The organism is Cupriavidus sp. C1SS-2L, assembly GCF_057073735.1.
Map to the genome: position 1 here is coordinate 1,420,301 of NZ_CP172709.1, position 55,514 is coordinate 1,475,814.

The following is a 55,514-nucleotide window of genomic DNA, read 5'->3' on the forward strand; positions in this document are numbered from 1 at the left end:
GCTGAAGTAGCGCAGGCGCGGTGGCGACATGGCGATGTGTGCCATTTCCTTGCCCAATTCGGCGGCGGCGTCATCGAGCAGGGCGCAATGCGAAGGTACATGGATCGCGACACGCTTCGCCGCCTGTGCGCCCGACGCGATTGCCAACGCTGCCACCGCTTCCATCGCCGGGACGCTGCCAGCGATCACGATCTGCGCGGGCGCATTGAAGTTGGCGAGATAGACCGGCGTTTGCGGTGTGTGAATCTGCGCCACCAGCGGTTCCAGCCGCATGCGCTCCAGGCCGAGAATCGCCGTCATGCCGTAGCCGTTCGGATAGGCTTGCTCCATGAGTTCGCCACGCAGGCGGACGATGCGCAGTGCGTCGGAGAATGGCAGTACCTCTGCACTGACGGCCGCCGCATAGGCACCGATCGAAAGTCCGGCAACGGCGTCGGCATGGCCACCTTCTGCCGCCAGGCAGCGCGCCATGGCCACGCCGGCCGTCAGCAGGCAAAGCTGTACCCACACCGTCGATTGCAGGCGCGACGCGGTATCCATGTCGGCGGGCTGCGTTTGCAGCACGTCCGCAGCTTCCGCAAGCACCGCGGCGACGGCCCGATGATCGGGCAGGTCCGCGAGCATGCCGGCCCGCTGCGAGCCCTGGCCTGGAAAGGTCAGCAGCACGCTCATGTCACGGCCTGCCACGGATCGGCGCACATCCTCGGTCCGTGCGCAGTCTTCATCAGCACCTTGCCGCCGGTGCGCCGCCATTCGAGGAACGAGAAGCCGCCCTGTGGGGTATCGACCTGAATGTCGATTCGTGCGGGACCGGCATCCTGCAGCGACGACAGCAAATCCGCATCGGCTTGCGGCAGTGACTGCTCCGCGTAGACCAGCAGGTCGAGGTCGCTCTGCGCATGCAGCACATGGATGCCGCTCGCAAGCGTGAATCCTGCGCTGCCGCCCACGCCCCAGCGGATGTTGCGCGCGTCGAGCGCATCGGCGACCGCATCAAGCGTGCGGATGGCGGCAAGCGCGGCCAGCTCCGGACGTTGCCACGCGCGCGACGCGGCGATCTCTACTGGTGTCACCACGCGCGCCACGTCGGCGGGAGAGACCCACGCACCGAACCGTTCTTCACGCGATCTGCCGCGCAGACCGATTGCGATCGCGTCCTTGCGCCGCGCATCGCGCCGCACGACGACAGGCGTCGTGTCGAGCGCCGCAACCGAAACCCAGTCCGGCAGCGCCACGCCGCCCAGGGCGCGGCGCGCATCGGCCAGCCAGAGCAGGTCGTGCGGCGCCGGACGGGACATATTCACGCCTGCCATTGCCGCAGCAGGCAATCGCGCACCTGACGCGACGCCTCACGGTTCTCGCCGTTGCGCCGACCCGACAAGTCGGGCGCACCATCGCGGCGGATATCCGCCAGCGCGGCCAGGATCGTGTCGCGAGCCAGGTGGATATCCGTGGGTTCGGGGACATCGGCCGAGGCCACGTCGATCAGCCGCCACAGGATGCCGAGCGTCGCGAAATTACCGATGTCATACGCCATCGGCGGCACGGTGGCGGCCAGCGCCTCGAGGTCCTCGACGGTGCGCATGGTGATGCGCGCTGCGGCGTCCTTGCCCATCGCATGCACGAGCACGCCGCTGTCGCGCAGCGCGATGATGCGGTTGGCCTGGTAGCCGTGCGCGAGAAACGCGCCCGACATGGCCTTGCCGACGATCAGCGCCACGACCGGATGCCCGGCAAGACGCGCTTCGGCATACGCGGCAGCAGCGGCAGCGAGCGACTGGTGAATGCCCAGCGCTTCTTCGCGACGTCCATAAGCCTGGCTCGGCGTATCCACCACCGCGACGATGGCGCGTTTGACTGCGGCATCGCGATCGGCCTCGACCACTTCACGCACGGCCTGCGCGAGCGACCATCCTTCTATCAGTCCGACCTCGCCGTTGCGAGCGCGCGGAAAGCGGCTATCCGCATCGGGCACCACGGCAATCCAGCGGACCAGTGTGCCGGCCAACTCGCCGTCTGCGACGGTCACGGACTTTGGAAACCCTTCGCGGTATTGCGCCGTGGGCGCCAGTGCGCGCAGCCAGCGAGCGCCGCGGCTCATGTCCTTGTCTGTGGCGTTCATGCGTCAGTCTCCCGATGGAAGTGGCCAAACAGGCGCTGCACTTCGGCCGGTGTGGGCTGTGTGCCGGCATCGTAGTCCTGCAGCACGGACAGCACCTCGCGGTAGCGCTCGCTGCGATGCGTGGCCGACACCGGCACGCGCAGTTCGCTCGCGACCGCGTCGCGCAGCGCGACGCAGTCGTCGGCCACGTACACCTCAGCGAAGCCCGTGGCGGCACGCTGCGCGCCGCCGGTGAAGCTCCAGATAAACGGGCGGTCGCGCGAATCGTATTCCGCGATACCAGCCTCCTGTTCGATCACGGCGGGTCCGTTCAGGCCAAGCCGGCCTTCCTGCGTCATGACCAGCGACGTGCACAACCCGGCCGCGATCGACATGCCGCCAAAGCAACCGACCTGCCCCGCGATCACCCCGACTACCGGCTGGTAGCGCCGCAGGTCGACGATGGCAGCGTGAATATCGGCGATGGCCGCCAGGCCAAGGTTAGCTTCCTGCAGCCGCACCCCGCCGGTTTCGAGCAGCAGCACCGCGCGCGTCGGCACGCCGCGCCGGTTGTCGTCGGCGGCAAGCTCCAGCGCACCGGCGATCTTCGCGCCGCCGACTTCGCCAAGGCTGCCGCCCTGGAAGGCGCCTTCAATGGCGAGCACCACGACCGGCTGCCCGTCGATGCGCCCCTTCGCGACAATCACGCCGTCGTCACTCTGCGGCACGATGCCCTGGCGCGCGAGCCATGGGGACTGCAGGCCGTCGAACGGCCCCGCCAGTTCGCGGAACGTGCTGGTGTCCAGCAGCAAGCGGGCCCGTTCCCGCGCACCGAGTTCGATGAAGCTGTTGCGGGCGAGCAAGGATGCGGTATTCATGTGCGCTCCTGTTGTCCGTGTGCGTCGAGCGCCTCGAACGCTTCGGCCAGCCGCATGCCGACCACGCCCGGCGTAGCGCCGAAATCGTGGATGCGGATCTGCATGGCGGCACGCGTCTCTGCGGCGAAGACGCGCGACAGCTGCGCGTCCCAGACGCGGGCATAGCCATTGACGGAGGTCGTGACGTCTACCGTCGTTACGCCGCTGGTGCCGGGTTCGACCATCACTTCGAGATCGCCTGATCCCACCACACCGACCAGTACGCGCGTCGCGGCAGGCACTCCCGCCGGATATTCAAAACGCAGTTGTTCCATGGAAGTCTCCAAAATTTTTCCCGGTCGCGGATGCCTGAGACAGCCTGTCGAGGAAGATCGTCGCGGCCAGCAGGTCTGCGGCGCCGCCCGGCGATGCGCGCCGGGCCAGCATGCCGGCGTCGAGCTCGCGCAGCGCGCGCCGGCCCGCAACGGTGCCTGTGCCGCCCGCCGCCAGCACCGCATGCGCGCCGGCCTGCATATAGGCAAGGCCGGCGCGGCCCGACCGGGCCAGCACGCAGGTGTCGTCAAGCGTGCTCATCAGTGCGAGCAGTGCATTGAGGCGCGCAACGCATTCGCTGTCGCCGCGCATGCGGCTGTGCTGCAGCACCGGCAACGCGCGCCGCATGACGTGTGGAAAGCCCGCGTGTGCCTGCGCGCGCGCGCCGCCTACGCCATAGGCCAGACAGGCCAGCTCGCCCTTGTTGCCGGTTACCGCGGGCCGGTGCCGATCGGTGAGCCGCGCGATGGCGCCCGCCGCGTGGCTGACCGCGTTTGCGGTGGCACGTTTCCCGGCCGCATCAAGCTGCGCTGCCGCGCCAACCAGCAGCCCGAGGCACCAGATCGCGCCGCGATGCGTATTGACGCCACCCGTCGCAGCGAACATCGCGGTTTCCGCCTCGCGGCCAAGCGCGCCAAGCCGCTCGCGCAGCGCATAGCCGACGCGCGTTGCGCGCTGGCCCGCCACGGCCATCGCAGCGAACGACGGGCCCAGCGCATGCGCGGAACGCAGCATTAGCGACAGGGTCAGGTCGGCATGCGCGCCGCTGCCACGGCTGTCGACCAGGCCTGGCTTTGGCGACAAGCGCGCTTCGTGGATGATGGCGTCGACCGCGAGGCTGGCCAGCGCGTGGGCATTGGCCGACGGTGTTTCGTTCAACAGAGCCGTATCTTCAGCCCAAATGATTCTTGCCGCTGCGGCGCCCATCACCAGCTCCGGAAGCGGGCCGGCGGTGCGTACAGCCCACCGGACCACTCGACAAGATCCGCCATGCTCTTGGCCGCCAGCAGGCTGCGCGTGGCCTGGCTGCGCTGCACGCCAAGGTCTTCGGGCAGCGCGATCAGACCGTCGCTGCGCATGCGGCGCGTCTGTGCCGGGTCGTGCTTCAGGCCGATCGGCGTCACGCCGGCCACTGCGGCAATCATCCTGCGCCGCTCTTCGAGCGATTGCGCCTTGTACAGGTAGGCAATGCCTTCCTCGGTCAGCACGTGCGTGACGTCGTCGCCGTAGATCATGACCGGCGCAAGCGGCATGCCGCTTGCGCGTGCGACGTCCACGGCATCCATCGATTCGACGAAGGTGGGCTTGCCACCGGCCTGGAAGGTCTCGACCATCTGCACGACGAGCTTGCGGCCCCGCGCGAGCGGGTCATCGGTTTCGATCAGGTCCAGCCATGCCGGCGTGGGATGGCGGCGGCCGCCGGGGTTGTGGCCCATATTCGGTGCGCCGCCGAAGCCTGACAGACGGCCGCGCGTGACCGTGGACGAATGCCCGTCGCCGTCGATCTGCAGTGTCGAGCCGATGAACAGGTCCACCGCATATTGCCCGGCAAGCTGGCAGAACGCGCGGTTCGAACGCATCGAGCCATCCGCGCCCGTGAAGAAGATGTCGGGGCGGGCGGCGACGTACGGCTCCATGCCCAGTTCGCTGCCGAAGCTGTGCACGCTTTCGACCCAGCCGGTTTCAATGGCCGGGATCAGCGTCGGATGCGGGTTCAGGGTCCAGTACTTGCAGATCTTGCCCTTCAGGCCCAGCGACTCGGCATAGGTCGGCAGGATTAGTTCGATCGCCGCCGTGTTGAAGCCGATGCCGTGGTTCAGCGACTGCACCTGGTGGCGTTCGTAGATGCCGCGGATCGCCATCATTGCCATCAGCACGTGCACGGGCTTGATCAGGCGCGGGTCGCGCGTGAACAGTGGCTCGCAGAAGAACGGCTGATCGGCCTGCACCACGTAGTCGACCCACGAACCCGGCACATCGACGCGCGGCAGGTCGGCCGGGTCGTCGACAATCTCGTTGACCTGCGCGATCACGAGGCCGTCGCGGAACGCCGCGGCTTCCACGAGGGCGGGCGTGTCTTCGGTGCTCGGGCCGGTGTACAGGTTGCCGTCGCGGTCGGCCTTGTAGCCGGCAATCAGCACGACGTTGGGCACCAGATCGACGTACAGCCGCGCGTACAGCTCGATGTAGGTGTGGATCGCGCCGACTTCGAGCAGACCGTCTTCGAGGAACTGCGAGATCCGGATGCTCTGTGCTCCTGCGTAGGAGAAGTCGAGCTTGCGGGCGATGCCGCGCTCGAACAGGTCCAGGTGCTCGACCCGGCTGACGCTCGGGATGATCATGTGCAGTCCGTTCACGCGCTGCGGGCTGACCTGCGCGAGAGAGCGGGACAGGAAATCGGCCTGCTTCTGGTTATTGCCTTCGACCACCACGCGGTCGCCCGGGAGCAGCACGGCCTCCAGGAAGGGCACGATATCGCCGGTCGGTATGCGCTTGCCCTGCGCGATGGCGGCGCCTTGCTGCTTGCGCCGCGCCTTGGCTTCTCTGCGGGTGTTCCACTGCCGCCCCGGGGTGGTGCTGGTCATCGTGTCTCCGGCTATGGTCTGTCTGATGGCCTTCACCATAAACAGCGTGAGAGCACGGAACAATCACACGGTCGGCAGGATCGTTACGCTTGGCGAAAGCGAGGCTTACTTTTCGGCTTGCCGCATCGCCATGCGGCACACGGCCGCCAGCGCAAGCAGGTTGGGATCGCGTTCGCGCCGGCGCAGGAAGCTCAGGCCAATGGTCTGCCGGATATTGTCGTAGTCGGACGTAAGCGGCACGAATGCCACATTGCGCGAATGCACGGCCTTCACGCGGCCCGGCAGCAGTGTGTAGCCGACGCCGCCGCCGACAAGGTTCATCAGCGAGAAGATGTCGCCGACCTTCATGACCAGGTTCGGCTGGAAATCCGCAATCTTGAACGCCTCCGCGAAGCCGCGGGAGGTGGCGAATCCCTCGCTCAGCGACACGAACGGCTCGTCCTGGCAGGCGCGCAGGTCGACGGCCGGCATCGCCGCGTAGGGCGAGTCGGCCGGCGCGGCGAAGAATATCTCGTCCTCGAACAGCGGGATCGATTCAATCTCGGGGTCCGGCTCGGGCGTCGCCATCAGCGTGGCGTCGATCGAGCCCTGCTTGAGCATCTGCAGCAAGTCCGCGTTCGAGCCCAGCACCAGTTCCGTCTGCAGGTCCGGGCGCCTCGCCTTCAGGCCGATCACGATCTGCGGCACGGTGTGCGCCGTCAGCGAATACAGCGAGCCGATCTTGAGATGGTCCGCCAGGTAACCGGCGGCCTCGCGCGTGGCGCGGATGCCGTCGGCCATGGCCTTGAGCACCTCGCGCGCCGCGTCAGCCAGCACATGGGCCGCGTCGGTCGGGATCAGGTTGCGGCCTTCATGCCGGAACAGCGCGCAGCTCGTGCCCTCTTCGAGCGAGTGCAACGCGCGGTGCACGCTGACCGTACTGGTGTCCAGGATCTCGGCGGCCTTGGCCAGGTTGCCGGATTCCATGAACGCCAGCAGTGCTTCGAGCTTGCGGAAGGTGATCTCTTCGCCGATGCGGATTCTCATTGGGGGCAATGGTGGAAACGAGGGCCCCCTATCTTAGCCGCGCGGCGGTCACAGCACGACAAAGACAAACCAGAGCACCACCGGGGCAATGAGGGAGATAGACCATGAGCTTGCGGAAGAACGCCTGCCGGTCCACGCCGAATCGGGGACTGTCACGGAGAGCCGGGCGCCGTGGGATCGTACGCCCGGCCGGGCAGGTCAGGCGACGCTGCCGTCCGTGTAGACATCGACCATGCGCGACGGCTCGCCCGACACGCCGCAGCGGTCCATGCCGGCCAGTGAGCCCTCGCTGTACACGTCAAAACCGCGCGACGGCTCGCTGGACACACCACGGCGGTCCATGCCGGACAGTTTGCGTGTGTCCTCGATGTCACGCGTGGCGGGGGCGACATCGCGCGCGCCATCTGTGTACGGGTCATAGCGGCCCACGCGGGCGCCGTTGCCGTAGACGTCGCGTGCGTCGGTGCGGAAATTGTAGCCATACTTGTCGCCGGGAAACGGACTGTCGCGCGGGTCGGTGGCATGGGCAGCGCCGGCAACGAACGCGGCGGCAAAAACGGCAGAAGCGAGGATCGTAGAGGCGAGTTTGCGGGTCATGTCGTAACTCCTTGTATGGAAAGGGAAGAGGGCAGAACGTGACGGGCGTTCTCTCCCTTTTACGCACGCCGCATGCCAGTGGATGTGGTGGGAAAAATGTGGCTGGGTTGGCGCTAAAACGCGGGGAAAGTGACGTCGCTGCACCTGCAATGGTGGGTATGGGCCAACACGTGGTCTCGGCGCTACCGCGACGATCCAACACTCCGGACGGTGACCTTGCGCGCAGTAGGTAGGACGCGGCGGAGCACGCGCATGGGTCAAAGTCAACCGCGGGCGCCGATTCGCGTGTGTCCGGAAACCCCGCTTTGTGGAATCGAACTCGTGCTATCCCTGGCCGCCGATCTTCACTAGTCTCGTTCTTTCCGAGACATGGAGCCGACCTGTGCCGGCCCTTCGTCAGCCCGACCCCCACGTTAGGCGCGGGGGATCAACCCCAAGGAGATGAGCATGCCCGAAGTCAATCTTCAACCCATGTATGCAGCACAGGCGGCAGCCATGGATATCGTGTTTGGCATGACGACCAAGACCCTGGATGCTTATCAGCGGCTCACCGAGCTGAGCATGCAGACCATGAAGGCGACGCTTGCCGACAACCAGGAAACCGTGCGGCAGGCGTTTGCGGCAAAGAGCCCGCAAGAGTTCTTCGCGCTGCAGGTAACGGCGGTAGAGCCAGCGGCCGAAAAGGCACGGGCATTCTTCCAGCAGGTGCAGGAAATCGCCGCGACCACACGCGAGGAATTCCAGAAGGTTGCGGCCGCTCAGTACGAAACCAACAAGCAGACCGTCCAGCAAATATTTGAAAAGCTCGCCCAGAACGTGCCGGCGGGATCCGAAGGGGCGTTCAGTGCCTGGCAGGCTGCGATGACGTCCGGTGCGTCGTTGTGCGAATCGATGCAGCAGTCGACGAAGCAAGCGATCGAGTTGGCGGAGACCCAGGTGGCCAATGCGGCCGCGGCGGCGGCTGCGGGGCATAAGGGTGGGGGGCAATCTGCGGGGAGGGTGGTGGTGGCCAAGAGGTGAATGGAATCTGCATGACGCAATGCCGTTCAGTTAAGGCCCTAAGACGTGCCTGTCATTCCCGCGCAGGCGGGAATCCAGCGTCTTTCACGTCCCCTTCGGGAATAAAGTCACTGGGTCCCCGCCTGCGCGGGAACGACAGTGGCTAACCGAAAGGCATTAGCCTGGATGAGGCGGCGTTTGTCGTTCTTGGCATGCGCCGCAGAGTTTGCTGGGAGGGACTTAGCGCTCGTGGCAGGCGCCGCTGTTTCGCCAGCGCCAGGACCAAAAAAAGCCCACTCATACGAGCGGGCAACCATCGGGAATCGACGCTCGGCGGCCAGACGCCGGGCACATCTGAAGCATATGTCGGAAAAACATCCCCACACCTGTCCGGAACGGTGCCGTTCCGGACATAAAGAACCCGCTGACGATTCCCCTTTGTTTTCATAGCATCCAGTCAACAGCTGAAAAATCCGCGTGCCGCCATGACTCCAGGAAGATTCCGTGAGCTTGTCATTTTGGACCGCTACATGAGTGAACTTAAGGCCGAAATCAATCTGCAGCAGCAGCGCGCTGCGCGGCTGACCGATGCTGCCGAATCGCTGAAGGTTGCCGAGACGGTGGCAAGCCTGGAGCGCGCGTTGGCGGCACTTGAGGTTCGCCTGAATTCGACGCGGCTGAGTAAGGCATCGTAGGGAGCACCGTGCACCACCTGACCATGTGGTCCACGATGCCGCGGCGTGGCGCTACGGACGCGCTGGACGCGGCGCGACGGAATTTCCGCGACGAATTGCTGCTTTACCAGACTATCGCCATAGGCCGATAACGGGGCGCGGAGAGTCGACATGAGTTCGTTGGAGCTATGGTGCATTGCGCTCGCCGCAACGGGCCTCCTGCTGCTGGCGCGCGTTTATGCCATTTACCGGATACGGGCCACATTCATGGCCGACCCCCGCCTGCGTGAAGTCTTGTACGGCCGCTTGCCCGGCTACGACGAAATGGCCTTCGCGCCGTGGCACTGGACGCGGTGGACCATCGGCGCATGGCGCTCCTTTGCGCTGAACTCAGGCGTGGCGGAAAAAACTCAGGTCTGAGCGCACTGTCCTGCGCCATGCCGGCTCAGGCCCGGTTCTCGCGTGCGGAAGCCACCTTGTCCGAAGTGCCCGGCTCTGCCATGCCGCGGTGCTGTTCCGCCAGAAAATCCGCTGGCGTCACCAGTGCGATCGCTGCGCGCAGCTTGTTCTGCCAGCCGGTGATGACTTCGCCCTTGCAAAACGGCCGACAACGCGATGGCACGGACAATGCTCCGAAATGGTCAGCTTATGAAACCGGTAGCGGACAGGCGCGCAGCCACCTGCTGACATATGCGACATATGGACAGTTCCTGCCGTGCCAGACAGACCGGAGCCGGTTTCGCCTCGAGGAGTGAATCATGGCGGACGGTGTCGTAAAGGTAATCCCGGTAAGAGGCATGCTGTGGGCAGTGGCCATGACGGCCAATGGCAAGACGACGAAGAGCGAAACCTTCGCATGCCGCAGCGCCGCGATCGCAGCTGGGGTCAAGCTTGCGCTGCAAAACGAGTCCGTATTGCTGATCCAGGGCCTCGGCGACGAATGCGCCGGGAACGAAACCCTCCAGTAGTCCACGCCTTCCTGCCTGCATCCGGACGATCGCCGCGTCACGGCGGCATCCGGCACCGAAGCTTGCCTTTCTCCTCGGCGCTAGCGCATTGCCTGCCCACTGAAGACTGACCTGGACAAGTCGAAGGCGGCGACGGCATGATGCCGCGCGGTTTCCGCGGGTCGTCTGACAACGGAAACCGCGCGGCAGTGCGGGGTGTATGCGACCTACTTGGTCTTCGCGGCCAGGTTGCGCGCCATGTCCAGGTGGTGTTCCAGCGTTGGCAGCGTTTTCGACGCGAACGATTTGACGTCGGTGTCGCTCGCGGTCTGCGAGGCGCCACGGAACAGGTCGACGGCCTGCATATGCGCCTGCACGCCCACCGTGTCGGCGTAGCGGCGGTCGAACGCGGCACCGCTGAGCCCCTTGAGCGCTTCAAGCGTGGCGCGGTCCGAGGCGTCCGGTGCGCTCGGCAATGTCACGTTCTTGCGGCTGGCAAGCTGCTTGAGCTCATTGGCCGCGGCTTCGTGGTCTTTCACCATCTGCGCGGCAAAATCCTTCACGGCGCTGTCACTGGCCTTCTGCTGGGCCAGCTTGCTGGCCTCGATTTCCATGGTGCCGGCCTGCGCGGCCTTCTTCATGAAATCGGTATCGGAAGCAGAGGGGGCGGCATAGGCGGCAGGCACGAGCACAGAGGCCAGGGCGATGGCGATCAGGTGTTTGGGAAAGCGGGTAAGGGTCACGGGGAGTCTCCTGTTGTGGCCGCGGGCGGGATGCGAAGCCTGTGCAAGCTTCGTGCCGCGCACCGTGGCGCACCGTATGGCGCCCAGGCTCCCGTACGCCGGGTGGTCCGGTGATGTACATCTTGCAAGCGTCATCACCAGGAATGCACGCCCGGGCAGCCGTCGGTGGAACGGCTGCCCGGTTCGGATGCCAGGTCCTCAGAGAACCGGCGAAGAGCCTACCCAGTACGGCTCGCGTTCATAGTATCGGTGCACGTCGGTGCCCCATTGCGCGTCTGCCATGCTTGGCCAGCTGTCCTTGTTGAACCCCGGCGAATTCTTGATGCGGTCGGCGGTCAGGCCAATGCGGAAACACTTCGCGTCGGTGTCCATCACCAGTGCGCTCCACGGAATCGCGTGCAGCGTATCGCCCATGCCGAGGAAGCCGCCGGTGGTGAGCACCGCGTAGGCCACGCGGCCGCGCGGGACGTCGATCATGATCTCCTTGATTTCGCCGACGTGCTGGTCGTCGGAGGAGTAGACCTTGGTGTCATCAAGGCTCGACGCCGCCATGACTTCCGGGCCCGGGCCTTCGCCGACGCCGCCGCCCACGATGGCAGCGCCTTGATTCGAGTTGAGGTTGCGATCCATTTGCAGTCTCCGATCGGTTGCGGGTCCCCTCGTGGAGCAACCCGCATGCCCGGTCGCCGCGTGTCGCGGGGGAACGCAGCGACGCGGCATGCGCGGGCGCCGCCCTGCGCAACGTGCGGAAGAAACTACAACTGTCGGTAATGAGGTTGCAGACGCCACAAATGTTGCAGAGGTCGCGTCGTCACAGGCCGAACGGATAGGTATCTGGCATGTCGCCGGCCGAGGCCGTCTGCGGCGGCGCACCGAGCGGATGCACCGCGGTGGTCGTGTCCAGCCAGAGCCATCCGACGAACTGGCGCGGCAGCACGGCGTGCATGTAGTGGCTCTGCAGTTCGGTTTCGGGCTGGTAGATCACGCCGATGAAGCGTTCACGCAGCGGTTGCAGCAGGGCCTCGCGCAGGGTGGCGCCGGTGCCCGCGACGCCGTCGCGCAGGTCAACGAACGCGCGCGGCAGTCCTGCCGCGTGGGCCATATGCTCATAACTGTCGGTGCGGGCCGGCAAGACTTGCTTGACCTGCATTGGGCCGTCCCAGCGCGATGCGGCGGCCACCGTGCCCGTATAGGTATCGAGGCCGATCAGCGCGGCGCGGTTGCCCATGGCCTCGCGGCACAGCTGACCGAGGTTGAGCTGGTTGTGCTCGGCGCCCATGACCGTTGCCGACGCATCGCCGATATGGGAGTTGTGCGCCCACACCACGGCCCGGCACTTCGGCCCCCACGCCTCCAGCAGGCGTGCCGTAGTGGTCGATGGCGGCGGCGTCGGGCCAGTCCGCCTCGACCGCGACCACGGTGAAGCCATGCTCGGCAATGAGTCGCTGCGTCAGCCTTGCCCGCGCCCGGTAGAACTCGGCCGTCCCGTGCGATGCTTCGCCGAGCACCACCACGCTGGCGTTGGCATAGCGGTCAACTGGCGCCGGGCGGCACCCTGATCGCCCCGGTCGGCACGCGTGCGCGCCAGGAACTCGTGCGCATCACGCGCGACGCGCACGGGCAGATCTCGCGCGAGGAACTTGGGGCCGTTGCGTTCGATAGCGCCGGAAGGGGGTCGGGAGTCCATACTAATCCTTGCGCGGAGGCGTTCTGGCCGATGAAGCGCCTGCCGTTGCTGCGGCAATAGGTCGAAAACGGCAGCGGACGCTGTTCGAGGCGCTAGAGTGCACGACAGATTCCATGTGTGCCACGCAAGATTCGTGACAACACCGGCGCTGCCGGCAACTGCAGGCAGGGAATATCAAGTGATGACATACCGGTATGCCCGTACCGCCGCATTCCATTGTCCTGGCAAGGAGGTTGCGTAGTAACATCTTTGTCTTACTCTGATCTTCAGAATGCAAGCACCACGATGGCTCCATCCCGAGTGAAATCGCTCCCTAGTCAACTCACTTTTCCCGTCGTCGGCATTGGTGCGTCCGCCGGTGGGATTGAAGCGCTCAAGACGTTTTTCGAGACGTTGCCGGGGCGTACCGGCGCCGCCTATGTGATCGTCGTGCATCTCGCGCCCGATCATGCCAGCCACCTGGCGGAAGTGCTCAGCGCGGTTACCTCCATGCCGGTGACGCAGGTGACCGAAGTCACCACCATCGAGGCGAACCATGTCTACGTGATTGCGCCGTCCATGACGCTGTCGATGGTGGACAGCTGCCTCAGGGTCGAACCCGAAGCCGGGCGCGATACGCACCGCGCGGCTATCGACCTGTTCTTCCGGTCGCTGGCCGAGGCGCACCGCGAACGCGCGGCCGCCATTGTGCTGTCCGGGGCGGGCGCGGACGGTTCGGTCGGCATTACGCGCGTGAAGGAGCTGGGCGGCATCGTGCTTGCCCAGCAGCCGGAAGAGGCCGCGTTTTCGAGCATGCCGCGCGCGGCGGTCAGTACCGGCCAGGTCGACATCGTCCTGCCGGTGCCCGAGATGCCGCAGAAGCTGATGGAGCTGTGGTCGAACGCGAACCGCATCCACCTGCCGTCGGACGACGAAGCGGCCGGCAGCCTGGCGGGTACGGCCGATACCGAGCACATCCTGCGCGAGATCATGGTGATCCTGCGCACACGTACCTCGCATGACTTCCGCCAGTACAAGCGCGCGACGGTCCTGCGCCGCATCGAACGGCGCATGCAGGTGAACGGACTCAGCGAGCTGTCCGAGTACCGTGATTTCCTGCATGGGCACCCCGAGGAAACGCCGCTGCTGCTGCAGGACATGCTGATCAGCGTGACCAACTTCTTCCGCGACCGCGAGGCATTCGACGCGCTGCGCAATGAAGTGCTCCCGCAGATCATCGAAAACCGGCGTACGGAAGGCGACCCCATCCGCGTCTGGAGCGCGGGCTGCGCGACCGGTGAAGAGGCGTACTCCATCGCCATGTTGCTGCAGGAGGCCACCGGTAACACGGCGGAAGCCGTGCAATATCAGGTGTTCGCGACGGATATCGACGAGCGCGCGATTGCCCACGCACGCGCAGGGCTGTATCCCGAGTCGATCCTCGCCGACGTCGACGCCGGGCGCGTGCGCCAGTTCATGACGCGCGACGCCGGCCACTACCGCGTCAAGAAGGAACTTCGCGAACACGTCCTGTTCGCGTTGCACAACGTGCTGCGCGACCCGCCGTTCTCGCGGCTCGACATGGTGTGCTGCCGCAACCTGCCGATCTACCTCGACCGCGAGGCGCAGCTCGACGTGCTGCGCACCTTCCATTTCGCATTGCGTCCGGGCGGCATCCTGTTTCTGGGCGGCTCGGAGGCCGCGGACAGCGTCGGCAACCTGTTCAGCGTGGTCGACAAGAAGGCCCGCATCTACCGGGCCAACGTTGCGGTACGCGTGGAAGCGCCCACGCCCCATGCGCCAACCGCCATTGCATCCAGCCTGCCGATGACAATCACGCCGCAACTGGGCCGCCGCAAGTTCTCGTTTGGCGACCTGCACCAGCGCGTGATCGAACAGCATGCGCCGCCCAGCGTGCTGGTCAGCCGCGATTCCGATATCGTCCATCTGTCGGACCGTGCCGGGCGCTTCCTGCAATATGTGGGCGGCGAGCCGTCGCATAACATCATCGCAACGGTGCGTCCCGAACTGCGCCTGGAGTTGCGCACGGCAATATTCCAGGCGCTGCAGACCAACCACAGCGTGGAGGCGCGCCGCGTCCAGCTTGAGCGCGACGGCCGGCGTTTCTTCGTGAACATGATTGCGCGGCCCGTCCATGACGTGGAGGCCAATGCGGACTTTGTGCTGATCCTGTTCGACGAGGTCGAGGACAGCATGGCGGAGGCCGATGCGGCTGCCGTGAGACCCCAGCGCGACCCGATGGTCAGCCAGCTCGAAGGCGAGCTGCAGCGTACCAAGGAGCAGCTGCAGGCCACCATTGAGCAGTCGGAGACGTCGACGGAAGAGCTCAAGGCTTCGAACGAGGAGTTGCAGGCCATCAACGAGGAACTGCGCTCGGCCACGGAAGAGCTGGAAACCAGCAAGGAAGAGCTGCAATCGATCAACGAAGAACTCACGACGGTCAATGCGGAGCTCAAGTCGAAGGTCGAAGAGACCGGCAAGATCAACGACGACCTGCAGAACCTGATCACGGCGAACGACATCGGTACGATCTTTGTCGACCGCAATATTCGCATCAAGCGCTATACGCCGAGGGCTACGGACGTGTTCAGCATCATCCCGTCGGATATCGGCCGCTCGCTGCTCGACATCACGCATCGGCTGGAATACGACAAGCTGTCGGACGACGCCGCCGAGGCGTTCGATTCGCTGCGGCTGATCGAGCGCGAAGTACGCAGCAGCGATGGCCGCTGGTACCTGGCCCGGTTGCTGCCGTACCGGACCACTGAAGACCGCATCGATGGCGCCGTGCTGTCGTTCATCGATATCACGTCGCGGCGCGCCGCGGAGGAACGGCTGCGCGACGGCGAGCTGCGCATGCGCATCGTGGCCGAAAGCACGCGCGACTACGCCATCATCACGTTTGACGACGACGGCGGCGTGACGAGCTGGAACGTCGGTGCACACCGGATATTCGGTTATGACGAGTCCGAAATGCTTGGCAGGACGGCCGACGTCCTGTTCACGCCCGAGGACCGCGAACAACGCGTACCGGCGGAGGAAATGGCACAGGCGCGCAAGTACGGGCGCGTCGAGGAAGACCGCTGGCACCTGCGCAAGGACGGCACCCGCTTCCGTTCGAGTGGCGTGCTATCGCGGCTGGATACCGCCGGCATCAGCGGTTACGCGAAGATCGCGCGCGACCTTGACGAAGTGCTGCCGCAAGGCGCGCCGCGCAACGACCCGACCTGGCGGCAGGACGACGATCACATGCGGCGCGACGAGTTCCTGGCGGTGGTGTCGCACGAACTCAAGCATCCGCTGAACCTGATCAGCGCGAGCAGCGAGCTGATCGCGCGCTCGGCCGAGGCGCGGCGCAATCCGGTCATTGCGCGGGCGACCGCGACGATCCGGCGTACCGTGCAGAACCAGGCTCAGATTATCGACGACCTGCTCGACATGTCGCGCATGCGTACCGGCAAACTGTCGCTCACGCGGGACCCGATCGACTGGCGCGAAGTCGTCCAGCGCGTGTGCGACGCCGTGAAGGAAGATGCGGCGAGCAAGAATCTGACGCTGCATTGCAATCTGTCCGGGACACCGGTCTGGATCAACGCCGATGTCACCCGCATCGAGCAGGTGGTCTGGAACCTGATCAGCAATGCGCTGAAGTTCACGCGCGAGGGCGACGAGATCCGCGTCACGCTCGAGAACGAGGGCGATCGTGCCAGGCTGGTGGTCAAGGACAGCGGCCATGGCATCGACGCGCAGGTGCTGCCCCATATCTTCGACATGTTCCGCCAGGGCGCCAATGCGCGCGGGCGGCAGAGCGGCCTGGGAATCGGCCTGTCGCTGGTCAAGGAGATCGTGACGCTGCATGGCGGCACGGTTTCCGCGAGTTCCCCGGGACTCGGCCATGGCGCGACCTTCACTGTCGAGTTGCCGTCGGGCTCCGACTCGCGCATTGATGACACCGAGCCGCCGGTGACGCCGTCACTGCTGCGCGGCTTGCGCGTCATGCTCGTGGACGACGATGCGCCGACGGTCGAGACGTTCCGGATGCTGCTCGAATCCGAAGGCGCTGCGGTGCAGGTCGCCACGGATGCCGAGGTGGCGCTCGCGGAGATGGCGGCGAGCCCGCCGGACCTGTTGCTGTCCGACCTCGGCATGCCGGGCATGGACGGCTTCGAGTTGCTGCGCGCCGCACGCAAGCTGCCAGGCCTGGAAGGGTTGAGGGCGGTGGCCCTCAGTGGCTACGGGCAGCAGCGCGACATCGACGCGGCCCAGGAGGCGGGATTCGACGCGCACGTGTCCAAGCCCATCGTGCTGGACACGCTGCTTACGACGCTGATGCAGCTTCGCAAGGACTGACACTGTCGAGCGCCAGGCCCTGGTCCTTGTCTGGGCCAGGCGCCTGGCGCCTGGCGCCTGGCGCCGGACGGTGTCGTTGCCTTGTTGTCGTGTCACTCTCACACACCGTTGCCGCAATTACCGGCTGCGCGATCGCACTCGCGACGCCGCGGCGACCTGCTGGCGCAAGCGGTTGCGCTGCTTGCGCAGCGACGCCACGGTGTGGCACAGAGTGTGCAACAGCATCTCAGTGAACTCGGTGGGCAGGCCGTCGGCGCGGAGTTGGCGCGCGAACCGGATCTGGCGGCGCAGGTTGCTGCGGACCTCCCAGATATGCCGTTCGATGTCGAGCAATTGCCGGCTTGCGCAGTCGGCAGCCGCGGAATTGCGCGGCCGGGCTTTGCGCAACAGCACCGTGGCATCTCCGTCGGCGGAAGACGTCGCCTCGGCAGGCTCCTCGGGGTTCTCGGGCTCGGTTGGCTCCGCGGGCACCGAGTCGGTATGCATGTCGATCCAGCTTTTCGCCCACGCAAGCCCCTGGGCTTGCGCGCGTTCGCGGGTCCGGTAGAACCCCAGTGCGCCCGACTCGACCAGCACGGCGCCGGCACGTACCACGCAACCGGTCGCCTGCCAGGTGTCGTCGGACAGCAATGTGGCGGAACCTTCGACGGTATGGTCGTAGTATTGTTGGGTCGTCATCGGCACTTTATCCTGTCTCCGGTGGAGGCCGCGCCGCATGCGTGTGTGCAACCGGCCGTAGTATTTATTTTCCATGTCTTCAGGGAGATGGTAAGAAAGGTTGCCTGTCGCTGATATGTCAACGCGCTGTCGAGAATGTAGTTATTTCGGACAACTATGGTGCCGTGCCGCCGGCCTGCGGCGAGGAGATGGAATGCCGACTACGTATCTTTATACGAATCAGGCAGGGAGCCTCAGCGAATTCGAGCAGGAATGCATGGCGCTGGATGCCGCCGGGTATGTCATCAACATCGGCAATGCCTGGTGGGAGCGCTCATCGGTGATGGGGCCGGCGATGCAGCGGCCCGCTTTCCAGCAAATGTCGCGGCGGCTTCGCGCGGGCGACACTATCGTTACCGCCACGCTGGCGAGCCTGGGCTGCAACCTGCGCGATGTCATCGCCACGCTGCAGCGTTGCCGGTCGCTGGGGGTGCGGGTGCATTGCGCGGAAGTTGGCGATGAGAACCTGGCCGCGGCGAGTTCGGTGACCATGCGGACCTTGTATGCCGTCGACAATCTCGAGCGGCAAGGTCGCAGTGCCCGCATGAAGCAGAGCGCGCAAGAGGCCGTCGGCCGCGGTGCCCGGCTCGGCCGCAAGCCTTTGCTCGAACCCGACATGCACGAGGAAATCCGCGCGGCGATCCGTGTCGGAACATCGATCAGCGAGCTTGCGCGCACGCTGCGCGTGTCGCGCCAGACGATCATGCGGATCCGTGATGGTTGCCCGGAACGCACCGAAGGGTTTTGAAATCCACGCACATACCGGTGCAATTTCTTTCGTCATGACGGCGCGCTGCGCTGGCGAGGACGGGCTGCATCGCCGCGCCGATGCCCATGCCGGCATGGGCTTTGCGTTCCGTCGTCCATGTACCCGGCCTGACGCGGGCAGCATTCCGCAAGGGCAGAATCCATGGAGGCAATCATGTCGGAACGCGATAAAGGCAAAGACGAGTCTGCTCGCAACAGGCCCAGCCCGATTGCGCTGCAAAAGGCTTTGAAGGGCGTCGACTACCCTGCCACGCGCGGCGCGCTGGTGTCGGCCGCGCGCGAAAGCGGCGCGGATGACGAGATCGTAGATGCGCTGGAGGCCATTCCCGAGAAGCGTTATGAAGACCCGGCGCAGGTGTCGGAGGCCGTGGCCCATCGCCGCGAATGAGGTTGCGCGCGCCCGTTCCAACCACAGAGCAAGGAGCCACTATGCGTTATGCCGGAATCGCGGCGATCGCCGCCATGGCGTTGTGCTGCGGCACAGGCGCCCTCGCGCAGGGAGCGGGAAACCGCGCCGACTATGGTTCTAAGGACAGCAGGATCATCGGTCCCATGGCGCCGGGCAGCGCGCCCGAGGCAACGCGCAAGGGTGCGGATAATCCCGGCGGGCTCGGCAAGGGGCTGAACGACACGCCGCAGGAGCCTGCGACCGGCGCAGGCCTGCCTGGCAAGCCGCATGGGCGGCCAGCGTCCGAATCCGCGGGCAAGGCGCCGTCAACGGGGTTGCACGGCAGTCCGCGCAAAGGCACCGGCGGGGCCAAAATCAACCAGGTCAGTCCGCCCGACGAGAAGGCGCGGTAGCGATCGGGGGTAGCGAGCCGAACGCATCGGACGCACCAATGAAAAAAGGCTTGCCGAAGCAAGCCTTTTTCAAACTTCCAAATCTTGGTGCCCAGGAGAGGACTCGAACCTCCACAGTGTTGCCACCGCTAGGACCTGAACCTAGTGCGTCTACCAATTCCGCCACCTGGGCAAGTGAGCTGCGCATTGTATCAAAGGATCTGGAAAATGCAAGCGGAGCCTCGCATTTATCGATCGTGGCGCTAGGGTTGCCCCTGCAGCAGGTACTCCTGAAGCTGCGAAAGCTCCGTGGCGATCCCGCCTGGAAAGCCCTGGCGCCCGCCGCGCTTGTCGATCAGCAGGTCTTCCAGATAGGCGCGGATCGCAGTGGGATGCGGCCACAACGCAGCGAGCTGGTTGCCGATGCGCGGATAGCGCCGACACAGTTCCATGGGCCGGGCTTCAGGCGGCAGCGACATGAGCCAGCGCATCGCCGTGATGTTCAGCGCCAGCGAGTCGGGCGGTACGGGCCGCCGCAACGTGGGCCAGTCCGGTTCGACCTGCGTGGGCGGCGCGCCGTCTAGGATTTGTTTCGCTTCCTCGACGGAAACAAATTCGAATGATATGGGTTCCATGCCGGTCGGAAATACGGTGCGGGGCAAAAGCAGGCGAAAGCCCGCGTCATACAGTTACGGCCTTTCCGGCAATTTCTTGATGCCGCACGTTCCGCGGCAACTTGTAGCGACTCTCGGCAACTCCATACTCTCTGCCCAATCGCGTCGTCGCAATATTCGGGTTTGTGCCAGCTAGCCCCGGCGAGGACGTTGGAGTCTACTGGAACCGCGCACAAGACGTGGCTGGATGAAAGATCGGGCTGCAGTGCAGGCCCATCGCAATCCGGTCGGACTTAGATCCCTACGGAGACTACACCATGGTGACCAAGCAGGAAGACGCCTTCATTGTGAAGAACCTCATCGCGCTGGCAGCAGTGGAAACGATCGGCGCAGCGATTGCGCTGGGCCTGGTCTTCAACGTTATTACCTGAGTCTCCTGCCGGCCCGCGCCACCTGACGCGGGCCACATCCATTGTCAATCAGAAGATTGACAAATCGCCCAAGGTCCGACAAGCTTTCGTCCATGGACCGCCGTCACAACGACATCGCGCTGATTATTATCACCATTCCTGGAATGGTGGGTTAGCGCGCGTCCTCAGATCAGTTACCGCAAAACCCGCCCTGAGGCGGGTTTTTTGTTTCCGTCTCCTGGGCACACATTCAGCACAGGAGCGCCGCCATGCCGGCACAAGCCGCCGATCTTGCCACCGAATATCGCGATGTCCATGCGCCGGACGTTGCCGACCAGAACAGTTACCTCAGGCGCATCCTGAATGCGCGAGTCTACGACGTCGCGCGCGAGACCGAGCTCGAGCTGGCGCGCAACCTGTCCGCGCGCACCGGCAACGCAATCTGGCTCAAGCGCGAGGACAACCAGCCGGTGTTCTCGTTCAAGATCCGCGGCGCCTACAACAAGATGGCCAATCTGGATGCGCAGGCACTGCAGCGCGGCGTGATCACTGCATCGGCGGGAAACCACGCGCAGGGCGTGGCGCTGTCGGCACGGCACCTTGGCGTGCGCGCGGTGATTGTGGTGCCGACGACGGCGCCGCAGGTCAAGGTCGATGCCGTGCGTGCGCATGGCGGCCCCACGGTCGAAGTGGTCCAGGCCGGTGCGTCCTATACCGATGCCTGGCGCCACGCAATGCATCTGCAGCAGCAGCTTGGCCTGACCTTCATCCCGGCCTTCGACGATCCCGACGTGATCGCGGGCCAGGGCACCGTGGGCGCGGAGATCCTGGCGCGCCATCGCGCGCCGCTCGACGCCATTTTCGTGCCTATCGGGGGCGGCAGCCTTGCTGCGGGCATCGCCACGTACGTGAAGGCAGTGCGCCCCGAAATCCGCGTGATCGGCGTGCAGACGCAGGACTCATGCGCGATGGCGCAGTCGCTGCGCGCGGGACGGCGCGTGGAACTCGGCGATGTGGGCCTGTTCTCGGATGGCACCGCGGTGAAGCTGGTCGGCGAGGAAACCTTCCGTCTATGCCGGGCGTATCTCGATGATGTCATGACGGTCAGCACGGATGCCGTGTGCGCCGCCATCAAGGATGTGTTCGAGGACACGCGCAGCGTGCTCGAACCCGCCGGTGCGCTGGCCGTTGCCGCCGCCAAGCAATACGCGCAACAGCATGGCCTGCAGGGCCGGACGCTGGTGGCGGTGACGTCGGGCGCCAACGTCAACTTCGAGCGCATGCGCTTCGTCGCCGAGCGCGCGGAAATTGGCGATGCGCGCGAAGCCGTGTTCGCGGTGACGATGCCCGAGGCGCGCGGCACTTTCCTGCGCTTCTGCGATCTCGCCGGCAGCCGCAGCATCACAGAGTTCAGCTACCGCATTGCCGATGCGCAAACCGCGCACGTGTTTGTCGGCATGCGCGTGCGGGATCGTACCGAGGCTGCGCAGATTGCCGGCACCTTCAGCGCGCAAGGCTTTGCCACGGTCAACCTGACCGGCGACGAACTGGCCAAGCAGCACCTGCGGCATATGGTGGGCGGCCGCTCCGTACTCGCTGGCGGCGAGAGACTGTTCCGCTTTGCATTCCCCGAGCGGCCCGGCGCGTTGATGACCTTTCTGCGCGCGCTGCCGGCCGACTGGAACATCAGCCTCTTCCATTACCGCAATGATGGCGGTGACGCTGCGTCTGTGCTTGTCGGCATCCAGATGCCCGAGGCGGCTGCACAGCGCAGCGACGCGGTGCTGGCCGCGCTCGGCTACCCGTACTGGGAGGAAAGCGCCAATCCGGCCTATCGCCTGTTCCTGGCATAGGCCGGCAGCGCACGGATTCGCCGTCGAACTTTCTCAGTGCCTGACCGCGCCCCGGCCGCAGTCGTCGGCGCGATGCATCAGGCGGCGCAGGCTCGGGTTCATCGGCTTCAGCGCCGCGCGCTCGGCGCACAGGGCCTGGGCGAGATTCGCGCGCCCGCCACGCAGCGCGGCTTCGATGAGCGTCAGGTTGATGACGTCGCGCTGCGCATGGCTGCCGCCAAAGCGGTTCGCGATCAGGCGCGCCGGCATCAGCAGGTCGATGGCCGTGGCGTAGTCACCGTCCTCGAAGGCGATCAAGGCATCGGCTACCGGCACGCCGACCTCGCGCGACATCATGGCGTTCGTCCCCGTACCGGCTGCGGCGCCGGACAGGGCTGCGCGCAGTTCCGCCGCCGTGTCGGGCTGGCCGGCGCCCAGGCTGGCCATGATCGCGTGGACATCGTTGAAGGCGTAGTAGCCGGCAGCGCCACGCCCCTGCCAGTCGCTGGCAAGCGGCTGCCAGCGCGCACCCGCATCCACGCCGCGCAGGTGCAGGCGCCACAGCAGCGCCGAGGCGTCGACGAGGTCCAGTGCAATCGCCGGGGCGGGGCGGCACATGTTTTCGTCATAGAGCGCGAGCACCGCATCGGTATCGCCTTGTTCCAGTTCGAACAGCGCCAGATGCCACCAGTTGTGCACGGCCAGCATGTTGTCGTCGGCCCAGTCCTCGCGGCGACTGCCGAGCCAGCCGATGCCTTCGTCGAGCCGGCCCTGCATTTCCATGACATGCGCCACGGCGTGGATGGCCCACGGATCGCGCGGGTTCAGGTCCAGCGCACTGCGGCCGCGGTCTTCGGCACGTTCGTAGAACTGGGTTTCCTCGAGGCCGAACGCATGCATGCCGAGCAGGAAGCTGAACCCCGGCATCTCCGCATCCCAGTGCGGCAGCACGCGGGCAATGCGGTCGCGCAGCATGCTGGACTGCCCCAGCAGGAAGTCGCCAATATGCGCGACTTGCACGGCAAGCAGATCGCGCGGGTAATCGATGGCGATGTCGCCGTAGAGCGCAATGGCGCGCGTGAATGAACGGTCCAGCCACGCGCGGGCCGCAGCGATATGGCGGCGCTCGCGGTCATTGGCGCCGGCGTGCAGCGCCTCGCCGGCCTCGACGCTTTCGCGCAGCATCGGCTCTGCCGTGCCGTCGCCTGACGTCACCATCAGTCCCGCACGCAGCGCGTGGCCCATGGCGAAGTCGGGTGCTTCGGCCAGCGCTTCATCGATGGCGGCAAGCGGGTCGCCGTAGTAGCCGTTGAGCAGGTGCAGCGCCGCGTCGAACTGTTCCAGCGAGCGGGCGTTGCCGGTCGACACTTCCAGGCCGCGGGAATCGACTGTTGCCATGGCTTCCTCCGTGCATGTGGAACCAATCGTAGGCCGGCATTCGCAGGATGCAACGTACCGCGCCGGGAATGCCGCGCCGACGCCGCATGCGCGCGCAGCCGGTGCACCCTGCGCCGCTGGAGCATGCGTCGGAGGGTCGGAGCGTCGGTTACACTGCCCGCTCTTTCCACTACGCCGTTGCAATCGGATTTCCCATGAAACGCATCGCCCTGCTTTTCAGCGCCATGACCTTCGCCTGCGCCGCCATGGCGGCCGCTCCGGGTGCCTCGGCACCGGCCGCATCGGCCCCTGCGGCCGCCGCGCAGACGCTGCCTTCCGGCATGACGATCCAGCATCTGGTCAAGGGCACCGGGCCGTCGCCGAAGGCAACCGATACGGTCCAGGTCCACTACCGCGGCACGCTGGCCGACGGTACCGAATTCGACAGCTCGTACAAGCGTGGCCAGCCGATCTCGTTCCCGCTGAACCGCGTGATTCCCTGCTGGACCGAAGGCGTGCAGACCATGCAGGTGGGCGGCAAGGCCAGGCTGACCTGCCCGGCGGCTACCGCCTACGGTGCGCGCGGTGTGCCGGGCACCATCCCGCCGAACGCCACGCTGACGTTCGAGGTGGTGCTGCTCGGCATCGGCGGCTGAGTGTTTGGCCGCCGAGTCCTATTGCTGCGGTGTCCCGGAGGCGGGCGCCGCAGGCAGCGCAGGCTCCGCGGCCGGTCCGGATGCCGGTGCCGGCGCTGACGATGGCATGGCGGCACCTTCCGTTTCCTCGTCGTCGCCGTAGTCCGGCAGCTTGCTGCTGCCGCCATCCAGCAGGTAGCGTCGCCGCTGCACGTAGGCGTCACGCACGAACGCATACTTGTCCAGCGCCGCCAGCGAGAGCAGGTCGGTTGCGCCGAGCAGGTTGGTGCGCACGTCCACCACGTTCATGGCAAACAGCGAATTGCGCCAGGCCGGATCCATATAGGTGGTCGGGTCGAGCTGGAAATTCACGTACAAGCCCACGCCATCCCGGAACGAGCTCGGGCCGAAGAAAGGCAGCACCAGATAGGGCCCGGACGGCACGCCCCACGTACCCAGCGTCAGCCCGAAGTCCTGTGAATGCTTCTGCAGGCCGGCTGGCGTGGCAATGTCGATCAGCCCGCCGATCCCGAGCACCGAATTGATCGCCACGCGCATCAGGCTTTCGGCCGCATCCACGCCCTTGCCTTGCAGCAGGTTGTTGGCGAAGTTGCCTACGTCCGCAATGTTCGAATAGAAATTGGTCACCGCGGTGCGCACGGGCTGCGGCGTGACTGCCTTGTAGCCCTTGGCGACGGGCGCGGCTACGTACTGGTCCAGTTTGTCGTTGACCTTGAAGACCACGCGGTTCATCGGTTCGAGCGGGTCGTCGGGATTGGCCTGCGGGCCCGTGGCGCAGCCGGCCGCGAGCAGCGGAACGAACGCCAGGAAAGCCAGCCGTGCGGGCTGGCGCGCAATTCGGGGGAGCAACATGATGCAGCGGTCGATTCGAGGTTGTTATCGCTATTCGGGGAGGGCCTGACGGCGAGTGGGCGACTACTCCGTAGCGCTCCCCGGATGCCGGTGCGCGCTTTGGCGCGGCCGGCCCATCAGGATAGGCTGGAAGAACACGGCGCCCACCAGCGTGCACACCAGCGCCAGCGCCAGCAGCTTGCCCATGCTCGCGGTGCCGGGATGCTGCGACAGCCACAGGCTGCCGAATGCCGTGGCGGTGGTGGCGGCGCTGTAGAGCACCGCATGCGTGAGGCTCGACTGCAGTAGCTTGGTCTTGCCCTGGCGCCACGCGATCACGTAGTAGATCTTGAACGCCACGCCGATGCCCAGCAGCAGCGGCAGCGCGATCACGTTGGCGAAGTTCAGCGCAATGCCAAACGCCGCGCACAGCTCCAGCGTGACGATGGCTGACACCAGCAACGGCACCAGCGTGCGCAGCACGTCGCCAAAGCGGCGCAGCGCAATCCACAGCAGGATGGTGATGGATAGCACGGCCCAGGCACCGGCTTGCGCGAAGGCGCCCATGATCGTGTCGGCCGAGCCGCGGATCGCAATCGGGCCACCCGTTGCATTGGGCTCCACGCGCAGTACGGCGTCCATGAACAGATTGAGCGCGGCTTCTCGTTCGATGCCCTCGTGCTGCGGCAGCCGGGGCGTGATGCTGACGAGCGCGCGGCCGTCGGGGGTGAGCCAGTCGCGCACGATCGCGGGCGGCAGCGTTTGCTGCGTGACGGGCCGCGGCTCCAGCATCAGGCGCAGGCGGCCCAGCGCCAAGCGCAGCGGCAGGGCGATGGCCAGTTCGGCGCGGTCGCGCGTGGCGGCATCCGCGTCGGCGAGCCGTTTCAGCACCTTGGCCAGCCGCGCTGCCTGGGCCGCGCCGGTTTCGGGATGTTCGTCGGCCGCGATGGCGAGCTGGCGCGAGGCATTGCGCAGCGCATTGACGCGCGCCATGTCGGTGGCAGGAGAGGCAGTCTGCTGCGTGAGCACGGGCATCAGCGCCGTGCGGGCGGTTTCGATGGCTGCGAGCTTGGCGGGCTGGTCCTCGGGGACGAATGTCTGCAACGTGACGACGCGCGCCACTTCGGGGAGCGGCGAGACGCGCGCAGCAATATCCTTGGCAGCTGCCAGCGACGGTGCCAGCACGGTGACATCGTCGGTGCCTGCCTCGGGCGCATCCTTGAGCGCGAGCAGCGTAGCCATCGATTCCGAATGCGGATCCTTGAGATGCAGCGGATCGAAGTCGAAGCGCAGGCGCAGCAGCACCGGTGATCCGAGGAGGATCGCCGCGCAGGTGAGCAGCAGCACCGGCCTGCGGTTGCGCTCGAAGAACGCATCGGCGGGCGCCAGCCAGGCAAAGCCGGGTGCCTCGGCTTCGCCGCGCGGCTGCATGACCTGGATCAGCGCGGGCAGCATCGTGAAGGTCGTGAGGAACGCCACCATCATGCCGACACCGGCAATCTGCCCAAGCTCTGCCACGCCGCGGAAATCGGTGGGCAGGAAACAAAAGAATGCGGCGGCAGTTGCCGCGGCCGCCAGCGTCAATGGCATCGCGGTGCCCTGCGCGGCATGTTCCAGCGCTTCGGCGATATGGCCACGGTCATGGCGCTCGGCGCGATAGCGCACCCCGAACTGGATGCCGAAGTCGACGCCTAGTCCGACGAACAGCACCGCGAAGGCCACGGAGATCATATTGAGCGCACCGACCATGGCGAGGCCCAGCGCCGCCGTGATCAGCAAGCCCGTGAGCAGGCTGGCCAGCACGGCCAGAATCAGCCGCTTCGAACGCAAGGCCATCCACAGGATCAGCACGACGACCAGCACCGTGAGCAGGCCATTGAGTGCGGCGCCTTCGCTGACGGAGGCGAACTCGTCGTCGGCCAGCGGCTGCGGCCCGGTCAGGCGCACGCTGGCCTGGTATCGCTGCGACAGTTTCAGGTCCGCGGCCGTGGCGCGGATGGCGTCGGCCGCGGCGGCGCCTGCCTGCAGGTCGCTGTAGTCGAGCACGGGGCTGACCGCGATGAAGCTGAAGACGCGGCCTTCCTTGTCGGGCTTCTGGCTGTCGTCGAGCAGGGCCGCCCATGACATGGCGGCCGGCTTGCCGGCCAGCACCTGTTCGAGCGCGCCGGCGCTGGCGCCGAGCAAGGTGTCCATATCGGCCAGCTTGACCTGGCCCATCGTCAGCGGCAGGCTCAGCATGCTCGATAGCGTGTCGGAGAGCCCGCGCAGGGTAGGGTCGTGCGCAAGCTGGTTGAGCAGCGGGCGCGCCTGGACGAGCTGTTGGGTAACCTGACCGACTTCCTCGGTGCGCGCGAACAGCAAGCCGTTGCGGGAGAAGAAATCGCCTGCGCCGGGCTGGCTGACCGAGTGGAAATGCTCGGGGTGCTTGCGCAGCGCGTCGGCCAGTTCATTGGCGGCGGCATCGGCCAGTTCCGACGCCGGCGCCTGCACCACGGCCAGGATCATCTGCCCGCGTTGCGGAAAGGCCTCGCCGATGGCCGCATCGCGCCTGGCCCACGGCGCATCGGATTCGAGCAGCCGGTTGATGTCCGTAGTGATGGCGAAGTGTCGTGCCACATAGACGCCGCTGGCAGCGGTGAGCAGCAGGGCCGCCACGATCACCAGCCAGGCGCGGGTCGTGGCGAGCCTGACGAGGCGGGTCAGCAGCGAAGTCAGCATGGAGTGCTCGGGACAGGGCTCGAGCCGCGAGTATACCGGCTGGCGCCCGATTGCCGCGCTGGCGTGGCGCATGCGACGCAGCCGGCTGGCCAACCCCGTTCCGCTATACTGGCCCGGCATCCCGGGCGCCCGGCGAGACGGGGCCCCTGGTCTCTTTCAAACGCTTCTTGCAGCACACATCGGCATGAACAGATTCGGTTTGATTTCCCTTGCGCCGGTCGCGGCGGTGGCCATGGTTGCCACGGTGCAGGCGCAGACGGCGCAGCCCACCGATCTCAAGGCCGCGCCGGAGCGCCTGGTGCAGGCGGCCGTGGAAGGCGTGATCACGACCATCCAGTCCAATCCCGAAACCCGCGGCGGCGACATGGCGAAGATCACTGCGGTGGTCCAGAAGCAATTTCTGCCCTACACGGATTTCGGGCGCACCACGCGGCTCGCGGTCGGCAGCGCCTGGCGCACGGCCACGCCGGAGCAGCAGAAGCAACTCAGCGAACAATTCACGCAACTGCTCGTGCGCAGCTATGCGGTGTCGCTGGCGCAACTGCGCGAGCAGAACGTCAAGTTCCGCTTCAAGCCGGCGCAGGCTGCGGGTGGCTCCGGTGATGTGGTGGTGGAGTCGCGCGTGCTCAACAACGGCGACGAGATGCAGATCGACTATCGGCTGCAGCGGACGCCCAATGGCTGGAGGATCTATGACATCAACATGATGGGCGCTTGGCTGATCGAGGTGTACCGCAAGCAGTTCGCCGATATCGTCGCGCGCGGCGGCGTCGACGGGCTGGTGCAGTACCTGGTCAACCACAACGCGCGGCAGGTGGGAGCCAGCTGACCCGCCGGTACTTCACCGGGCGGCGCTTTCCGCCACCCCGCGCCGCCAGCGGCGCAACTCCACCCACTGCCACGACAGCAGCGCGGGCACGCCAAACAGGATTTCCCGCGCGCGCTTGACCAGTGCCAGCGCCAGCGACACATGCGCGTCCATGCCCAGCGCCTGGCCCAGCAGGAGCACCACGGCCTCCTGCACGCCGAGCCCCGCGGGCACGAAGAAGGCCACGTGGCGCACGGCCTGGGTCAGGGCCTCGATCGCCATGGCCTGCCAGAACGGCACCGGGTGCCCCAGCAGCATCAGCGCAAACCAGATTTCGAGCGTGCCACTGACAAGGCCCACGAACTGCCAGCCCAGCGCAGCCAGCAGTTCGCGCCGGCGCCGGTTCAGCGCGCGAATCTGCGCATCGAGCCGTGCGCCATCGATCATGGCGACGATGCGGTGATCCTCGCCGAACAGCTTGCGCGCCGCGCCTTCGAGCTTTTCGAACAGTCCCGTGTGGCGCAGCGACAGTGCGAAGGCTACCGGCACCGGCAGCGACAGCGCCAGCCCGGCCAGGATGATCCAGGCCTGGCCGCTGTCCTGCAGCGCGGCGATCAGCATCAGCACGCCGAGCGCCGAGAACAGGTACTGCGCGAACAGCGTGATCATGACTTCGACCACGATGGACGCCGTGACCGCGGTCGTGTCGTGGATGCGCAGCCGGCTCAGCCGCACGCCGACCAGTTCGCCGCCGATGCTCATGGTGGGCAGCAGGCGGTTCACCGCTTCGCGCACGGTGGCGACCCACCACAGGAAGCCCAGGCCCGCTTTCTCGTCAGGATCGGCCGATGTCAGCAGCACGCGCCAGCCCTGCGCGTCCAGCAGCAGGGGCAGCGCGTGCAGCGGCACCAGCAACAGCAGGAGCCAGCCGCCCTGTGCCATCACGGTGGCGATATCACTGATGCCCTCATGCACGACAAGCGCCGTGAGCGCGAGCAGGCCCAGCAGGCCGGTCAGGTAAGCAATGCGTTTCATGTAAGAGGGGTCAGGCCGGCGCGAGCACGTCGGCAAAGCCGCCGCGCCGCACACCGGCCGCATCGAGGGCCGCGCGCACGCGTGGCGACAGCAGCGCGGCCAGTTCATCGGCGTGGCGGTAGCCGGCCATGGTCGGCGCGATGGCCGCGCCCGATGTGACGGCCGGATGCAGATAGATTTCGCCGATGCCTTCCGGCAGCTTTGAGAGCGCGGCGAGCAGCACCGCTTCATCCATGGCGCCGCTGCGTGCGATGCCGACCACGTAGTCATTGTGCGCGATGCCGGCACGCTGCAATCGTCCGCGCAGCAGCGCGAGCCACGGGCGCAGCAGTAACGGCGCATCGGATTCCAGCGGCAGGCGCATGGCACGCAGGCCGAACTCGCGGCCGATCGACAGGATCAGCGACAGCACAGTCGGATGCAAATGGAAATGCTTGTGCGTGTTGACGTGATCAAGCGGCAGGCCGGTGGCCGCGAATGCCTCGAACTGAGCGCGGATTTCGGCGGCCAGTTGCCGGCGTACATGCGGCAGGAAAAAGAAGCGGCATCCATCACGCGCCATCGCCGAACCAAAGCGACCCTGCGCATCGACGAGGTCGGGAATGGCCGCGCGTGGCAGCATGGCCGGGCCATCGGCGAGCACGACATGCAGGCCCACGCGCAGCGACGGCAAGCGTCGTGCGCGCGCCACCGCATCGGCGGCTTCCGGCGCGGACACCATCAGGCTGGCGGCGTTCAGCACGCCGTCGCGATGCGCGAGTTCCACCGCTTCATTGACGGCGGTGTGCAGCCCAAAGTCGTCGGCGGTGATGATCAGGCCGCGCGCGGGGCGTGCGGCGGTGGCGGGGCTAAGAGACTGCAGAATCAGGCCTCGTGCGATCGCAGGAAACGGAAGAACTCCACGCCTTCGCGCAGGCGCCGCTTCATCATGTCCCAGCTGCCGAGCATCTCGCGCACGATTTCCCAGATCTTGCCGGGGCGGAAATAGAACTGCTTATAGAAGCGCTCCACGCCGTGGTAGATCTCTTCCTTCGACAGGTGCGGGTAGCTGATCGCCGCGAGCTGCACGCCCTTGTCGTTGACGAGGTTGATGACCTTGTTCTCTTCAAGCCAGCCGTTGTCGACCGCCTGCTGGTACAGCGTCGTGCCGGGGTAGGGCGCCGCCAGGGACACCTGAATGGTGTGCGGGTTGATTTCCTTGGCGTAGGCGATGGTCTTCTCGATCGTCTGCTGCGTTTCGCCGGGCAGGCCCAGGATGAAGGTGCCGTGGATCTGGATGCCGAGCTTGCGGCAATCCTCGGTGAAGCGCCGCGCGATATCGGTGCGCAGGCCCTTCTTGATGTTCAGCAGAATCTGGTCGTCGCCCGACTCATAGCCGACCAGCAGCAGGCGCAGGCCGTTCTCCTTCATGATCTTGAGCGTGCTGTATGGCACATTGGCCTTCGCGTTGCACGACCACGTGACGCCGAGCTTGCCGAGCCCGCGCGCGATTTCCTCCACGCGCGGCTTGAAGTCGGTGAAGGTATCGTCGTCGAACATGATCTCCTTGACCTCGGGCATGTTCTCCTTGATCCATTTCACTTCGGCAATCACGCTCTCGGCCGAGCGCGTGCGGTAGCGGTGCCCGCCGACCGTCTGCGGCCACAGGCAGAACGTGCAGCGCGAGCGGCAGCCGCGCCCCGTGTAGATCGACACATACGGGTGCTTCAGGTAGCCGATGAAGTAGTTCTCGATCTTCAGGTCGCGCTTGTACACGGGCGCCACGAACGGCAACTCGTCCATGTTCTCGATCATCGGCCGCTGGCCGTTGTGCTCGAGCGAGCCATCGGGCAGGCGATACGACAGGCCGAGGATGTCCTTGAGCGGCTTGCCGGCGGCGACATCCTGGCACGTGTAGTCGAATTCCTCGCGGCAGACGAAGTCGATCGCATCGCTCGCGCCAAGTGTGCCGCCCGGGTCGACCGCCGGCTTGGCGCCGACCATGCCGATCATCACGCCGGGTTTGCGCTTCTTCAGTTCCTCGGCGAACTTGGCGTCGGTCGGGAACGACGGCGTGCTGGTGTGGATGATGACGAGGTCGTAGTCGACGGCGATATCCAGCGTCTGCTGCGGCGTCAGTTCGTCGGCGGGTGCGTCCAGCACGCGGCTGCCCGGCACCAGCGCTGCCGGCTGGGCCAGCCAGGTCGGATACCAGAACGACTTGATCTCGCGCTTGGCCTGGTAGCGCGAGCCGGCGCCGCCGTCAAAGCCGTCGAAGGAAGGGGCCTGGAGGAACAGGGTTTTTTTCATAGCGGCTTCGATGTTGTCAGGTTCAGGTCAGCTGGGGTGTATGTAGCTTTTTCGACTACGGTCGTAGTCAAAAAAGCTACATACGGAAGAGAGCCGCGGCGCTGTCTTGTGTTGGTCACGATGTGTCTCTGGGTCATGCCGGGTCCTGCACGGAGAGAACTTGTTGCCGCCACCGGACCCGCTGGCCGCCCAAGGCTGCGGCCCAGCCGATAAGTAGAAGTGTGTCCCGCAATGGTGCCCGCAACGCTGTGGTCGGAGTGCCTGCCATCGCACTGCGCGCAAGGGCGCCTGCTACGGCAATGGCTGTCGTCCATTCTGCCGGCGACAACACCACCCCCACCACCAGCATCGGCCACGTAAAAGTAATGAACGTGAACGCAAATCCCGCCGGATTCAGCGACCGGATGGTGCGCAGCCATCGCAATTCATGCGTCCACAGTTCGGGCAGCCGCGTCTCGGTCACGTCAGTGGTGACGACCATATCGGACAGTACGGTCCGCAGCCCCGCCTGCCGGGTCAGCTCGCCAAGCCAGAAGTCGTCGGCGAGCCGGTCGGACAGCGACGCGAAGCCGCCGATTTGCGTCAACGTGTCACGCCGCAATGCAATGGTCGCCCCGAAGGCAAATCGGCGCGAACCACCCGCATGGGCAATGCGTACCGACGGCGCGAACCAGTCGTCGATGAACTGCGCGCCGAGCTTCGCCCAGAAAGCGTCGACCGGGCGGCCGCGATACAGGCAGGTGACGATGCCGACGCCAGGGTCGGCCAGCGGCGCGGCGACGCGTGCCAGATAGTCCGGCGGTACGGCGATATCGCTGTCGGCCACAACCAGCAAGTCATGCCGCGCATGGGCGGCCAGGTTGATCAGGTTGCTGACCTTGAGATTGCTGCCGTGCACGCGCGGGTCGATGACCAGCGTGATGTCGATATCCGGAAAATCCTTTTGCAGGCGTCGCACCACAGCAATGGCGGGGTCGTCCGGGTCGCGCACACCGCACACGACCTGGTAGCCGGTGACGGACTGACGGCACAGCGTGGCCAGGTTGTCGTACAGGCGTGGTTCGGCCCCGCACAGTGGCTTGAGCACGCTGGCGCGGACTTCGCCGGCCGCTGCGGCAGCCGGCGCACGTGCGCCGGCGCGCCGCGTCAGCACGGCGGCAGCCACGGCATAGCCCGCCGACACGCAGGTCAGCGCACTGCCAAGCAGGGTCGCGGCCATGGCCGCTGCTTCCGCGGGCATGAAGATTTAGTGGGCTTCGGAGGTCTCTGCCCGGGCCGGCCGTTCCTTGCGCGGCTGGGCCCGGCCGATCTCGGCCAGCTTGATCTCGACGTGGCGCGAGAACACGTAATCGGCGGGGCGCTGGTTGTCGAGCGGGATGTCCGGAGCCATTGCGCCGTCGGTCTTCACGCCGCGCAGGCTCACGCCGAGCGCCTTGAGCGGATGTGCGAACGTATCGGCGACCGCGGTGGCCTCGTAGCCGCTGTGGACCATGCAATCGGCGCACTTCTCGTAGTTGCCGGTGCCGTAGGCGTCCCAGTCGGTCTCGTCCATCAGCTCCTTGAAGGTCTGCACATAGCCTTCGCCGACCAGATAGCAAGGCCGCTGCCAGCCGAACACCGTGCGCGCCGGGTTGCCCCACGGCGTGCAGTGGTAGGTCTGGTTGCCGGCCAGGAAGTCCAGGAACATGGTCGACTGGCTGAACGACCACTTCTTGCCGCGGCCGCGGCTCAGGATGTCGCGGAACAGCTGCTTGGTCTTGCCGCGGTTCAGGAAGTGCTGCTGGTCCGGCGCGCGCTCGTACGCGTAGCCGGGCGAGACGGTGATGCCGTCGACGCCCATTTCCTTGACTGTGTCGAAGAAGCTGGCCACGCGGTCGGGCTTCGCATCGTTGAACAGCGTGCAATTGATATTGACGCGGAAGCCGCGCGCCTTGGCGGCACGGATGGCTTCGACTGCGCGATCATAGACGCCTTCCTGGCTGACCGAGTGGTCATGCATTTCGCGGTCGCCGTCCAGGTGCACGGACCAGACGAAGTAGGGGCTGGGCTCGTACTGGTCCAGCTTTTTCTCCATCAGCAGCGCGTTGGTGCACAGGTAGACGAACTTGCGACGCGCGACGATGCCGCGCACGATTTCGGGCATGTCCTTGTGCAGCAGCGGCTCGCCGCCGGCGATCGATACCACGGGCGCGCCGCATTCGTCGACCGCGCCCAGGCATTCGTCGACCGACAGGCGCTGGTTCAGGATCGGGTCCGGATAGTCGATCTTGCCGCAGCCATTGCACGCAAGGTTGCAGCGAAACAATGGCTCCAGCATGAGCGCAAGCGGATAGCGCTTCTGGCGCGCCAGATGCTTGCCGACAATGTAGGCGCCCACGCGGGCGACCTGCAGGAACGGGATAGGCAAGGGGACTTCCTTTTATTCTGGTTCAGCCGGGGACTTTCTCGACTGGCTCGGGCGCGGCTGCGGCAGGCCGGACATCGGCCAGTTCGGCGGGCAGGCGGAATTCGGCATGCTCCTCGCGGCCTTCCATGGTGGACACATCCACCGGGCCCAGGCGGCGCAGCGCGTTGATCACGTCTTCGACCATTTCCTCGGGCGCCGAGGCGCCGGCGGTAATGCCGACGATATTGGCCCCCGTCACCCACGCCGGATCGAGTTCGCTGCCGTCGGCGATCAGGTAGCTGGGCACGCCGCTTTCAGTGCCGATCTCGCGCAGCCGGTTGGAATTGGAACTGTTGGTGGCGCCGATCACCAGGATCACGTCGGCCACCTTGCACAGGTCGCGCACCGCGCTTTGCCGGTTCTGCGTGGCATAGCAGATGTCGCGCGTGTCGGGGCCGACCATGTTGCTGAAACGGCGGGCCAGCGCGGCGATGATATTGCGGGTGTCGTCGACGCTGAGCGTGGTCTGGGTGACGTAGGCGACCGGGGTGTCCGCAGGCAGGTCGAGCCGTTCGACCTCGGCCTCGTTCTGGACCAGGATCACCTTGCCGGGAATCTGGCCCATGGTGCCTTCGACCTCGGGATGGCCGGCATGGCCGATCAGGATCACGGTCCGGCCGCTGGCCGCGTACTGGCGGCCCTGGTTATGCACCTTGATCACCAGCGGGCAGGTGGCGTCGATGGCGTGCAGCTGCCGCTGGCCGGCGTCGGCCACCACGGCGCGCGATACGCCGTGCGCGCTGAAGATGGTGACGGCGCCCGCAGGGACCTCGTCGAGTTCTTCCACAAAGCGCGCGCCCTTGTTCTTCAACCCCTCCACGACATGCTTGTTATGCACGATCTCGTGCCGCACGAACACCGGAGCTCCATGCTTGACGAGTGCGCGGTCGACAATTTCGATCGCGCGCACGACGCCGGCACAGAAACCTCGGGGTTGAGCAAGAATCACCTGCATACGGTAGGCCCCCCGACCCGTCAATGGGTTTCAGTGAATGGGATGGTGTACAGAAATCACATTTCCGACACATGGTGGTTACTATATACCCGCCGCGCCGGAAATGTCTGGCAGCCCTCTCAGTCGGGCGGCATTCCCATCTCACGATGAAACGGGGTTATGACCGTAAACGATTACGCGCTGGTGACAGGTGCATCGGGTTTTCTCGGATCCGCGGTAGTGCGGCAGGCACTGGCGCGCGGCTGGCGCGTGCGCGCGCTGGTGCGGGCGACGAGCCCGCGCGCCAATCTGGATGGTCTGCCCGTCGAGGTGTTCGAGGGAGATATGCGCGACCCCGCCGCGCTGACGTCCGCCATGCGCGGGGTGCGCTACCTGTTCCATGTGGCGGCCGATTATCGGCTATGGGCCCCTGATCCCGAGGAGATCGTCCGCACCAATGTCGACGGGACCATGGCGGTCATGGAAGCCGCGCAGGAGGCAGGGGTAGAGCGCGTTGTCTATACCAGCAGCGTGGCGACGTTGCGGGTGGCGGGTGCCTCGGCGCCGGTCGACGAGACGGCCGCCATGACACCGCACGAGGCCATCGGCGCGTACAAGCGCAGCAAGGTGCTGGCCGAGCGTGTGGTCGAGCGCATGGTCGCCGAGCGCGGGTTGCCGGCCGTGATCGTCAATCCGTCCACGCCGATCGGGCCGCGGGACGTCCGGCCTACGCCGACCGGACGCATCATCGTCGAGGCCGCGACCGGCAAGATTCCGGCCTTTGTCGAGACCGGGCTCAACCTTGTCCATGTCGATGACGTCGCCGCCGGGCATTTCCAGGCGCTGGAGCGAGGCCGCATCGGCGAACGCTACATCCTGGGCGGTGACGACGTGATGCTGCAGCAGATGCTGCGCGATATCGCGGATTTGTGCGGACGCCGTCCGCCAACCGTGCAACTGCCGCGCTGGCCGCTGTATCCGCTGGCGCATGCCGCGGAGGCGGTGGCGCGCATCACGCGCAAAGAGCCCTTTGTCACCGTGGATGGGCTCCATATGTCGAAGTACCGGATGTTTTTCCGCTCGGACAAGGCCCGGCAGGAGCTTGGCTATCAGCCGCGTCCTTATATTGATGGCCTGCGCGACGCGCTGGACTGGTTCCGCGAGGCCGGTTACCTGCGCTGAGGGCTCAGGACCGTGCGGGCGCCTGGCTGCGTCCTTTCCACTGGCCGCCGCGGCGCAGCCAATAGCGGCGTGCGGAATCCAGCGTGGCGCCAAGATAGAACAGGGCCGTCAGCGGCAACAGCGGCGCCAGCCAGCACGGCTGGCGGTACTCGCGCAGCATCGGCATATAGGCCAGTGCCACGGCCGCCCACGCGAGCCATGCCGGCCACAGCCGCGCACCGCCGGCCAACGCCAGCACTGGGGGCGCCAGATACGTCAACGTCATGGCCACGACGGTGCCGGCCAGCAGGACCGGCGAATAGCGGAGTTGCGTGTAGGCGCTGCGCGCGATCATATCCCACAGGCTGCGCCAGTCGTCATAGGGCCGCAGTGACACGCTGTCGTCTGCGAGGTCGAGCGAGATTGCGCCGCCCGGCTTGATTCTTGCCGCGAGACTGCAATCGTCGATCAACTCGCCGCGAATAGCGGCGAACCCGCCAATGCGCGTCAGTGCCGCGCGGCTGGCCAGCATGCAGCCGCCCGCAGCGGCGGATACAGCGCTGCGTGGATTGCGCACGCGTTCGAACGGATAGAGTTTGGCGAAGAAGAAGACGAAAGCCGGCACGATCAGCCGTTCCCACGCGGAAGCACAGCGCAACCGCACCATCAGCGACACCAGGTCCCGGCGTTCATGCACGGCGCGCGCTACCAGCTCCCCGAGTACCTCGGGGCCATGCCAGATGTCTGCATCGGTCAGCCATACGTAGGCAGCGCCCGGTGCGATGCGATCGGCGGCGGCGAGCCCCTCGGACTGCGCCCATACTTTGCCGCTCCAGCCAGAAGGCAGATCTCGGGCCGAAACTACCGATAGCGCATCGCGCCGGGGCGTGGCAGTCGCAGCGGTGGCCGCGATTTCGGAGGTGCAGTCATGGCTGTGGTCGTCCACCACCACCAATGACAGCTTTCCGGGGTATTTCTGGCCGAGCACGCCAGCCACACATCGCCCGATGACTTCCGCCTCATTGCGCGCCGGAACGATGGCTACCACTTCGGGCCATGCCGGAGGGGCGGGTACCGGCGCGGGCTTGCGAATGCGCCAGAAGCCCGCACGGCCGAACAGCAGGACACACCAGATGGCCAGCGATGCCAGGGACAGTGCGAACGCGGCTGTCATGATCACTTTACGAAGCGGCGCGCGAGCCGGGCGAGACGCGGCACCGTCTCGGGCCGCAACAACCGTTCGTCGTAGCCGGCCATGCGCCTGTCGTTCTCGGCCAGGCAGAGGTCGATCATCGCGCCCGGCGACAGCGAATCGCCCAGCGCTTCGGAGCCGTTCATCGTGAAATTGGCATCCTGCGCGACGCCATCTGCATCGATCCCGCGCGCAATGCCGATGCGCTCCCAGATCAGGAACGCCCACACGCGCGCCACCTTGAGCGCAAACAGCGGCCGGCGCCACCAGGGCAGGTTGCGCCGATACCACGCGGCCCAGTTGACGAAGAAGAGGATGTGCCGGCCTTCCTCCTGGATCACCGGCTCGAACGTCTCGACCAGCTCGGCCCGGAAATAGCCCGAGCGTTTAGCCATGGCGAACAGGCCAAACGCGAAGAAGCTGTCGATGCATTCGCTGTAGCCGGTCACGAGCCAGCCCCATTCCGGATCGTCCGGCGGCGGGTAGTCGGGTTCCGGCGCAAGCGGAATGCCATAGGCCTCGACTAGCTTCGACAGCACAACCTTGTGGCGCGCCTCCTCGCCGCCGTCCATGTCCAGCGCGCTGCGCAGCAGGGGGTCGGCGACGGTTTCGGCAAAGGTCTTCACGCGGATCGAGGCGCGGCCCTCGGTCTGCACGGCAATGTCCCAGATCGGCAGCGAGGTCACGCGCGCGAGTGCGTCGGGCGACAGCGTCGGCCATTCGATCACGGCCGGTTTATAGGGATTGTGGGTCTGCAGCAGCATGTTGCTGAACATGCGCAGATGCTGCGCGGAGCCGATCCGTACCGGACCCGGCGTGGGGTCGGTCCAGTGGCGCATGGCGAGGTCCGCCTGCTCGACCGCGGTGCGCGCGACCGTATCGGCCACGGCGGCGGCGCGTGCGACGGCATCTTCCGCCGAGTTGGCTCTTGCGGCAGTGACGCCGCCACGGCGTGCGTCTGGGTCGGCCGCCCCGTCATGGCGGAGTGGCGCGGCGTAGAGTTCGGACATCTGGCCCCCTGGCGATGGATTGCCCGGGGGCCATTGTAGCGGCGGGCGTCCGCTGGCGCACCCGCCGGGAATGCCGGTCAGCCCTGGTAAGTAACCGGGCCGCGAGCCTGCATGCCAAGGCGGTAGTACAGCACCGTCAGCAGGACCAGCCAGGCGGGGCCGACATACAGAGCGATGCGCGTGTCTGGGAAATAAGCCATCAGCGCAATGACCAGCGCCAGGAAGGCCAGCGCGATCCACGAGCCATATGGCCAGAACGGCATGCGGAACGCCAGCTTGTCGCGCTGGGCCGCCGACAGGTTCTTGCGGAACTGCATCTGCGTGACGAGGATGATGGCCCAGGTCCAAATCGCGCCGAAGGTCGAGATCGACGTCACCCAGACGAACACCTTCTCTGGCACCAGGTAGTTCAGCAGCACGCCGCACAGCAGAGCGCCGATCGAGACCAGCAGCGCGCGGCGCGGCACGCCATTGCGGTCGACCTGGGCGAATGCCGCCGGCGCCTGCCCCTGCTGGGCCAGGTTGTAGAGCATGCGGCCCGTGCTGAAGATGCCGCCGTTGCATGACGACAGCGCGGCGGTCAGCACGACGAAGTTGATGATGCCGGCCGCGGTCTTGATGCCAAGGCGCTCGAACGTCATCACGAACGGACTGCCCTGCGCGCCGATCTCGTTCCACGGATAGAGCGACAGGATGATGAACAGCGCGCCGACGTAGAAGATCAGGATGCGCCAGAACACCGAGTTGATCGCGTCCGGGATCGACTTGCGCGGGTTCTTCGCCTCGCCGGCGGTCAGGCCGATCATCTCGACCCCGAGGTACGCGAACATCACCATCTGCAGCGACATCAGCACGCCGCTGGCGCCGTTCGGCATGAAGCCGCCGTGCGCCCACAGGTTGCTGATGCCGGTCGCAATGCCGCCGTTGCCGAGCCCGAACACGATCATCGCGCCGCCGCCGAACAGCATCAGCACGATGGTCACGATCTTGATCATGGCGAACCAGAACTCGAACTCGCCGTAGGCCTTGACCGTCAGCAGGTTAACCGAGCCCATCGTGGTCAGTGCGGCGAGCGCCCAGATCCAGCGCGGCACGTCGGGGAACCAGACGCCCATGTAGATGGCCACGGCCGTGATCTCGGCCACACAGGTCACGAGCCACAGGAACCAGTAGTTCCAGCCGGTCAGGTAGCCGGCGAGCGGGCCCATATGATCCTGCGCGTAGCGGCAGAACGAACCCGCCACCGGGTTGTGCACGGCCATTTCGCCGAGCGCGCGCATGATCAGGAAGATCATCGCGCCGCCGATCAGGTAGGCCAGCATGATAGCCGGCCCGGCCATCTTGATGGCATTGGCCGAGCCCAGGAACAGCCCTACGCCGATGGCCGATCCCAATGCCATCAGGCGGATGTGGCGTTCGCCGAGCCCCCGCTGCAAATGCTCTGTATTTGCACTCATGTGTCGTTGTCTCCGTTCATCAGAAGGCCGCGCCGCCCTTGTGGGGCGATGCGGCGCAGTGAGCTTTGCTGTTCCGGCCAAAACGCGTGCGCGGTCAGGTCATGGCCGGAACGCGAAATGTCATCTCGTGGAGGTTGACGCGGGCAGGGGCGGGAAGGGCCAGGCAATGGCCGCCCGCTTAACAGCAAGGAGCGGGCAGATTAATGACAATGCCTTGGCATTTGTTGCTGAAATCGCTGATGATTTCAGGAAACATTGCGTTATGTGATGAAAAAGGCGCCATGCGGGGGGGCGCCTTTGGGGTACCTTGACGTCTGTCGCCGGTGCCGTCAGCGCTCCATCCCCGGCATCATGTTCGAGTTCAGGTGGAACATGACCCACAGCGTGCCGCTCAGCGTAATCACCACGAGCACCAGCGTGAACATCAGCGCCAGCATGTTCCAGCCGCCCTCGGACTTGGCGTTCATGTGCAGGAAATAGATCATGTGCACGACGATCTGCACGGCGCCGAGCGCCAGCAGGAGGATCGCGGTGGTGCTCGACTTCTCGAACACCTTGCCCATGACGAGCCAAAACGGAATCGTGGTCAGGATCACCGACAGCACGAAGCCCGTCACATAGCCGCTCATCGAGATGTGGATGTGGCTGTCGTCATGGCCATGCCCATCGTGCCCCTCGTGGCCGTCATGGCCGTGGGCGAGCGTGTTGTCCTGGGCATTCATGGCAGCACTCCCATCAGGTAGACAAAGGTGAAGACGCCGATCCACACCACGTCCAGGAAGTGCCAGAACATCGATAGGCACATCAGGCGGCGGCGGTTCTCGGGGATCAGCCCGTGCAGGCGCACCTGCACCATCAGCGTGATGAGCCAGATGATGCCGAAGGTCACGTGCAGCCCGTGCGTGCTGACCAGCGAGAAGAACGAGGTCAGGAAGCCGCTGCGCCACGGCCCGGCGCCTTCGCCGACCAGGTGGACGAATTCGTAGATTTCCACGCCAAGGAAGCAGGCGCCGAGCACGCCGGTGATCGCCAGCCAGCCCTGCGTGCCGCCGACGCGGCCCTGCTGCATCTGCAGCATCGCGAAGCCGTATGTGATCGACGACAGCAGCAGGAACGACGTGTTCAGCGCCACGAGCGGCAGGTCGAACAACTCGGCGCCGGTCGGGCCGCCCGCGTAACTGCGCCCGAGCACGCCGTAGGCGGCGAACAGGCACGCGAAGATGAGGCAGTCGCTCATCAGGTAGATCCAGAACCCGAGCAACGTGCCGTTGGGCACGTGGTACTCGCTGGTCATGTAGAAGCGCAGTTCGCCCTCGTCGATGCCATGGCCGGATGGCACGGCGTGGGGCGGGGCGGGCGGTGCGGCCTGCGCGCGGCCAGCGGGGAACGGGGCAGTCGTATCAGGCATGGCGGGTCAGCAGCGCCGAGCGCGCCGCCTCCGTGTTGCCGACCGTATCGGCCGGGATGTAGTAGTCGCGCTTGTAGTTGAAGGTGTGCACGAGCGCCGAGACAATCGTGGCGCCGAACGCCAGCACCACCAGCCACCAGATGTGCCAGATCAGCGCGAACCCGCAGACCGTGGCAAGCCCCGCCAGGATGATGCCGGCGCCCGTATTCTTGGGCATGTGGATCGGTATGAAGCCCTGCGCCGGACGCTCGTAGCCATGCGCCTTCATCTGCCACCATGCGTCGGTGTCATGGACGATCGGCGTGAAGGCGAAGTTGTAGGCAGGCGGTGGCGATGACGTGGACCATTCCAGCGTGCGGCCATCCCACGGATCGCCGGTGACGTCGCGCAGCGCTTCGCGGTTGATGAAGCTGACCACCAGCTGGATCAGGAAGCAGCCGATACCGAGCGCGATCAGGAACGCGCCGAACGCCGCGAGCAGGAACCAGACCTGCAGCGACGGGTCTTCGAAATGGCTCATGCGGCGGGTCACGCCCTTCATGCCAAGCACGTACAGCGGCATGAACGCGAAGTAGAAGCCCACCAGCCAGAGCCAGAACGAGCACTTGCCCCAGAACGGCTCGAGCTTGTAGCCGAAGGCCTTCGGGAACCAGTACGTGATGCCGGCCATCAGCCCGAACAGCACGCCGCCGATGATCACGTTGTGGAAATGGGCAATCAGGAACAGGCTGTTGTGCAGCGAGAAGTCGGCGGGCGGGACGGCCAGCAGCACGCCGGTCATGCCGCCAATCACGAAGGTGACCATGAAGCCGACGGTCCACAGCATCGGCACCTCGAAGCGGATGCGGCCGTGGTACATCGTGAACAGCCAGTTAAACAGCTTCGCCCCGGTCGGGATCGAGATGATCATCGTCGTGATGCCGAAGAACGAGTTGACGCTCGCCCCCGACCCCATCGTGAAGAAGTGGTGCAGCCAGACCAGGTAGGACAGCACGGTAATCACGACCGTGGCATAGACCATCGACGCGTAGCCGAACAGCCGCTTCTGGCAGAACGTGGAAACCACCTCGGAAAACACGCCGAATACTGGCAGGACCAGGATGTACACTTCCGGGTGCCCCCAGATCCAGATCAGGTTCACGTACATCATGGCGCTGCCACCAAGATCGGCCGTGAAGAAATTCATGCCGAGGTAGCGGTCGAGCGCCAGCATGGCCAGTGCCGCGGTCAGCACGGGGAACGCGGCCACGATCAGCACGTTGGCGCACAGTGCGGTCCACGTGAAGATCGGCATGCGCATCAGCGTCATGCCGGGCGCGCGCATCTTGACGATGGTGACCATCAGGTTGATGCCGGACAGCACGGTCCCGACCCCCGCCACCTGCAATGACCAGAGGTAATAGTCGACGCCAACATCCGGGCTATGGACGATGCCCGACAGCGGCGGATATGCGAGCCACCCGGTGCGCGCGAACTCGCCGACGAACAGCGACATCATCACCAGCACGGCGCCGCCGGTGGTCATCCAGAAGCTGAAGTTATTGAGGAAGGGGAAGGCCACGTCGCGCGCGCCAATCTGCAGCGGCACCACGAAGTTCATCAGCCCCGTCACCAGCGGCATGGCCACGAAGAAGATCATGATCACGCCGTGCGCGGTGAAGATCTGGTCGTAGTGGTGGGGCGGCAGGAAGCCGAGGTTATCGCCAAAGGCCACCGACTGCTGCATGCGCATCATGACGGCGTCGGCAAAACCCCGCAGCAGCATGATGATCCCCAGGATCACGTACATGATGCCGATCTTCTTGTGGTCGATGCTGGTGAACCACTCGCGCCACAGATAGCCCCACAGGCGGAAGTAGGTCACCGCGCCCAGCAACGCGAGTCCGCCGATGACCACGACGATGAAGGTGCCCAGCAGGATCGGCTCGTGCAGCGGTATGGCCTCCCAGCTCAGGCGGCCGAAGATAAGCGTGGCGAGTTCGGATCGCTCCTGCATGTTGTCCTCCAGGGCCAGGTGTAGGTCTCTCGGGGCGGTTGCAACCCGGTTCTGCTATGTGCTACTGCAGCGCCACCGCGCTGCGTTCACTGTACGGAGCGGCCGGATCGAACGGCGCTTTCGGCGTATTGCTTGCGGTGCAGACGGCGCCGAGCGCGCCGCCCGCCTGGCGGCGTGCGTCCATGGCCATCATGTCCTTGGTGCAGATCTGCCCGGCGCGCACGCAACGGTTCAGGATGGCATCGAAGAGGTCGGGCGCGACGCTGGCGTAGTGGCGCACGGGGTCGCGCTCGCTGGGCTGTTCGAGCTGCACGTAGCCATCGCGCGACAGCGGGGCGCCGCTGCTTTTCACGCGCTGAACCCAGCGGTCGAAGTCGTCATGGCTCATGCCGTGGAAGCGGAAGCGCATGTGCGAGAAGCCCGCGCCGCTGTAGTTGGCGGAGAAGCCTTCGTACTCGCCGGGGCGGTTCATCACCGCATGCAGCTTGGTCTCCATGCCTGGCATGGCATATACCTGGCCCGCCAGCGAGGGGATGAAGAAGGAATTCATCACGGTCGAAGACGTGATGCGGAAGCGGATAGGGCGGTCGACCGGCGCCGCGACTTCGTTGACGGTGGCAATGCCCTGTTCCGGGTACAGAAAGAGCCACTTCCAGTCGAGTGCAACCACCTCGACCGTCAGCGGTTGCGCGTCGGCGGGCACGGCTCGCTGCGGATCGAGCCGCTCGATCGGGCGGTACGGGTCGAGTTTATGGGTACTGACCCAGGTAACGGCGCCCAGCGCGATGATGATCAGCAGCGGCGCCGACCAGATCAGCAGTTCCAGCACCGTGGAGTGGTCCCAGTCGGGGTTGTACGGGGCGCCGGGGTTCGAGGCGCGGTAGCGCCACGCGAACAGCAGGGTCAGCACGATTACCGGCACGATGATCAGCAGCATCAATCCTGTCGAGATCAGGATCAGGTTGCGCTGCTGGACGGCCAGGTCGCCGCCCGGCGACATCAGCACCGCACTGCATCCACAAAGGGCCGCCACTGCCGGAGCCAGGATGGTCCAGCGCAGCGCGCGCATGACTGCCATCGTCGAACGGTCGGATCGCATAGGCTTGGGTCCTTTGTTGCCATCCTGTACGCTTAAGCGTACGTGACTTAGACTGTTCCGAGCAACTATGGCAGTTTAGGCGCTCAGGGGCAACCGACGGGAAGCAAATTCCAAATTCCTGGCCTGCCCCGATTCTCCATTGGAGGTATACGGATGGCCAGCATGACCCACCAGCATCGTGCGTCTCCTTCTGCACCTCCGGCGCCCGGGGCCACGCATATCGCGCCGGCGGAAATCGCGACTGGCGTCGTGATCGGCCGCGCCTCCGAGTACTTCGATTTCTTTGTCTACGGCATTGCGTCGGTGCTGGTTTTCCCGACGGTGTACTTTCCGTATGTCGACCGGCTCGACGGCCTGCTCTACTCGTTCTCGATCTTCGCGCTGGCCTTTGTGGCGCGGCCGTTTGGCACGGCGCTGTTCATGCGTATCCAGCGGCGCTGGGGGCGCGGCATCAAGCTGACGGCGGCACTGTTCCTGCTCGGTACGGCCACGGTCGGCATTGCCTTCCTGCCAGGCTACGCCACGCTTGGCCACACGGCCGTCGTGCTGCTGGCCGTGTTTCGCTCGTTGCAAGGGATCGCGTTCGGCGGTTCGTGGGACGGGCTGCCGTCGCTGCTGGCGCTGAACGCGCCGCCCGAGCGGCGCGGCTGGTACGCGATGATGGGGCAGCTCGGCGCGCCCACGGGCTTTATCGTCGCCGGGTCGCTGTTCCTGTTCCTGAACCTGAGCCTGGACACCGGCGAGTTCCTTGAGTGGGGCTGGCGCTACCCGTTCTACGTGGCCTTCGCGATCAACGTGGTGGCGCTGTTCGCGCGGCTGCGGCTGGTGGTGACGCATGAGTACACCCAACTGCTGGACGAGGACGAGCTGGAGCCGATCAGCACCCTGGAGCTCATCAGCAAGCAGGACTACAACATCTTCCTCGGCGCCTTCGCCGCGCTGGCCAGCTTTGCGCTGTTTCACCTGGTCACGGTGTTTCCGCTGTCCTGGGTGGAGCTGCATCAGACTCAGCCGATCACCGACGTCCTGAGCGTGCAGGTGGCCGGCGCGTTCATCGGCATCCTCGGCACCATTGCGTCGGGCCGCATCGCCGACAAGATCGGGCGACGCACCACGCTCGGGACCATGGCGGTGCTGATCGGCGTGTTCGCGCTGTTCGCGCCGCTGCTGATGGGCGGTGGGCCGCTGGCGCAGGACCTGTTCATCCTGATCGGCTTTGGCCTGCTTGGCCTGTCCTACGGGCAGGCGGCCGGCGCGGTCACGTCCAATTTTGAACGCCGCTACCGCTACACCGGCGCCGCGCTGACCACGGATTTCGCGTGGCTGTTCGGCGCAGCCTTCGCGCCGCTGGTGGCGCTGGGGTTGTCCGCCAAGTTCGGGCTGATTGCGGTCAGTGCCTACTTGCTGTCGGGCGCCTTCTGCACGCTGCTGGCATTGCGGATCAACCGGGCCCTGGCTTCCGAAGACTAAGACGTTCCAGGGCGCGGGCGCACGCCCGAATACTGTGCGCGGCGGGGTCCACTGCACCGCCGCGCGGCGTCTGCGTGCCCATTTCCATGCACTGCATGCACGCCGGCGGTGCGCCGGCCGGGCCTGATCGCTGGCACACCCCTTGCTGAATGGTGATCAGGGAAGCGATGCATCATCGCTCACCGAAGGGTCGCTAGGGTTCCGGTCGCGCTGCGCGCGATGCCTGGTCCAAGAGCAACCGGCCTCAGGCGCGCTCGACCGCGTCCAGGCTCCACGGCGGGACAAAAGCCCGGGAGGTTCACTTCGTTGCGAGGTGTCTTCCCTGCCTTTTGTCACCGATCGAATGGAGCCGCCCCATGTCCCGCCCGTTGTCCGCGCTTTCCGCGTTGTCCGCATTCCCCCTTGCCAGACGCCTGCATGCCGCGCTGATCGGCCTGGCGCTGAGCCTTTCCCTTGTCGCGAGCGGCCCCGCGCGCGCTGAAATCCGTGTGGGCGTTTCCGACTGGCCCGGCTGGATCGCCTGGTACGTCGCGCAGCAGAATGGCTTCTTCAGCAAGCACGGCGCGGACGTCAAGCTGGTCTGGTTCGCGAACTACAGCGATTCCATTGCCGCGCTGTCGTCGGGCCAGCTCGACGCCAATTCGCAGAGCTGGTCCGACACGCTTGGCCCGCTCGCCAAGGGCGTGCCCGTCAAGGCCGTGCTCGTCAACGACAACTCGGCCGGCAATGACGCGCTGGTCGCGAGCGCGAAGATCCGCGCCGTCGCCGATCTCAAGGGCAAGACCGTCGCGCTGGAGCAGTACAGCATCTCGCATTTCGTGCTCGTGACGGCGCTGGCCAAGGCCGGGCTCAAGCCCGCCGACGTGAAAATCGTCAACCTGTCCGCCGGCGATGCCGCTGCCGCCTTCATGATGGGCCGCGTCGATGCCGCCGTGGTGTGGAACCCGTGGATCGACCGCATCGTGAAGAGCGGCAAGGGCCGCGCGTTGTTCACCTCGGCCGATATGCCGGGTCTGGTGCCCGACCTGCTGGTCGCGCAGCAGAAGGCCATCGCCAGCCACCGCAAGGAGCTGGTAGGCATGATCCGCGCATGGTTCGACGCTGAACGCTTCATCCGCGAACAACCTGCCGAGGCGGCCGCGATCATGGCCAAGGTGGCCGGCATGAAGGCGGACGACTACAAGGTCTTCCTGCCCGGCACGCGCTTCTTCGATGCCAGCGCCAACCGCGCCGCGTTTGACGCCGCGCAGCCCGCTTCGCTGCAGGCCGTGGCGCCCACCATTGCCGCGTTCCTGCACGACAACAAGCTGCTCGACGGCAAGCCGGACGCGACGCGCGGTGTCGATGCCACGCTGCTGGCCGAGGCACTGAAATGAGCGCCGCCATGCAAGACGACAATGCGCTCGCTGCGCCGTTGCCCATGACGTCAGCCGCTCCGACCAATCCGCGCGAGCCGCAGTGGATCGACGTGCCGAAGCCCTGGTGGCAATTGCGCACTGCGCTGCCCGCGCGGCGCGTGGCACTGCTCGTCGGTGCCGGCCTGATTCTGCCGTTGCTAGGCTGGGCATTGCTGGCCGCGAGCGGATGGGTGGATCCCGTCTTCATGCCAGGGCCGGCCGCCATCGTGGCGCGCCTGCGCGAATGGGCCTTCGATGACGACCTGGCTGGCGATATCGCCATCAGCACGGCGCGCGTGCTCGCGGGCTGGGCACTGTCGGCGTTACTCGCACTGCCGCTCGGGCTGCTGATCGGCAGCTTCCGCACGGTGCAGGCGCTGCTGGAGCCGCTGACCGATTTCATCCGCTACATGCCTGCGGTCGCGTTTATCCCGCTGGTCATGGTGTGGGTCGGCATCGATGAAGGCGCCAAGGTTGCGATCATCTTCATTGGCACGTTCTTCCAGATGGTGCTGATGGTGGCCGAGGACGTGCGCCGGGTGCCGATGGCGCAGGTCGAAGCCGCGCAGACGATGGGCGCCACGCGCGGCGAGATCATCCAACACGTGATCGTGCCTTCGGCCAAGCCGGCGCTGCTCGACACGCTGCGCGTCACCATGGGTTGGGCCTGGACCTACCTCGTCGTGGCGGAACTGGTCGCTGCCGGTTCCGGGCTGGGCTTTGCCATCCTCAAGGCGCAGCGCTTCCTGCAGACCGACAAGATCTTCGCGGGCATCCTCCTGATCGGCGTGATCGGGCTGGCGATCGATCAGTTCATGCGCCGGCTACACCGGCTCGCCTTTCCCTATCTCTACGCGGGACGCTGAACATGAACGCAATATCCCAACCCAAGCTCAGCGCGCGCGGCGTGTGGAAGTTCTATGGTCCGCGCAGCGGTCAGCCTGCCCTGCAGGACGTGAGCCTCGACGTGCCCGAAAACGGCTTCGTTACGCTCGTGGGCGCGTCGGGCTGCGGCAAGTCGACGCTGCTGCGCACGCTGGCCGGACTGGAGACGCACGACGCCGGCACGCTGCAGTGCGATAGCCACGCCATCGCCGGCCCGGCACCCGAGCGCGCCATGGTGTTCCAGCACTACAGCCTCTATCCGTGGCTCACCGTCGCCGAGAACATCCGCTTCTGCCGCCGCCTGAGCCTGTTTGCGCGCAACCGCACCAGCGCCGATGTGGAGGCGGCTTCCGGGCGCGCCGACGCACTGCTGCAACTGATGGGTCTCGCGCACGTGGCCAGCCACTACCCGGGCCAGCTTTCCGGCGGCATGCAGCAGCGCGTGGCGATTGCGCGCGCACTGATGAGCCGTCCGCGCGTGCTGCTGATGGACGAGCCGTTCGGCGCGCTAGACGCGCAGACGCGCGAGGTCATGCACGACCTGATCCTGCATGTGCACCGGCTCGAGCGGACCACGATCGTGTTCGTGACCCACGATGTCGAGGAAGCCATCTACCTCGGCCAGCGCGTGGTGCTGATGGCGCCGCGCCCCGGCCGCATCGACACCGTCTACGACGTGCCGCTGCCCGCGCAGCGTTCGCAGGACATGAAGCACTCGCCCGAGTTCCTGCAGCTCAAGCGCGACATCCTCGCCCGCATCCGCGCGACGTCCGGCATGCAGACCGATCTCGATCTGCTCGAACAACTGTCGCGCGAGGCGCGTGCGGCCTGACATCCGGACCGATCCGCAACGCATCCCAAGGAGACCATCGATGTCCCATTCCGACCATACCCTCGACAACCCGCCGTCACACGCGCCTGTCGACGCCGCCGCCCACTGGCAGCGCTTCGCGCCCGATCTGCGCGCCATGCGCGTGCTGTGGAGCGAGATCGTGCCCGGCGGCGGCCACTGGAGCTGGCGCGTGACGCGAGGCACGTCGCTGCGCTTCGCGGCGCTTGGCGAGCGCGCCAACTGCTCGGTGGTGCTTTACGCCGCCCATGACAAGCTGGAACGCTACAGCATGCCAGACACCTGCAAGGCGCTGCACACGGCCCACTTCACGCGCGGCCATGTGCTGATGAGCGATATGGGCCGCGCCATGGTGTCCGTGACGCACGACACTCTCGGCTGGCACGACCCGTTCGGTGCGGTGCTGGACACCGCGCGCATGCGCGACAAATATGGCGAATGCCGTTTCGAGGCGCACCGCAATGCCATGCATCGCTCGGGCAAGGACGGCCTGCTGATCGAAGCCGGCAAGTACGGACTGACCGCGCGCGACCTGATTGCGCCGGTCAACCTGTTCAGCAAGGTGGCGGTCGACGAACAAGGGCGCTTTGCGTTCGATGCCGCGCGCACTGTGCGCGGCAGCAGCGTGGAGCTGCGCTGCGAGATGGACCTGGTGATCGCCATCTCCACCGCGCCGCATCCGCTTGATCTGCGCGATGGCTATCAGCCCGGCGCCATCGGCGTTGCCGCATGGCGCTCCGGCCCTGCGCCGGCCGACGACTTCTGCCGCGGCTTCCGTCCGGAATGTGCGCGGGCTCTGCATAACGCCGACGTGTTTGCCCTTTCCTGAACCATGACCGCATCCATGACCATGCCCGCCGAGGCAAGCGCCTTCGTGCCACACACCAGCCTGCTCGATCCGGCTGCCGCCGCATTGCGCCATCGCCAGCCCGCCGGTGAGCCATGGCTGGCCGAGATCCGTGCCGGCCAGACCGTGCGCATCGTCGACCTGCTCGGCAACCAGGCGGCCGACGTGCTGTTCTACAACCGCCATGACGTGGCCGAGCACTACAGCGCCACGGACACGCTGCTGCGGCAGGGCGGCATCTACCTGACCACCGGCTCGGCGCTGGTGTCGAACCTCGGCAATCCGATGCTGACCATTGTCGCCGACACCTGTGGCCGGCATGACACGGTCGGCGGCGCGTGCGCGGCCGAAAGCAACACCGTACGCTACGCGCTGCAGAAGAAGTTCATGCACTCGTGCCGGGACAACTACCTGCTGGCCATGGCGCAGGCCGACGTGGGGCTGGGCAAGCGCGATCTCGTGCCTAACGTCAACTTCTTCATGAACGTGCCGGTGACGGCCGATGGCTCGCTGCACTTTGCCGATGGCGTGTCCGGACCGGGCAAGTACGTCGAACTGCGCGCCCACATGGATGTGTGGATGCTGGTCTCAAACTGCCCGCAGCTCAACAACCCGTGCAACGGCTACGACCCGACGCCGGTCGAGTTCATCGTCTGGGACGCCACCGGCGCCTGACACCTTCCTCTCGCGCCAACTCCGCTCCATTGGCGCCGCCGCGGGACGACCCGTGGCCGATACGCAACCGGCAGGACGACCTGCCTGACATCGAGAGGGAACATCCCCATGTCCGCGAATTCCGCTCCTGCATCCGGCGCCGGCACGCCCGCGCCACGCTTTGATACCGTCCTGATCGCCAACCGCGGCGCCATTGCCTGCCGCATCATCCGCACGCTGCGCGAACTGGGCCTGCGCTCCGTCGCCGTGTATTCCGAAGCCGACGCCGAGTCCGCGCATGTCGCCATGGCGGACGAGGCGGTCTGCATCGGTCCGGCGCCTGCCGCGCAGAGCTATCTCGATGCGGAAAGATTGCTTGAGGCCGCGCGCGCTACCGGCGCAGGCGCCATCCATCCGGGCTACGGCTTCCTGTCCGAGAACCCCGGCTTCGCGCAGGACTGCGAAGCGGCCGGCGTCGCGTTCATCGGCCCGACGCCAGACCAGATGCGCGCGTTCGGCCTGAAGCACACGGCCCGCGCACTGGCGGAGCAGCATGACGTACCGCTGCTACCGGGCAGCGGTTTGCTCGATGGCCTGGACCACGCGCGTACGGAGGCCGCGCGCATCGGCTACCCGGTCATGCTCAAGAGCAGCGCGGGCGGCGGCGGCATCGGCATGCGGCTGGTACGCAGCGAAGCGGAACTGGTGCCTGCGTTCGAAGCCGTGGAACGGCTCGCGCGCGCCAACTTCAAGGATGCTGGACTGTTCCTGGAAAAATTCGTCGAACGCGCACGCCATATCGAAGTGCAGCTGTTTGGCGATGGCCATGGCAATGTGGTCGCGCTCGGCGAACGGGACTGTTCCGCGCAGCGCCGCAACCAGAAGGTGATCGAGGAAACGCCGGCACCGGGGCTGGACACCACTACGCGCGATGCGCTGATGGCGGCGGCCGTGCGGCTTGGCCGCGCCGTCAGCTACCGCTCGGCTGGCACGGTGGAATTCGTGCTCGATGCGGACACGGGCGCGTTCTATTTCCTTGAGGTCAACACCCGGCTGCAGGTCGAGCATGGCGTGACCGAGCAGGTCACCGGCGTCGACCTCGTCGCATGGATGGTGCGGCTCGCGCGCGGGGATGCGTTTGCGCTGGAGGCCGCCACGCCGCGCGGCGCATCGATCCAGGTCCGGCTCTATGCCGAAGACCCTGCGCGCAATTTCCAGCCGAGTGCCGGCTTGCTCACCGAAGTGGTGTTTCCCGACGATATCCGCGTCGAAAGCTGGGTGACCGCGGGGACCGAAGTGCCGGCCCACTACGACCCGATGCTCGCTAAGCTGATCGTGACCGGTGTCGACCGCGCGGATGCCGTGCAGCGGCTCCAGCGCGCGTTGGCCGCCTGTCGCGTCGGCGGCATCGAAACCAACCTGCGCTACCTGCGCGACGTCGCCGCGAGCGAGGATTTCGTCAACGGCCGAATCGTCACGCGCTCGCTGGGCGAGCTGCATTTCGTGCCGGATGCGATGGAAGTACTCGACGCCGGCGTGCAGACCACTGTGCAGGACTGGCCCGGCCGCCTCGGCTACTGGGACGTGGGTGTGCCGCCTTCGGGGCCGATGGACGACCAGTCGCTGCGGCTGGCCAATCGCCTCGTTGGCAATGCCGCGCATGCTGCGGGCCTCGAATGCACGCTGGGCGGCCCGACACTGCGCTTCTGGCGCGAGGCCGTGATCGCGGTGTGCGGCGCGCCGTTGCCGCTGATGCTCGACGGCAAGCCGCTCGCGCCGTGGATGGCGCATCGCGTGCCGGCCGGCAGCACGCTGGCGATCGGCGCGGCGCCAGCGCATGGCAGCCGCGCGTACCTGGCCGTGCGTGGCGGCTTCGACGTGCCGCATTACCTCGGCAGCCGCTCCACGTTCACGCTGGGCCAGTTCGGCGGCCATGGCGGACGCACGCTGCGCGTGGGCGACGTGATCCATATCGGCGCGGATGTGGAAGATGAACCGTCGGCGCTGGCGGCCGAAGCCGTGCCCGCCTTCCCGCAGGCAGGAGAGGCCTGGGACATCGGCGTGCTGTACGGCCCGCATGGGGCACCGGATTTCTTCACGGACGCCGATATCGATGCGTTCTTCGCCGCCGAGTGGGAGGTCCACTACAACTCGAGCCGCACCGGCGTTCGCCTGATCGGCCCCAAGCCGCAATGGGCGCGGCCCGATGGCGGCGAAGCCGGCCTGCATCCGTCCAATATCCACGACAACGCGTATGCCATCGGTGCGATCGATTTCACCGGCGACATGCCGGTGATCCTCGGTCCCGACGGCCCCAGCCTCGGCGGTTTCGTGTGCCCGGCCGTGGTGGCCGCGGCCGAGCGATGGAAGCTCGGCCAGCTGCGCCCGGGCACCAAAGTGCGATTCCGGCGCATCGCGCAGTCGGAAGCCGCTGCCCTGCACGCAACGCAGGACGCGCTGGTGCGCACGCTTGCACCACAGTCCATGCCCGGGCTTGCACCGGCATCGCCAGAATCACCCGTGGTGCTGTCCCGGCCGGCAGTGTCGGGCCGTCCGGCGCTGGTCGTGCGGCAGGCGGGTGACCGCTACCTGCTTGTCGAGCTTGGCGAAGCGCAACTCGACATCGGCCTGCGCATGCGTATTCATGCATTGCATGCTGCCGTGCAGGCCCTTGACTTGCCGGGCATCATCGACCTGACGCCCGGCATCCGCTCGCTGCAGATTCATTTCGACCCCGCGCGGATCGAACGCGGCGCGCTGGTCGATGCCATCGTGCGAGCAGACGAAGCACTCGGCGACACGGACGATCTCTCGGTGCCGTCGCGCACGGTCTGGCTGCCGCTGTCGTGGGATGACAGCGCGACGCGGCTGGCCATCGACAAGTACATGCAGTCGGTGCGTCCCGATGCGCCGTGGTGCCCGAGCAATATTGAGTTCATCCGTCGCATCAACGGACTCGACAGCATCGAGGCCGTGAAGGACATCGTGTTCTCCGCGAGCTACCTCGTGCTCGGTCTCGGCGATGTCTATCTGGGCGCGCCGGTGGCGACGCCGCTCGATCCGCGCCATCGGCTCGTGACGACCAAGTACAACCCGGCGCGCACCTGGACGCCGGAAAATGCCGTGGGCATCGGTGGCGCGTACATGTGCGTGTATGGCATGGAAGGGCCCGGCGGCTACCAGTTCGTGGGCCGCACGCTGCAGATGTGGAACCGCTGGCGCGATGCCGACAGCGGCGCGCCGGCCTTCGAAGCAGGCAAGCCCTGGCTGCTGCGCTGCTTCGACACGATCCGCTTCTACCCGGTCGGCGAGGACGAGCTGCTGCAGATCCGCAAGGATTTCCCGGCGGGTCGCTATCCGGTGCGCATCGAGACGGGCCGCTTTTCCATGCGTGACCATCAGCGACTGCTGGACGAGAACGCCGCCGATATCGCCGCGTTCCGCTTGCGCCAACAGTCGGCCTTTGCGGCTGAGCGCGAGCGGTGGCGCGTGGCAGGGCAGGCCGAGCATGTGGACGAGCCGGTCGCGGCTGCGTCCGCGACGGATGATGCGGGCGAGCGTCCCGAGGGGGCGCGCATAGTCTGCAGCGCCGTGCCCGGCAGTGTCTGGAAAGTGTTGGTGCAGCCCGGCAGCAGCGTCGAAGCGGGCGACACGCTCGTCGTGGTCGAGTCGATGAAGATGGAGTTCGCCGTGGTGGCGCCTTGTGCGGGCACCGTGTGGCATCTCGGCTGCGCCGAAGGGGCGCCGGTCGGCGCGGGACAGGAGATGGCTGTGGTCGTACCGGACGTCGTGCAGGTTTGCGCCGATATGGCAAGCGAGGTGGCAGCATGAACACGCCCGCCCGCGCCGTGCCGTTTTCACTGGATATTGCCTCGCTGAAGGATGACTACCGCAGCGGCAGGCGTACGCCGCTCGATGTTGTGGCAGCGGTGATTGCCGCCACGGCCGACGATCCGCACCATGCCTGGATCCATCGGCTCGATGCAGGCCGATTGCGCGAACGCGCCCGCGCACTGATGGCGCACGATCCTGCCACGCTGCCGCTCTATGGCATTCCGTTCGCGATCAAGGACAACATCGACCTGGCCGGCTGCCCGACCACTGCGGCGTGCCCCGAGTACGCCTATGTCCCGCAACAGAGTGCCTTCGTCGTGCAGCGGCTTATCGATGCCGGCGCGATTGCCATCGGCAAGACGAACCTCGACCAGTTCGCGACGGGGCTGAACGGCACGCGCTCGCCTTATGGTGCGTGCCGCAATGCGTTCGATCCGGACTACGTATCGGGAGGCTCCAGTTCGGGGTCGGCGGTGGCAGTGGCGCTGGGCCACGTGAGCTTCGCGCTCGGCACGGACACCGCGGGCTCGGGCCGCGTGCCGGCCGCGTTCAATAACCTCGTGGGACTCAAGCCCACCTGCGGGCTGCTGTCCGCGACGGGTATCGTGCCGGCGTGCCGCTCGCTCGATACCGCGTCAATCTTTGCCTTAACCGCGGACGATGCGCACCGCGTCTTTGCCGTGGCACACGGGTTCGACGAAGCCGACGCGTTCTCGCGAAAGGCCTCGCCACATGGCTTCGATTTCGGCAGTGCGCCGTCCTTCCGCGTGGGCGTGCCGGCGCTTCATGCGTTGGGCAACCTCGCGCCTGATTATGCCGAGGCCTGGGGGCGGGCGCTTGATCATGCACGCAGCCTTGGCGCGGAGCTTGTGGAGATCGACATCGCGCCGTTCCTGGAGACCGCACGCCTGCTCTACGAAGGGCCATGGGTGGCCGAGCGTTACCAGGCCATCCGCGCATTCATTGACGCGAACCCGAAGGCCGTGTTCCCGGTCACGCGGCAGATCACGCTCGGCGGCGCCGCACCGTTGGCCGCCGATGCCTTTGCCGCGACATATCGACTGCGCGACCTGCGGCGCCGGTGCGATGCGGTATGGGTGCAGGTGGATGCCATGCTGTTGCCGACGGTGCCGCAGCATC

The 55,514-nt window shown here is 66.1% G+C and carries 52 protein-coding genes, 1 tRNA gene, 1 pseudogene and 1 riboswitch (2 of these 55 running past the window's edge); of the genes and pseudogenes, 21 read left to right on the forward strand and 33 right to left on the reverse strand.

Features of this window, described 5'->3' with window-relative positions; translation table 11 throughout:
• The 9 genes from mdcH to ACIGJG_RS24270 form a co-directional block, all read right to left on the reverse strand.
• Positions 1-672: the 5' portion of a malonate decarboxylase subunit epsilon gene (gene mdcH / locus ACIGJG_RS24230; RefSeq protein WP_140953059.1), read on the reverse strand. It extends 255 nt beyond the left edge of the window; the window shows 672 of its 927 coding nt (coding positions 1-672); the start codon lies at positions 670-672; the stop codon falls past the left edge of the window.
• Complete coding sequence (locus ACIGJG_RS24235; protein WP_245001799.1) at positions 669-1,298, reverse strand: malonate decarboxylase holo-ACP synthase; 630 nt, start codon at positions 1,296-1,298, stop codon at positions 669-671. The genes mdcH and ACIGJG_RS24235 overlap by 4 nt, the downstream gene beginning before the upstream one ends.
• A gap of 2 nt (positions 1,299-1,300) precedes the next feature.
• A complete protein-coding gene (gene mdcE / locus ACIGJG_RS24240; RefSeq protein ID WP_220630100.1) occupies positions 1,301-2,122 on the reverse strand; it encodes a biotin-independent malonate decarboxylase subunit gamma in 822 nt (273 codons plus the stop codon).
• Positions 2,119-2,979 (reverse strand): biotin-independent malonate decarboxylase subunit beta, encoded by an 861-nt coding sequence (locus ACIGJG_RS24245; protein WP_011301042.1) that lies wholly within the window; start codon positions 2,977-2,979, stop codon positions 2,119-2,121. Before ACIGJG_RS24245 ends, mdcE begins: the two co-directional genes overlap by 4 nt.
• The gene (locus ACIGJG_RS24250; protein ID WP_011301041.1) at positions 2,976-3,293 is read right to left on the reverse strand and encodes a malonate decarboxylase subunit delta; all 318 of its coding nucleotides are present in this window, start codon (positions 3,291-3,293) and stop codon (positions 2,976-2,978) included. The genes ACIGJG_RS24245 and ACIGJG_RS24250 overlap by 4 nt, the downstream gene beginning before the upstream one ends.
• The gene (locus ACIGJG_RS24255; protein ID WP_011301040.1) at positions 3,274-4,218 is read right to left on the reverse strand and encodes a triphosphoribosyl-dephospho-CoA synthase; all 945 of its coding nucleotides are present in this window, start codon (positions 4,216-4,218) and stop codon (positions 3,274-3,276) included. The genes ACIGJG_RS24250 and ACIGJG_RS24255 overlap by 20 nt, the downstream gene beginning before the upstream one ends.
• The gene (gene mdcA, locus ACIGJG_RS24260; RefSeq protein WP_011301039.1) at positions 4,218-5,876 is read right to left on the reverse strand and encodes a malonate decarboxylase subunit alpha; all 1,659 of its coding nucleotides are present in this window, start codon (positions 5,874-5,876) and stop codon (positions 4,218-4,220) included. The genes ACIGJG_RS24255 and mdcA overlap by 1 nt, the downstream gene beginning before the upstream one ends.
• Before the next feature lie 105 nt (positions 5,877-5,981).
• Positions 5,982-6,902, reverse strand: coding sequence for a LysR family transcriptional regulator (locus ACIGJG_RS24265; protein WP_011301038.1), 921 nt, complete (start codon positions 6,900-6,902; stop codon positions 5,982-5,984).
• A gap of 198 nt (positions 6,903-7,100) precedes the next feature.
• Complete coding sequence (locus ACIGJG_RS24270; protein ID WP_220630102.1) at positions 7,101-7,499, reverse strand: hypothetical protein; 399 nt, start codon at positions 7,497-7,499, stop codon at positions 7,101-7,103.
• A gap of 447 nt (positions 7,500-7,946) precedes the next feature.
• Here ACIGJG_RS24270 and ACIGJG_RS24275 point away from each other — a divergent pair, with 447 nt between their 5' ends.
• From ACIGJG_RS24275 to ACIGJG_RS24285, 3 genes are all read left to right on the forward strand, one after another.
• On the forward strand, positions 7,947-8,519 hold the full coding sequence (locus ACIGJG_RS24275; RefSeq protein WP_220630103.1) for a phasin family protein: 573 nt from the start codon (positions 7,947-7,949) through the stop codon (positions 8,517-8,519).
• 509 nt (positions 8,520-9,028) lie between these two features.
• On the forward strand, positions 9,029-9,193 hold the full coding sequence (locus tag ACIGJG_RS24280) for a hypothetical protein (RefSeq protein ID WP_166487096.1): 165 nt from the start codon (positions 9,029-9,031) through the stop codon (positions 9,191-9,193).
• A 150-nt stretch (positions 9,194-9,343) separates the two neighbouring features.
• Positions 9,344-9,592 carry a hypothetical protein gene (locus ACIGJG_RS24285; protein ID WP_011301035.1) on the forward strand — a complete coding sequence of 83 codons (249 nt, stop codon included), beginning with the start codon at positions 9,344-9,346 and terminating at the stop codon, positions 9,590-9,592.
• Positions 9,593-9,617: 25 nt separating this feature from the next.
• Here ACIGJG_RS24285 and ACIGJG_RS24290 read toward each other — a convergent pair whose 3' ends face one another.
• Complete coding sequence (locus ACIGJG_RS24290; protein WP_166487061.1) at positions 9,618-9,794, reverse strand: hypothetical protein; 177 nt, start codon at positions 9,792-9,794, stop codon at positions 9,618-9,620.
• 136 nt (positions 9,795-9,930) lie between these two features.
• Between ACIGJG_RS24290 and ACIGJG_RS24295 the strand changes: the two genes are divergently transcribed.
• Entirely contained in the window at positions 9,931-10,140 is a 210-nt protein-coding gene (locus ACIGJG_RS24295) for a DUF2188 domain-containing protein (protein WP_140953305.1), read from the forward strand.
• 206 nt (positions 10,141-10,346) lie between these two features.
• Here the strand turns inward: ACIGJG_RS24295 and ACIGJG_RS24300 are convergent, their stop codons facing one another.
• From ACIGJG_RS24300 to ACIGJG_RS24315, 4 genes and pseudogenes are all read right to left on the reverse strand, one after another.
• Entirely contained in the window at positions 10,347-10,862 is a 516-nt protein-coding gene (locus ACIGJG_RS24300; protein WP_041680274.1) for a DUF4142 domain-containing protein, read from the reverse strand.
• Between the two features lie 198 nt (positions 10,863-11,060).
• Positions 11,061-11,492 carry a PRC-barrel domain-containing protein gene (locus tag ACIGJG_RS24305; protein WP_041680273.1) on the reverse strand — a complete coding sequence of 144 codons (432 nt, stop codon included), beginning with the start codon at positions 11,490-11,492 and terminating at the stop codon, positions 11,061-11,063.
• Positions 11,493-11,673: 181 nt separating this feature from the next.
• Entirely contained in the window at positions 11,674-12,291 is a 618-nt protein-coding gene (locus tag ACIGJG_RS24310) for an erythromycin esterase family protein (protein ID WP_425332965.1), read from the reverse strand.
• Positions 12,260-12,376: pseudogene (locus ACIGJG_RS24315) on the reverse strand (hypothetical protein); the annotation flags it as partial. The gene ACIGJG_RS24310 and the pseudogene ACIGJG_RS24315, both read right to left, overlap by 32 nt.
• On the opposite strand from ACIGJG_RS24315, the gene ACIGJG_RS24320 reads away from it, so the two are divergent.
• Positions 12,355-12,609 (forward strand): hypothetical protein, encoded by a 255-nt coding sequence (locus ACIGJG_RS24320; RefSeq protein WP_166487095.1) that lies wholly within the window; start codon positions 12,355-12,357, stop codon positions 12,607-12,609. The pseudogene ACIGJG_RS24315 and the gene ACIGJG_RS24320 sit on opposite strands and share 22 nt — an antisense overlap.
• Positions 12,610-12,834: 225 nt before the next feature.
• Complete coding sequence (locus tag ACIGJG_RS24325) at positions 12,835-16,899, forward strand: CheR family methyltransferase (protein ID WP_220630104.1); 4,065 nt, start codon at positions 12,835-12,837, stop codon at positions 16,897-16,899.
• Between the two features lie 117 nt (positions 16,900-17,016).
• Here the strand turns inward: ACIGJG_RS24325 and ACIGJG_RS24330 are convergent, their stop codons facing one another.
• Positions 17,017-17,577 (reverse strand): hypothetical protein, encoded by a 561-nt coding sequence (locus ACIGJG_RS24330; protein WP_011301028.1) that lies wholly within the window; start codon positions 17,575-17,577, stop codon positions 17,017-17,019.
• Between the two features lie 256 nt (positions 17,578-17,833).
• Here ACIGJG_RS24330 and ACIGJG_RS24335 point away from each other — a divergent pair, with 256 nt between their 5' ends.
• The 3 genes from ACIGJG_RS24335 (at position 17,834) to ACIGJG_RS24345 (ending at position 19,185) form a co-directional block, all read left to right on the forward strand.
• Positions 17,834-18,364, forward strand: coding sequence for a recombinase family protein (locus ACIGJG_RS24335; protein ID WP_483673101.1), 531 nt, complete (start codon positions 17,834-17,836; stop codon positions 18,362-18,364).
• A 174-nt stretch (positions 18,365-18,538) separates the two neighbouring features.
• A complete protein-coding gene (locus ACIGJG_RS24340; RefSeq protein WP_011301026.1) occupies positions 18,539-18,772 on the forward strand; it encodes a DUF2795 domain-containing protein in 234 nt (77 codons plus the stop codon).
• Between the two features lie 41 nt (positions 18,773-18,813).
• Positions 18,814-19,185 carry a hypothetical protein gene (locus tag ACIGJG_RS24345; protein WP_011301025.1) on the forward strand — a complete coding sequence of 124 codons (372 nt, stop codon included), beginning with the start codon at positions 18,814-18,816 and terminating at the stop codon, positions 19,183-19,185.
• An 85-nt stretch (positions 19,186-19,270) separates the two neighbouring features.
• Here the strand turns inward: ACIGJG_RS24345 and ACIGJG_RS24350 are convergent.
• Both ACIGJG_RS24350 and ACIGJG_RS24355 read right to left on the reverse strand, forming a co-directional pair.
• A tRNA-Leu gene (locus ACIGJG_RS24350) sits at positions 19,271-19,357 on the reverse strand.
• Positions 19,358-19,427: 70 nt separating this feature from the next.
• Positions 19,428-19,799, reverse strand: coding sequence for a hypothetical protein (locus ACIGJG_RS24355; RefSeq protein WP_011301024.1), 372 nt, complete (start codon positions 19,797-19,799; stop codon positions 19,428-19,430).
• Positions 19,800-20,457: 658 nt separating this feature from the next.
• Here ACIGJG_RS24355 and ilvA point away from each other — a divergent pair.
• The gene (gene ilvA / locus ACIGJG_RS24360; protein ID WP_483673102.1) at positions 20,458-22,041 is read left to right on the forward strand and encodes a threonine ammonia-lyase, biosynthetic; all 1,584 of its coding nucleotides are present in this window, start codon (positions 20,458-20,460) and stop codon (positions 22,039-22,041) included.
• Positions 22,042-22,074: 33 nt separating this feature from the next.
• Here the strand turns inward: ilvA and ACIGJG_RS24365 are convergent, their stop codons facing one another.
• Entirely contained in the window at positions 22,075-23,418 is a 1,344-nt protein-coding gene (locus ACIGJG_RS24365) for a tetratricopeptide repeat protein (protein WP_140953374.1), read from the reverse strand.
• 194 nt (positions 23,419-23,612) lie between these two features.
• Here ACIGJG_RS24365 and ACIGJG_RS24370 point away from each other — a divergent pair, with 194 nt between their 5' ends.
• Positions 23,613-24,053, forward strand: coding sequence for an FKBP-type peptidyl-prolyl cis-trans isomerase (locus ACIGJG_RS24370; protein ID WP_011301021.1), 441 nt, complete (start codon positions 23,613-23,615; stop codon positions 24,051-24,053).
• A gap of 18 nt (positions 24,054-24,071) precedes the next feature.
• On the opposite strand, the gene ACIGJG_RS24375 is transcribed toward ACIGJG_RS24370, so the two are convergent.
• Positions 24,072-24,905, reverse strand: coding sequence for an MlaA family lipoprotein (locus tag ACIGJG_RS24375; protein ID WP_011301020.1), 834 nt, complete (start codon positions 24,903-24,905; stop codon positions 24,072-24,074).
• A gap of 63 nt (positions 24,906-24,968) precedes the next feature.
• Positions 24,969-27,602, reverse strand: coding sequence for a hopanoid transporter HpnN (gene hpnN, locus ACIGJG_RS24380; protein ID WP_483673104.1), 2,634 nt, complete (start codon positions 27,600-27,602; stop codon positions 24,969-24,971).
• A 184-nt stretch (positions 27,603-27,786) separates the two neighbouring features.
• On the opposite strand from hpnN, the gene ACIGJG_RS24385 reads away from it, so the two are divergent.
• Entirely contained in the window at positions 27,787-28,431 is a 645-nt protein-coding gene (locus ACIGJG_RS24385) for an MlaC/ttg2D family ABC transporter substrate-binding protein (RefSeq protein ID WP_220630108.1), read from the forward strand.
• A 12-nt stretch (positions 28,432-28,443) separates the two neighbouring features.
• Here the strand turns inward: ACIGJG_RS24385 and ACIGJG_RS24390 are convergent, their stop codons facing one another.
• From ACIGJG_RS24390 to ispH, 6 genes are all read right to left on the reverse strand, one after another.
• Positions 28,444-29,445, reverse strand: a complete 1,002-nt coding sequence (locus ACIGJG_RS24390; protein ID WP_011301017.1) for an HpnL family protein — start codon at positions 29,443-29,445, stop codon at positions 28,444-28,446.
• 10 nt (positions 29,446-29,455) lie between these two features.
• On the reverse strand, positions 29,456-30,262 hold the full coding sequence (gene hpnK / locus ACIGJG_RS24395; protein WP_220630682.1) for a hopanoid biosynthesis-associated protein HpnK: 807 nt from the start codon (positions 30,260-30,262) through the stop codon (positions 29,456-29,458).
• A 47-nt stretch (positions 30,263-30,309) separates the two neighbouring features.
• Positions 30,310-31,734, reverse strand: a complete 1,425-nt coding sequence (gene hpnJ, locus ACIGJG_RS24400) for a hopanoid biosynthesis associated radical SAM protein HpnJ (protein ID WP_223999343.1) — start codon at positions 31,732-31,734, stop codon at positions 30,310-30,312.
• A 133-nt stretch (positions 31,735-31,867) separates the two neighbouring features.
• A complete protein-coding gene (gene hpnI, locus ACIGJG_RS24405) occupies positions 31,868-32,953 on the reverse strand; it encodes a bacteriohopanetetrol glucosamine biosynthesis glycosyltransferase HpnI (protein ID WP_483673106.1) in 1,086 nt (361 codons plus the stop codon).
• Between the two features lie 27 nt (positions 32,954-32,980).
• Positions 32,981-34,141, reverse strand: a complete 1,161-nt coding sequence (gene hpnH / locus ACIGJG_RS24410) for an adenosyl-hopene transferase HpnH (RefSeq protein WP_140953300.1) — start codon at positions 34,139-34,141, stop codon at positions 32,981-32,983.
• A 22-nt stretch (positions 34,142-34,163) separates the two neighbouring features.
• On the reverse strand, positions 34,164-35,135 hold the full coding sequence (gene ispH, locus ACIGJG_RS24415; RefSeq protein ID WP_140953299.1) for a 4-hydroxy-3-methylbut-2-enyl diphosphate reductase: 972 nt from the start codon (positions 35,133-35,135) through the stop codon (positions 34,164-34,166).
• Positions 35,136-35,294: 159 nt separating this feature from the next.
• Here ispH and hpnA point away from each other — a divergent pair, with 159 nt between their 5' ends.
• Positions 35,295-36,296 (forward strand): hopanoid-associated sugar epimerase, encoded by a 1,002-nt coding sequence (gene hpnA, locus ACIGJG_RS24420; protein WP_011301011.1) that lies wholly within the window; start codon positions 35,295-35,297, stop codon positions 36,294-36,296.
• A gap of 4 nt (positions 36,297-36,300) precedes the next feature.
• Here hpnA and ACIGJG_RS24425 read toward each other — a convergent pair whose 3' ends face one another.
• The 7 genes from ACIGJG_RS24425 to cyoA all read right to left on the reverse strand — a co-directional run bounded on the left by ACIGJG_RS24425 (position 36,301) and on the right by cyoA (position 44,437).
• Positions 36,301-37,449: a glycosyltransferase gene (locus tag ACIGJG_RS24425; RefSeq protein ID WP_220630111.1), complete on the reverse strand. Its 1,149-nt coding sequence runs from the start codon at positions 37,447-37,449 to the stop codon at positions 36,301-36,303.
• 2 nt (positions 37,450-37,451) lie between these two features.
• Positions 37,452-38,306 carry a ferritin-like domain-containing protein gene (locus ACIGJG_RS24430; RefSeq protein WP_483674038.1) on the reverse strand — a complete coding sequence of 285 codons (855 nt, stop codon included), beginning with the start codon at positions 38,304-38,306 and terminating at the stop codon, positions 37,452-37,454.
• 248 nt (positions 38,307-38,554) lie between these two features.
• A complete protein-coding gene (locus ACIGJG_RS24435; protein WP_220630112.1) occupies positions 38,555-39,934 on the reverse strand; it encodes an amino acid permease in 1,380 nt (459 codons plus the stop codon).
• Positions 39,935-40,263: 329 nt separating this feature from the next.
• A complete protein-coding gene (gene cyoD / locus ACIGJG_RS24440) occupies positions 40,264-40,656 on the reverse strand; it encodes a cytochrome o ubiquinol oxidase subunit IV (RefSeq protein ID WP_011301007.1) in 393 nt (130 codons plus the stop codon).
• Positions 40,653-41,342 carry a cytochrome o ubiquinol oxidase subunit III gene (gene cyoC / locus ACIGJG_RS24445; RefSeq protein ID WP_011301006.1) on the reverse strand — a complete coding sequence of 230 codons (690 nt, stop codon included), beginning with the start codon at positions 41,340-41,342 and terminating at the stop codon, positions 40,653-40,655. Before cyoC ends, cyoD begins: the two co-directional genes overlap by 4 nt.
• Positions 41,335-43,338, reverse strand: a complete 2,004-nt coding sequence (gene cyoB, locus ACIGJG_RS24450; RefSeq protein WP_140953016.1) for a cytochrome o ubiquinol oxidase subunit I — start codon at positions 43,336-43,338, stop codon at positions 41,335-41,337. Before cyoB ends, cyoC begins: the two co-directional genes overlap by 8 nt.
• A 61-nt stretch (positions 43,339-43,399) precedes the next feature.
• A complete protein-coding gene (gene cyoA, locus ACIGJG_RS24455) occupies positions 43,400-44,437 on the reverse strand; it encodes a ubiquinol oxidase subunit II (protein ID WP_011301004.1) in 1,038 nt (345 codons plus the stop codon).
• Positions 44,438-44,590: 153 nt separating this feature from the next.
• Between cyoA and ACIGJG_RS24460 the strand changes: the two genes are divergently transcribed.
• The 8 genes from ACIGJG_RS24460 to atzF form a co-directional block, all read left to right on the forward strand.
• On the forward strand, positions 44,591-45,907 hold the full coding sequence (locus ACIGJG_RS24460) for an MFS transporter (protein ID WP_011301003.1): 1,317 nt from the start codon (positions 44,591-44,593) through the stop codon (positions 45,905-45,907).
• 182 nt (positions 45,908-46,089) lie between these two features.
• Positions 46,090-46,205: riboswitch (guanidine-I (ykkC/yxkD leader) on the forward strand.
• A gap of 58 nt (positions 46,206-46,263) precedes the next feature.
• Positions 46,264-47,283 carry an ABC transporter substrate-binding protein gene (locus ACIGJG_RS24465; RefSeq protein WP_483673108.1) on the forward strand — a complete coding sequence of 340 codons (1,020 nt, stop codon included), beginning with the start codon at positions 46,264-46,266 and terminating at the stop codon, positions 47,281-47,283.
• 8 nt (positions 47,284-47,291) lie between these two features.
• Complete coding sequence (locus tag ACIGJG_RS24470) at positions 47,292-48,170, forward strand: ABC transporter permease (protein ID WP_140953022.1); 879 nt, start codon at positions 47,292-47,294, stop codon at positions 48,168-48,170.
• Positions 48,171-48,172: 2 nt separating this feature from the next.
• A complete protein-coding gene (locus tag ACIGJG_RS24475; RefSeq protein ID WP_011301000.1) occupies positions 48,173-49,021 on the forward strand; it encodes an ABC transporter ATP-binding protein in 849 nt (282 codons plus the stop codon).
• A gap of 40 nt (positions 49,022-49,061) precedes the next feature.
• Positions 49,062-49,868 carry an urea amidolyase associated protein UAAP1 gene (locus tag ACIGJG_RS24480; protein ID WP_011300999.1) on the forward strand — a complete coding sequence of 269 codons (807 nt, stop codon included), beginning with the start codon at positions 49,062-49,064 and terminating at the stop codon, positions 49,866-49,868.
• Between the two features lie 15 nt (positions 49,869-49,883).
• The gene (locus ACIGJG_RS24485) at positions 49,884-50,561 is read left to right on the forward strand and encodes an urea amidolyase associated protein UAAP2 (protein ID WP_258234686.1); all 678 of its coding nucleotides are present in this window, start codon (positions 49,884-49,886) and stop codon (positions 50,559-50,561) included.
• A gap of 108 nt (positions 50,562-50,669) precedes the next feature.
• Positions 50,670-54,371, forward strand: coding sequence for an urea carboxylase (uca, locus tag ACIGJG_RS24490; protein WP_483673110.1), 3,702 nt, complete (start codon positions 50,670-50,672; stop codon positions 54,369-54,371).
• Positions 54,368-55,514 carry the 5' portion of an allophanate hydrolase gene (atzF, locus tag ACIGJG_RS24495; RefSeq protein WP_483673111.1) on the forward strand. Its footprint extends 683 nt past the window's final position, so only the first 1,147 of its 1,830 coding nucleotides appear in the window; the start codon lies at positions 54,368-54,370; its stop codon lies beyond the right edge, outside the window. Before uca ends, atzF begins: the two co-directional genes overlap by 4 nt.

What these genes read in the sequence shown, in the direction of transcription:
- ACIGJG_RS24285 (WP_011301035.1), top strand. Translation starts at nt 9,344, where the DNA reads ATGAGTTCGTTGGAGCTATGGTGCATTGCGCTCGCCGCAACGGGCCTC.
- ACIGJG_RS24480 (WP_011300999.1), top strand. Translation starts at nt 49,062, where the DNA reads ATGTCCCATTCCGACCATACCCTCGACAACCCGCCGTCACACGCGCCT.
- mdcE (WP_220630100.1), bottom strand. Translation starts at nt 2,122, where the DNA reads ATGAACGCCACAGACAAGGACATGAGCCGCGGCGCTCGCTGGCTGCGC.
- mdcA (WP_011301039.1), bottom strand. Translation starts at nt 5,876, where the DNA reads ATGACCAGCACCACCCCGGGGCGGCAGTGGAACACCCGCAGAGAAGCC.
- ACIGJG_RS24485 (WP_258234686.1), top strand. Translation starts at nt 49,884, where the DNA reads ATGACCATGCCCGCCGAGGCAAGCGCCTTCGTGCCACACACCAGCCTG.
- hpnA (WP_011301011.1), top strand. Translation starts at nt 35,295, where the DNA reads ATGACCGTAAACGATTACGCGCTGGTGACAGGTGCATCGGGTTTTCTC.
- hpnN (WP_483673104.1), bottom strand. Translation starts at nt 27,602, where the DNA reads ATGCTGACTTCGCTGCTGACCCGCCTCGTCAGGCTCGCCACGACCCGC.
- ACIGJG_RS24425 (WP_220630111.1), bottom strand. Translation starts at nt 37,449, where the DNA reads ATGACAGCCGCGTTCGCACTGTCCCTGGCATCGCTGGCCATCTGGTGT.
- ACIGJG_RS24305 (WP_041680273.1), bottom strand. Translation starts at nt 11,492, where the DNA reads ATGGATCGCAACCTCAACTCGAATCAAGGCGCTGCCATCGTGGGCGGC.
- ACIGJG_RS24465 (WP_483673108.1), top strand. Translation starts at nt 46,264, where the DNA reads ATGTCCCGCCCGTTGTCCGCGCTTTCCGCGTTGTCCGCATTCCCCCTT.
- ACIGJG_RS24470 (WP_140953022.1), top strand. Translation starts at nt 47,292, where the DNA reads ATGCAAGACGACAATGCGCTCGCTGCGCCGTTGCCCATGACGTCAGCC.
- ACIGJG_RS24340 (WP_011301026.1), top strand. Translation starts at nt 18,539, where the DNA reads ATGTCGGAACGCGATAAAGGCAAAGACGAGTCTGCTCGCAACAGGCCC.
- cyoB (WP_140953016.1), bottom strand. Translation starts at nt 43,338, where the DNA reads ATGCAGGAGCGATCCGAACTCGCCACGCTTATCTTCGGCCGCCTGAGC.
- ACIGJG_RS24370 (WP_011301021.1), top strand. Translation starts at nt 23,613, where the DNA reads ATGAAACGCATCGCCCTGCTTTTCAGCGCCATGACCTTCGCCTGCGCC.
- ACIGJG_RS24430 (WP_483674038.1), bottom strand. Translation starts at nt 38,306, where the DNA reads ATGCGCCACTGGACCGACCCCACGCCGGGTCCGGTACGGATCGGCTCC.
- ACIGJG_RS24460 (WP_011301003.1), top strand. Translation starts at nt 44,591, where the DNA reads ATGGCCAGCATGACCCACCAGCATCGTGCGTCTCCTTCTGCACCTCCG.
- ACIGJG_RS24335 (WP_483673101.1), top strand. Translation starts at nt 17,834, where the DNA reads ATGGCGCTGGATGCCGCCGGGTATGTCATCAACATCGGCAATGCCTGG.
- ACIGJG_RS24295 (WP_140953305.1), top strand. Translation starts at nt 9,931, where the DNA reads ATGGCGGACGGTGTCGTAAAGGTAATCCCGGTAAGAGGCATGCTGTGG.
- ACIGJG_RS24245 (WP_011301042.1), bottom strand. Translation starts at nt 2,979, where the DNA reads ATGAATACCGCATCCTTGCTCGCCCGCAACAGCTTCATCGAACTCGGT.
- ACIGJG_RS24310 (WP_425332965.1), bottom strand. Translation starts at nt 12,291, where the DNA reads ATGGCTTCACCGTGGTCGCGGTCGAGGCGGACTGGCCCGACGCCGCCG.
- ACIGJG_RS24355 (WP_011301024.1), bottom strand. Translation starts at nt 19,799, where the DNA reads ATGGAACCCATATCATTCGAATTTGTTTCCGTCGAGGAAGCGAAACAA.
- ispH (WP_140953299.1), bottom strand. Translation starts at nt 35,135, where the DNA reads ATGCAGGTGATTCTTGCTCAACCCCGAGGTTTCTGTGCCGGCGTCGTG.
- ilvA (WP_483673102.1), top strand. Translation starts at nt 20,458, where the DNA reads ATGCCGGCACAAGCCGCCGATCTTGCCACCGAATATCGCGATGTCCAT.
- cyoC (WP_011301006.1), bottom strand. Translation starts at nt 41,342, where the DNA reads ATGCCTGATACGACTGCCCCGTTCCCCGCTGGCCGCGCGCAGGCCGCA.
- ACIGJG_RS24325 (WP_220630104.1), top strand. Translation starts at nt 12,835, where the DNA reads ATGGCTCCATCCCGAGTGAAATCGCTCCCTAGTCAACTCACTTTTCCC.
- ACIGJG_RS24280 (WP_166487096.1), top strand. Translation starts at nt 9,029, where the DNA reads ATGAGTGAACTTAAGGCCGAAATCAATCTGCAGCAGCAGCGCGCTGCG.
- ACIGJG_RS24330 (WP_011301028.1), bottom strand. Translation starts at nt 17,577, where the DNA reads ATGACGACCCAACAATACTACGACCATACCGTCGAAGGTTCCGCCACA.
- ACIGJG_RS24255 (WP_011301040.1), bottom strand. Translation starts at nt 4,218, where the DNA reads ATGGGCGCCGCAGCGGCAAGAATCATTTGGGCTGAAGATACGGCTCTG.
- ACIGJG_RS24265 (WP_011301038.1), bottom strand. Translation starts at nt 6,902, where the DNA reads ATGAGAATCCGCATCGGCGAAGAGATCACCTTCCGCAAGCTCGAAGCA.
- ACIGJG_RS24235 (WP_245001799.1), bottom strand. Translation starts at nt 1,298, where the DNA reads ATGTCCCGTCCGGCGCCGCACGACCTGCTCTGGCTGGCCGATGCGCGC.
- ACIGJG_RS24320 (WP_166487095.1), top strand. Translation starts at nt 12,355, where the DNA reads ATGCTTCGCCGAGCACCACCACGCTGGCGTTGGCATAGCGGTCAACTG.
- ACIGJG_RS24435 (WP_220630112.1), bottom strand. Translation starts at nt 39,934, where the DNA reads ATGAGTGCAAATACAGAGCATTTGCAGCGGGGGCTCGGCGAACGCCAC.
- ACIGJG_RS24275 (WP_220630103.1), top strand. Translation starts at nt 7,947, where the DNA reads ATGCCCGAAGTCAATCTTCAACCCATGTATGCAGCACAGGCGGCAGCC.
- ACIGJG_RS24375 (WP_011301020.1), bottom strand. Translation starts at nt 24,905, where the DNA reads ATGTTGCTCCCCCGAATTGCGCGCCAGCCCGCACGGCTGGCTTTCCTG.
- ACIGJG_RS24365 (WP_140953374.1), bottom strand. Translation starts at nt 23,418, where the DNA reads ATGGCAACAGTCGATTCCCGCGGCCTGGAAGTGTCGACCGGCAACGCC.
- ACIGJG_RS24390 (WP_011301017.1), bottom strand. Translation starts at nt 29,445, where the DNA reads ATGAAACGCATTGCTTACCTGACCGGCCTGCTGGGCCTGCTCGCGCTC.
- uca (WP_483673110.1), top strand. Translation starts at nt 50,670, where the DNA reads ATGTCCGCGAATTCCGCTCCTGCATCCGGCGCCGGCACGCCCGCGCCA.
- hpnI (WP_483673106.1), bottom strand. Translation starts at nt 32,953, where the DNA reads ATGGCCGCGACCCTGCTTGGCAGTGCGCTGACCTGCGTGTCGGCGGGC.
- ACIGJG_RS24270 (WP_220630102.1), bottom strand. Translation starts at nt 7,499, where the DNA reads ATGACCCGCAAACTCGCCTCTACGATCCTCGCTTCTGCCGTTTTTGCC.
- cyoA (WP_011301004.1), bottom strand. Translation starts at nt 44,437, where the DNA reads ATGCGATCCGACCGTTCGACGATGGCAGTCATGCGCGCGCTGCGCTGG.
- cyoD (WP_011301007.1), bottom strand. Translation starts at nt 40,656, where the DNA reads ATGAATGCCCAGGACAACACGCTCGCCCACGGCCATGACGGCCACGAG.
- ACIGJG_RS24385 (WP_220630108.1), top strand. Translation starts at nt 27,787, where the DNA reads ATGAACAGATTCGGTTTGATTTCCCTTGCGCCGGTCGCGGCGGTGGCC.
- ACIGJG_RS24475 (WP_011301000.1), top strand. Translation starts at nt 48,173, where the DNA reads ATGAACGCAATATCCCAACCCAAGCTCAGCGCGCGCGGCGTGTGGAAG.
- ACIGJG_RS24345 (WP_011301025.1), top strand. Translation starts at nt 18,814, where the DNA reads ATGCGTTATGCCGGAATCGCGGCGATCGCCGCCATGGCGTTGTGCTGC.
- hpnJ (WP_223999343.1), bottom strand. Translation starts at nt 31,734, where the DNA reads ATGAAAAAAACCCTGTTCCTCCAGGCCCCTTCCTTCGACGGCTTTGAC.
- ACIGJG_RS24250 (WP_011301041.1), bottom strand. Translation starts at nt 3,293, where the DNA reads ATGGAACAACTGCGTTTTGAATATCCGGCGGGAGTGCCTGCCGCGACG.